The sequence below is a fragment of the Microbacterium altimontanum genome (assembly GCF_058349865.2).
This window is the reverse complement of sequence record NZ_JBYRJB020000002.1, coordinates 1-57,671: the sequence shown is the minus strand read 5'-3', so window position 1 is coordinate 57,671 and position 57,671 is coordinate 1. Positions and strand designations below refer to the sequence as shown.

Here is a 57,671-nt window from a genome sequence, read left to right as displayed (position 1 = left end):
TCCGCAGCTGCCGCTCCCGGCGCCGCGGCGCCTGCTCGTCGCGTACGGTCGGGTGCGGCTCGAGCCGGGGGAGCGGCGCGAGGTGGGGCTGGAGTTCGCTGTCGAGCGGCTGGCGGTGTGGGACGACGCCCTCGTGCTCGATGGTGCGCCCCGCGACTGGCTGCACGAGGGAGCGCTGCGCGTGCAGCCAGGCCGTTACCGTCTCGCCGCCGGGCCGTCGGCCGACGACCTCCCCGTGGAGGCGGACCTGACCGTGCGCTGACGGCGTCGCCGGGCTCAGCGCCCGACGACAGCCAGAACGAGCCCGGTCGGGATGCTGACGGCGAGCACGATCACGAGCACGCGGAAGCCCCAGAGCAGCACCGGATGCGTCGGCGCGCCGCCGCCCGTTGCCGGCACCGTGACGACCAGCGCCGCGACCAGCAGCGCCCCGCCGACGAAGGTCAGAGCGACCAACCCGCTCAGCTGTCCCGCGACCACGCCCACGTTGCCGAGGTTCCACAGGACGAGCACGATCCACGCCGTCCGCGACGAGGCACGTCCGGCCAGCCATCCGAGGGCTGCCCCGAGCCCCGCCTGCGCGACGCCGCCGACGAGCACGATGTACGCCGTGGCCCACGCCGTCTTCTGCGTCGTCACGTACGCGGTGGCAGCGGCAAGCAGTCCGCCGGCGACCACGCAGATGAGTGCCGCCACGAACAACGGGAGCGTCCGGCGCAGTGCGCCGGACGCTCCCGTCGTGGTCATGCTCGTCAGACCAGGATGCGCAGCGGCTCGCTGAGCAGATCCGTGAGGTCGCGCAGGAACGCCGCCCCCGCAGCGCCGTCGAGCACGCGATGGTCGACCGTCAGGGTCAGACGGGTGCGCGGCCGCACCGTCACCTCGCCGTCGACGACGACCGGCTCCTCGACCGTCGACCCGACAGCGAGGATCGCCGCCTCGGGCGGGTTGATCACGGCGGTGAACGAGTCGATGCCGTACATGCCGAGGTTCGAGACCGAGAACGTGCCGCCGGTCATCTCATCGACCTTCAGCCGGCCGGCACGCGCCCGCGAAGCGAGATCCTTGATCTCGGCGCCGATCTCGCCGACCGACTTGCGGTCGGCATCCTTCACGACCGGCACGACGAGGCCGTCCTCGAGAGCCACGGCGACGCCGACGTTCACATGCTTGTGCCGCAGGAGCGCGTCGCCGCCGAACGAGGCGTTCACCTCGGGGTGCGCGCGCAGCGCCACGGCGACGGCGCGCACGATGAGGTCGGTGACGCTCACCTTCACGCCCGACTCGGCGAGCCGCGTGTTGATGTCACGGCGCAGCTCGTTCAGTCGCGACGCGTCGAGCACCGTCGTGAGCTGGAACACCGGCACGAGCGCCGCCTCGGTGAGCCGGCGGGCGGTGACCTTGCGGATCGTCGACATCTCGACCCGCTCGTCGTCCTCGAGCGCCGTCGCGACCGGTGCCGCCGAGCCGGTGCCGGATGCGGCGGCCTGCGGCTTCTGGTCGGCCTGGGGCTGCTGCGCCGCGGGTGCGGGTGCTGTCGCCTTCTCGCCGCCGGAGAGCAGCTGCTCGATGTCGGCGCGGACGATCCGGCCGCCGGGACCGGTGCCGCGCACCGTCGTCAGGTCGATCCCGTGGCTGCGGGCGAGGGAGCGGACGAGTGGCGTGGCCTTGATCTTGGATCCGGAGGATGCCGGAGCCTGCGAATCGTCGGCCGGGGTCTCCGCGACATCCTCACCGGGGGCTGTGCCGTCCTCCGGCGCCGCCTCGTCCTTGACCTCGACGTTCTGAGCCGCCTTGTCGGCGCGCTCCGCCGGCGGCTCCTGGCCGGTGTCGGCCTCGGAGGCGCCCTTGGCGGTGTCGGCCGACTCCTCGGCGGCGGCATCAGCAGACGCATCCGAACCGCCCCCTTCGGAGGAGCCGGAGCCGTCGCCGATCACGGCGATCGCCGCGCCGATGGCGACGTTCTCGCCGGGCTGCACGAGGATCTTCTCGAGCACACCGCCTTCGTAGGCCTCAAGGTCCATCACGGCCTTGTCGGTCTCGATCTCTGCCAGCACGTCGCCTCGGGCGACCTCGTCGCCCTCGGACTTCAGCCACTGGGCGATCGCGCCCTCGGTCATGGTGTCCGACAGGCGCGGCATGAACACTTCAGGCATCGCGTTCCCTCCTAGCGCGCGAACCGCGTCGCATCGAGCTGTTCGTTGATGACCCGGATCAGCGCATCGGCGTCCGGAAGGGCGATCTTCTCCAGCGACTTCGCGTACGGCAGCGGAATCTCCGCCGCCGCCACGCGGCGCACTGGCGCGTCGAGATAGTCGAACGCGCCCTCCTGGATCGTCGCGGCGATCTCGGCGCCGATGCCGTAGGTGAGCCAGTCGTCCTCGAGGACGACGGCCTTGCCGGTCTTCATGACCGAGCGGCACACCGTCTCACGGTCGAGCGGGCGCAGGCTGCACAGGTCCACGACCTCGACGGAGACGCCCTCGGATTCAAGCCGGTGTGCGACATCGTTCGCGATGACCGCGGCGCGCGAGTAGCTCACGACTGTGATGTCGGAGCCGGGGTGCGTGACCTTCGCCTTGCCGAACTCGGCGACCTGCTCCCCTTCGGGCACGGGTCCCTTCGTGTTGTACAGCGAGAGGTTCTCCAGCAGCAGCACCGGGTCGTCGTCGCGGATGGCGGCGGTGAGCATCGCCTTCGCGTCGGCCGGCGTCGAGGGTGCGAGGACCTTCAGGCCCGGCACCGAGGCGTACCACGCTTCGATGTTCTGCGAGTGGGTCGCCGCCAGCTGCTGGCCGCCCCCACCCGGCGTGCGGATCACCATCGGGACGGAGGTCTGTCCGCCGAACATGCCGTAGATCTTCGCCGCGTGGTTGACGATCTGGTCGATCGCGATCAGCGAGAAGTTCAGCGTCATGATCTCGACGACAGGCCGCATGCCGAGCATCGCCGCGCCGATGGCGGCTCCGACGAAGCCCTCTTCGGCGATCGGGGTGTCGCGCACCCGCTCGGGGCCGAACTCCGCGAGCATCCCCGCGGTGATCTTGTACGACCCTTCGAATTTGCCGATCTCCTCGCCCAGCAGGAAGACCTTCTCATCGCGCAGCATTTCCGCGCGCAGCGTGTCGTGCAGTGCCTGACGGTAGGTGATCTCGGCGGCGGATGCCGCCTGCGTGTCTGCGTTCTCGGCCATTGGCGTCACGCCTCCTTTCCTGCGCCGACCGGTGCGCTGTCCCACCCGACCGGCAGCACGGGGTCACCCGGCATGAGCCGCGAGGCGTTGGGGACGTCGGTGGCATACGTGAAGTCGAACAGCGTGGATGCCGCCGGCTCGGGGCTCGCGTCGGCGAAGGCGATCGCGTCGGCCACGGCCTTGGCGGCATCTCCCTCGATCTCGTCGGCGGCCTTCTCATCGAGCTCACCGTCGGCGAGCAACTGTGCGCGATACGGCGGCAGGGGGTCGTGCTCCTTGAGCTCGGCGACCTCTTCCTTCGTGCGGTACCGGGCCGGGTCGACCACGGAGTGGCCGCGCAGCCGATACGACATGACCTCGAGGATGCCCGGCTGCCGGTTCTTGCGCGCGTCGTCGAGCATCTCCTCGGCCGCCTGACGGACGACCTCTGGGTCGGCCCCGTCCACACGGCGTCCCGGGATGCGGTAGGCGCAGCCCCGCTTGTAGAGCTCGGGTTCACCGGACGCGGCCTCAACGGTCGTGGCCATGCCCAGACCGTTGTTGATGATCACGTAGAGAATGGGCAGCTTCCAGATCGCCGCGAGGTTCAGCGCCTCGTGGAAGGCGCCGATGTTCGTCGTCCCGTCGCCCATCTGGCACATGACGGCGTCGGCATCCGGACCGGGCTTCTGCTGGAGTGTGAGCGCGAGGGCAGCCCCCGTCGCGGGCGGGATCTGTCCGCCGACGATGCCATAGCCGCCCAGCATGCGCTTGTCGGCGTCGTACATGTGCATCGAACCGCCGAGGCCCTTCGACACACCGTCCCGGCGTCCGAAGAGCTCAGCCATCACGCGGTCGGCACCCATGCCACGCGCAATCGCGTAGCCGTGGTCACGGTAGTTCGTGAACAGGTAGTCGCCCGGGCGCAGAGCGCGCATGAGGCCGACGACGGTCGGCTCCTCGCCGAGGTTCAGGTGGCAATAGCCGCCGATCTTGGCTCGCTGGTACATCTCCGCCGCGCGCTGCTCGAACTCGCGGATGAGCGACATCTCCCGGTAGTAGTCGACGCGCGTCTCGGGATCGGCCCCGGTGCTCTTCGCACGGCGACGGGATGGGGACGACGAGCGCCCGGAGGCGGTGTCCTTCTTCTCCGCCGAGGCGGCGGCATCCTTCTTGCCCGCGGATGCGGCGTCCTTCTTGGCCGCCTTCCGCGGTGCCGCGGCCGCGTCCTTGGTGGCCGCGCCGGATGCCGCGGTCCTCGAACGTGCGCCCGCGGATCTCGCGGGCGCCTTCTTCGTACGTGTTGTCGTCTTCGCGCCGTCCGCGGGCGCGCCGCCGCCAGAGGCGGCTTCGTCGCGCTGCGGATCCTGCGTTCGTCCGGCCATTGTGAATCCCTCTCACCGAACATCGCGGCTTGTGGCCGCGATCATCATCACGGTCCGGGCGGCTGCTCCTGCAGCGCGAACCGGTCCTCGCTTCCCCCGCATTTCGGGCACACCAGCGGCGGGTGCGCGCCGCGGACGGTTTCGCCGCAGACGCCGCACGCCCATTCCACCATCCGGCCGACGAGGTCGTGCCGGCTGAGGATCCCGACCAGGCGGCCGGAGGACAGGACCGGCACTCGGCGGATCTGCGAATCCACGAGGATCCGCCGCACCTGCTCGATGTCGGTATCGGTCGTGACGCTGATCACGGCCGTGGTCATGACATCCCGCGCGGTCCGTCCGGTGCGCGAGAGAAGATCGAGTTCGCTGACGAGGCCGAGCACCGAGCCCGCCCCGTCGACCACCGGAACCGCGCTGATGCGCGACGACATGAGCGTCTCGGCGATCCGCGCCACGGTGGTCTCGGGCGTGACCGTGACGACGGGTGCTGTCATCACCTGTCCGGCCGTGATACCTGCTGCCGAACCCGAATGCGTCGTCATGCCATCACCCCTGTCCTGTATCGCAGATTATCAGTCGCGGGCCGGCGGTGGGGCGCCGGCCACCGTGACAGACTCTTCCGCGGTCGCCCGCGGATCGCCTTCCGGCATCAGCGCCGTTTCCCTCGTCACGGAGGGAGGAGACGAGACGGAGGGAGGATGATCCGGGCGAAATCGTCCTCCCTCGGTGCCGATTCCTCCCTCCGTGACGAGGGGCGGTGCCACTCCAGAGCGGCCCGTGCACGGTGTGCCGACTACTGTGCGAGGTGCAGGCACTGGGCGACGGCGGTCAGGATCCGCTCGAGCACCGACTCCCATTCGAACAGGATCTGGAAGTAGTCGAAGCGCAGCACCGTGTAGCCGCGCAATGTCAACTCCGCGTCGTGCGCGATGTCACGACGCCGGTCCGCGGCGACGTGGAAGCCGAATCCATCGATCTGGATCACGAGGCGCTCGCCGATGAGGACGTCCACCGGATGACCGAGCAGCCACACCTGCTGGCGCAACGGAAGGGCGTACGGACGCAGGCGGTCGACGACGGCGGTCTCCAGGCCCGAATCGGAGAGGGCGGATGCGGCTTGTGCCAGCTCGCCGGCACGCGTGCTGCGCCACTGCACGCGGCGCAGCGCGGCACGGGACACCTTCTGCTGACGGATCGCAGACTCCCACACCATCAGCGCGTCCCGCCGCGGCAAGCAGCGCGCGAGGTCGAACAGGACGTTGAGGGGCGGGTCCTCCGCGGCAGTAGCGGAGGTCGCCACTGGCCCCTGTGCCCAGTGCAGCCGCACGCCGGCCCCGCCGCTGCGCGAGCGCGACCGCGGCACGGCGATGTGGACGTCGTCGTGGTCGGGCACCCACAGCCCGTGGCGTTGGGCGGCGGTGATGCACGTGACACGCCCGCCGGCGGATGCGGCAGCGAGTTGTGCCGCGTCGCAGCTGGGCGAGACCAGCCACGACCGGCGCACCCGTCGCAGCGCGCCGGACCCGACCGCACCCGCCATTGCGCGTGCGGAGAAGCCCGCTGCCCGGGCGTCGGCACTGTGGACGACACCGCCGCGCCGCGCCACCCATTCCGTCAAGAGCATTCCGGGTGCCATGTGACCAGCATCCGTCCGCCACGACCTCGGTACAGGAGTCCGAAGCGCATCTGTGGAAGGGATGCCGCGCACTGCCCTCTGCGCCGTCCTGGGGAGGAGCGGCTGAGCCTCGCGTCGTCCTCCACGCGCTGGCCTGCCCGAGGGACGGCCGCCGTCGGCCGTTTGTCCGCCATCCAGCGCGCTGCGCATCCGTCACCGAGGGAGGCGATGAGACGGAGGGAGGAGGATCGGCGCCGGATCGTCCTCCCTCCGTGCCGTTTCCGCCCTCCGTCGCGGCGCGAGGGCCGCGACGGGGTCGGCTGCCGCGCGGCGATGTCGCAGCGGCCACGACGCCTCCTCCGTCGCAGCGGCCACGACACCGGTCGGCACCGACCGCCTGTGAGCGAGCGGATCATCCTCGCGATGTACGGGGATGCCATCCGCAGACCGATGTGGGCTGCGGGGCGTGGCTCATACCGTCGAAGGCATGGAGATCACATCGACCGAGATGGGGCTGGCTGCCCGCGTCCACCAGCTCATCAAGACCTATGGCACCGGAGCGAGCGAGGTGCGCGCCCTCGACGGCGTGACCGTCGGCATCCGCCGCGGCGAGTTCACCGCGATCATGGGCCCGTCGGGCTCGGGCAAGTCCACGCTCATGCACATCTTCGCCGGATTGGATGCGCCGACCTCCGGCCGTGCCTGGATCGGCGACACCGAGATCACCGGCCTGTCCGACCTCGAGCTGACGATCCTTCGCCGCCGTCGCGTGGGGTTCGTCTTCCAGGCGTTCAACCTCGTTCCCACCCTCGACGCGATCGGCAACATCCTGCTGCCCTTCGACCTCGACGGACGTCGGCCCACGGCGATGGAGAAGGCGCGTATCGACGGGCTCGTCGAGAGCCTCGGACTCGCCTCCCGCCTGCGCCACCGGCCGCACGAGCTCTCGGGCGGTCAGCAGCAGCGTGTCGCGATCGCGCGGGCCCTCGCCACCGCTCCCGACCTCGTCTTCGCCGACGAGCCGACCGGCAATCTCGACTCGCGGTCGGGCCGGGAGGTGCTCGCCCTGCTGCGCGCCGCGAGCGCGGAGCACGGCCAGTCCATCGCCATGGTGACGCACGATCCGATCGCCGCCTCGCACGCGGACCGCGTGCTGTTCCTCGGCGACGGGCGCATCGTCGCCGACAAGCCGCGCCAGAGCGCCGAGGAGATCTCGGCGTACATGCTCGCCGCTGAGCTCGGCAGTGCGGATGCGGCGGTGACGGCATGAGCGGCCACGAGACCGTGTCGCGCGAAGCCGACAGCCGGCGCAGGACCGCAGCCGAAGGACCGAGCGGGAACGCAGCGGAGAGCTGGAGCGGCCGCCTCGCCTGGCTCCGGGAACGGGGGATGGGGGCCAGTGTGCTCGTCGCGGCGATCTCGACCGCGTTCGGCGTCGTGCTCATCTCCGCGACGGGTTACATCGCTGCGATGCTGCGAGCCGACCCGTACATCGGCGACAGCGGCACGCTCGCGTTCGTGCTCGGCTTCCTGACCTTCGTCCTCGTGGGCGTCGCCGTCTACGTCGCCGCGATCGTGACGGCCAACACGTTCTCCACGGTCGTCGCCGGGCGGACGAGGCAGATCGCGCTGCTGCGCCTGATCGGAGCCTCGGCGCGCTCGCAGCGCGGCGAGGTCGCGCGGCAGGGGCTGCTCGTCGGGCTGCTCGGCGCCGTGATCGGCCTGGTCGCCGGCACGGCGCTGTCGTGGGGCGGCATCGTCATCCTCGGCCGGATCCTCGGCGTCGCGGGCGTCTCCTACTCGGTCGTGCAGCCGATGCTCGCCGCTCCCGCCGCCGTCGTCGCGCTCACCACCTGGGCCGCCGCCTGGACCGGCTCGCGGCGCGTGCTCACCGTCACCCCGCTGCAGGCGCTCGGCTCGTCCGCCGAGGCGAGCCGCGAACAGGTGGTCCGCCGCACCGGGCGCAACGCGACGGCGATCGTCCTGTTCGCCCTGGGCGGCCTCGCGCTCGCCGCCGGCATCGCACTCGGGCTGCTCAGCCCGCTCGGCGTCGTGGTCGCGTTCCTCGGGGGCATCCTGTCCTTCACCGGCATCGTGCTCGGTGCGGCGCTCGTCATGCCGCCCCTCCTGCGGCTGATCGGCCGGCTCTTCGGCCGCTCCGCGGTCGCACGGCTCGCGGCCGAGAACGCGCTGCGGCATCCCGAGCGCTCGAGCCGCATGGCGATCGGCGTCGTGATGGGAGTGACGCTGGTCACCATGTTCGCCGTCGCGATGGAGTCGGCCAAGGCGGTCTTCGCCGTGAACGCGGGCGGCACGCTCCCGCCCGAGATGGCGTCGGTGCTCGACACGTTCGCGGGCATCATGATGGCGATCGTCGCCGTCTCGGCCGTGATCGCGGCGGTCGGCCTCGTCAATCTGCTGACGCTCGGCGTCGTGCAGCGTCGACGGGAGCTCGGCCTGCTGCGGGCCCTCGGTCTCTCCACCGGTCAGGTGCGCCGGGTCGTGCTGCTGGAGGCCGCGCACATCACGATCACCTCGGTCGTCACCGGCGTGGTCCTCGGCATCGCCTACGGATGGGCGGGAGCCCAGTCGCTGCTCGGCCAGGTCGCCACGAAGCTCTCGCCCGAGGCGAGCCCCACGGCCGGCCTCGTGGCGCCCGGGGTGCCGGTGCCCGTCGTGGTGCTGATCGTGGCGGCCACGGCCATCCTGACCCTCGTCGCCGCGGTCGTGCCCACGCGACTCGCGACGCGCGTGACGCCCGTGGTCGCGCTCGCCGCGTAGCGGGATCGAGACCGGATGCCGCGCCCTGGCTTCGGGCGCGGCATCCCCCTTCCCTCGACTCGGCGACGGGTGCACTGTGGAAGACATCGAAGAGGAGGGCGTCATGAACGTCGAGATCATCGAGCACGAACCGCCGTACCGCGTCGGCGTCATCGTCGGGAGTCTTTCGCGTGAGTCGATCAACCGTCGCCTCGCACGCGCGCTGATGCGGCTCGCGCCGCCGGAGTTCGAGATGGAGGAGATCTCGTACGGCGACCTGCCGGTCTACAACCGCGACTTCGACGCGGACTACCCGGCGTCGGCCCGAGAGTTCAAGGCCAGGATCGCCGACGTCGACGCGATCATGTTCGTCACCCCGGAGTACAACCGCTCCATCCCGGGCGCGCTGAAGAACGCGATCGACTGGGGAAGCCGGCCGTGGGGACAGAACGTGTGGGCGCACAAGCCGACGGCGGTCATCGGCGCGTCGATCGGGCAGATCGGCACTGCGGTGGCGCAGCAGAGCCTGCGGGCCACGCTCAGCTTCCTCAACATGCGGCAGATGAGCGCCCCGGAGGCCTACATCCACTTCACCGAAGGACTCGTCGACGAGGACGGGAACGTCACGGTGCCCGGCACCGAGGAGTTCCTGCGCGACTTCGTCGCCCAGTTCCTCGAGTTCACGATGCGCGTGCTCACGGTCGTGCCGCGGGCTTGACCGGATCCCCGGCCTCGGACGCGACGGGGGCAGGATCGTGCGCCCAGGTGGGCGCGAGCGCACGAAGGCGGGCGGCACGCCACTGCCAGGTCGCCCACAGCACCGGCCACAGCGCAGGCGCGGCGGCGCCGCCGATCACGAGCCGGTCGCGCCAGAGCGTGCGGGAGGGATCGCCGGGTGCGGCGCTCACCGCCATCTGGTGATCCCAGACGTCGAGGGCGGCGAGCGGGCCGGAGAGCGGGATGCCCGTGTCGCGGAGGATGCGCACCCGCTGCCCGCGGTGCTCGCGCTCGAGTTCGCTCACATCGATGAGCTGCCGGCCGAGGGGGAGGGCTCCCAGCGACAGCTCGACGATCGCGTCGTCCCCGGGGGTCCACGAGGTCGGGAGGTCTTCGAGGGAATCGAGAGTGACGAACGGCCCGTCGAGCTCGCCGATGGCCCGGGGCGAATGCAGCGCCCGCCATGCCGCGTCGGCGTCGCAGTCGATCACGAGCTTGAGCATGATGCGCATGCTCCAGTGTCGCACCGTAGGATTTGGTGGTGTTCGACCAGTCCTTCTTCCAGGTCCGCCTCGACTGGGGCACCGACGGCCTGGCACGGCTCGCGCCCGCCGACATCGTCGTGGTCGTCGACGTGCTGCGTCTGTCGACGCTCGCCGCCGACGCGGTCGCCCGCGGCGGCTCCCTGGCACTGGAAGGCACCGGCTCGGTCAACGGCGCACCGGTGGCAGCTGCCGCAGCGGCATCGGGAACCCTCGTGCTCGCCGCGGGACTGCGCAACGCCACCGCCGTCGCACGCGAGATCGTGGCCGAACAGCATCGTCGCGGCGGACGCGTCGCGGTGTCGGTCGTGCCGGCGGGGGAGCGGATGCCGGGCTCAGCCGCCGTGCGGTTCGCGATCGAGGATCAGCTCGGCGCCGGCGCCGTGATCGCGGCCCTCGGCGACCGGGGGATCGACCACACCTCGCCCGACGCTGCCGTCGCCGGTGAGGCGTTCCGCGCGCTGCGCGGCGCCGTGCGGCATCTGCTCACCGCCTGCGGATCGGGGCAGGAGCTCGCCGAACGCGGTCTGCGCGACGACGTGCTGCGGGCCGCGGAGATCGACGCCGCCGACGCCGTTCCGGTGCTGCGCGACGGGGTGTTCGTCGCGGCCTGACGCGACGGCCTGACGCGACGGCCTGACGCGGCGGCCGGACGCGGCGGCGGGACCACGGCGCCCGCAGCCGTCACTGCGCGGAGGGCGGACGCATCCGTCTGCGCCCCGCCCGGTCAGCGCGGAGTCATCGCCGCGAGGCGCGCCGCGGGAGCGATCTGCCGATGCGTCCAGACGAACAGGTGGCGCTCGTCGAAGCGCGGTGCGCACTTCACGCACGACGTGGCCCGCGTCGGCCGTCGATGCCGGTACGCCGTGTGACCCGCCGGGCAGACGCCCACCCAGGGCGCCAGCTCGGTCGCCGTCTCACCGTGGTGGGTCGTGCCGCCGACGTAGCCGAGTTCGCGCGCGACGCGCTTCCACGCCGCCCCGTGCCCGGCCGCCGGGCCGGCGAGCGCGTGTGCGACCTCGTGCAGCAGCGTCTGATGGTTGGTGTCGTCGTCGTACCGCGCCGCCAGATACCGCGACACGCTGATGCGCTTGTGCGTGTAGTTGCACAGTCCGGCCCGGCGTTTCGCGTTGTCGAACGCGAACGACCATGACGCGTCGAGATGGCGAGCGATCAGCGCGTCGGCCCAGACGCGCACGCGGTGGAGTTCGGACATGTCGCGACTCTAGAACGGATCTACGACATCGTCGTCAGACGGCGACAGCCGCCTGCGCGCGCCGCCGCTCCGCCGCCTCGATCGACAGGAGCGTCGACTGCAGCTCCGCCTCCGGCGCACCCGCCTCCTGCCGCAGGAACAGGCTGCGCTTGAAGTCCGAGCGCGCGGCGTCGTAGTCGCCGGCGTCATAGTGCGTCTTGCCCCGGTGCTGGTAGGCGAACGCGGCGATGCCGGCCCAGCCCTGCCCCTCGGCCTCTTCCGCGCACGTCGTCATCTCGGCGACCGCCGCCGCGTACGAGCCGCGGAACTGCAGAATCGTCGCATGCAGGATGCGTGCACGCAGCAGATCGCGCCGGGTCCCGGCCATCCGCGCCTGCCGCACCGCGTACTCCGCGACGTCGAGCCCCTCGTCCAGCCTGTCGAGCACCTTCAGCAGCCAGACCCGCTCGAAGAGGGCGGGAAGGCTCCGCTGGCCGGAGATCTCGTCGAGCCGCTCCTCGCACTGCGTGGGGCTCACGATCTCGCGGAGGGTGTCGGGGTCGTACCCCTGGATAGCACTCATCGTCGACTCCCTTCGCGCATGTTCCACCCAGTGTGCCCGACCCGGATGAGAGGCGGCCGATGGCACGCCGCGCCGGACCATCCTGTGCCGCGTGCGCGGCCGGCGGGGCGCCGTCGACCGCGGTGACTAGGCTCGGTGCGTGATCCCCCGCGTACGCGTGCTCGGCCCGGTCGCGGTCGAACTGCCCGTCGAGCAGGACCACTCGGCCGGGCCGGAGTGGCACACGGTCGCTCTCGGTGCGACGGCCCGTGCCCTGCTGGGGGCGCTCGCCCTCGACGCGCCAGGGGTGCGCGGTGTCGAGGCGCTCGCCGACGACCTCTGGGGCGAGGAACAGCCGCAGAATCCGCGGGCGGCGCTGCAGACGGTGGTCTCGCGCCTGCGCGCCGCGACCACCGCCGGCCTCGTGCGCAGTGCGCCCGGCGGCTACGCGCTCGGGGAGTGCCGGGTCGACCTCGTGGAGGCGCGGCGGCTCACGGCGGAGGCAGAGCGTGCCGTGGATCCGCTTCCGCTCCTCGACGAGGCGCGCGCGCTGTGGCGGGGCGAACCGGGCGACGATCTCGCAGGAGCGCCGGTCGGCGGCGAACTCGCCGAGGAGGCGGGAGCCCTCCGCGCGAGGATCGACGCGGCGCGCGCCAGAGCCCTCGCGGCCGCGGGGCGGAACGAGGAGGCGGCGACCGCGCTGCGTGCGCTGGCCGACACGCATCCGTACGACGAATCCGTGCACGCCGAGCTCATGACGGCGCTCGACGCCGCCGGTCGCACGGGCGAGGCGCTCGCCGTGTTCGCCGCCCTTCGCGAGCGGCTCTGCGATGACCTCGGCGCATCGGTCGGTTCCGACGTCGCGGAGCTGAACGCCCGCCTCCTGCGCGACCGGCCCGCCCAGCGGGTGCGCGTCGGGCTGCGCGCCGCCGCCGACGAGCTCATCGGACGCGACGCCGACGTGGCAGCGGTCCGACACGCGCTGCAGAACTCCCGGGTCGTGACGATCCTCGGCCCGGGCGGCCTCGGAAAGACACGGCTCGCTCAGGCCGTCGCCGCGGCATCGGATGCTCCCGCCGTGATCGTCGTGCCGTTGGCCGGCGTGCGCGCCGACGACGACGTGCCGACGGCCGTCGCCGAAGCCCTCGGCATCGCCGAGGCGACGACGGGCACGCGTCTCGCCGATCCCCGCACGCGGCCCGATCTGCGCACGCGGCTCCTGGCCGCGCTCGACGAGCGCACGACGCTTCTCGTGCTCGACAACTGCGAGCAGGTCGTCGACGGCGTCGCCCGCTGGACCGCCGATGCGCTCGGGATGGTGCCTCGGCTGCGCGTGCTCGCGACGAGCCGCACGCCCCTCCTCATCCCCGGTGAGGTGGTGCACCAGCTCGCCGGGCTGCCGACCGAGCGGGCGGCGGATGCGTCGGCCGACGACGTTCCCGACGCCGTGCGGCTGTTCTGCCGGCGCGCGCAGGCGGTGCGGCCCGGCGCGCGCCTCGACCCCGACGTGATCGCATCGCTGTGCACGCACCTGGACGGCCTTCCGCTCGCGATCGAGCTCGCCGCCGCCCGGGTGCGGACGATGACGCCGGAGCAGATCACCGCGCGGCTCGCGGACCGTTTCACGCTGCTCACCACGGCGGATCGGACGGCCCCCGACCGCCACCGGACGCTGGAGGCCGTGATCGGATGGAGCTGGGATCTGCTCGGCGACGACGCCCGGCGGGCGATGGCGGTGCTGAGCGTGCTTCCCGCGGGCTTCTCGGTGGCGACGGCATCCGCCGTGCTTGCCACACCGGCGGACGATGTCGTCGACGCGCTGGTCACGCAGTCGCTCCTGGTCGCATCCGAGCAGTCCCAGACGCACGACGTCCGGTTCCGGATGCTGGAGACGATCCGCGAGTACGGGCTGTCCCGGCTCGCGGCGGGCGAAGCGGGGGGAACGGATGTCGCGTGGCAGAGCGTCGCGCGATGGGTGCGCGGATTCTGCACCGCGCACCTGGGCACGGTGTTCGACCGGGAGGGCCATCTGCGCATCCGTGCCGAGCACGACAACCTCATGGCGATGCTGCGCCGCGCGGTCGAGCGCGACGAGGACGCCGACACGGTGCTCCTGTTCGCGGTGCTGGGGCAGCAGTGGGTCGCGCAGGGCGCCGTCCACGAGCTCATGACGTTCGCGCCCCTCGCCTTCGCCGCCGGCGCCCGGGTGCGCGAGGGCGAGGTCCCCGCCGAGGCGCTCGCCGTCCTGCTCGTGTTCATGTCGCTCCTGATGCAGCGCGAGAACGGCCGCGGCGCCGCCCGGGCGCTCGCCCGGCTCATCGTGCTGCGCCGGCGCCATCCCCACATGGATCCGCTTCCGGCGGCCCTGGCCGATCTCGTCATCGTGGGAATCGCCGACCCGGGGAGGCTGCGCGCGGAATTCGACCGGATGCGCGCGGCCGACGACGTGTCGACCGTGCTCGTCGCCGAGATCATGCTGTCGAACTACCTGGAGAACGAGGGCGCGACGGGCGAGGCGCTCCAGGCCGCGGAGCGCGCCTGGGAACTGGCGCGGCGCACCGGCGCCGAGTGGTTCGAGGCGATGGCGGCGTCGTCGATCGCGCAGCTGACCGGGCAGCTCGGCCGGCTGGAGCAGACGCTCGAGTGGATGGATCGCGCGGTCGCCGGGTACGAGCGGTTCGATGCTGACGAACAGCAGCGCCAGATGCTCTGGCTGCGGGGGATGACGCTCGCCAGTGCAGGCGACCTCGCCGCGGCGCGCACCGTCTTCACACAGCTGCGCGACGGGGCGGGGCCGACGGGCGAGGGACGGGAGTCGGCCGCGATCGCCGCCTACGGGCTCGCTGAGGTGGCGCTCGCGCAGGGCGACCGGGCAGCGGCCGCCGACGGGTTCGATGAGTCGCTGGCTCGGTTCGCGCAGGCCGACCAGCGCTCCAATCCCTGGCACCTCATGGCGACGGCCGGCGCCCTGTCGGCCGCGGTGCTGAACGACATCGGCACAGCCAGCCGGCGCGCCCGCTGGGCGCGGCGGCTGCGCACCCAGGCGCTTGCGATCATCCGCCTCCGGTCCGATTCGGTCGATCGTCCCGTCCTCGGCACGGCGCTCATCGCGTGGTCGGCGTGGACGGTGCACGAAGAGGGGCGCCTGGACGACGGTCTCGCAGCCTTCGCCCTCGCCGAGCGGCTCGGCGCGCGGCAGGACATGCCGAGCCTGCGCCGCTTGGCACACGAGGAGCGGCTGGTCGCCCTGGTCGGACCCGAACGGCTCGCCGCACAGCGGCAGGCGGCATCCGCCCTCACGGCTGCGGAGCTCGTCGCGCGAGCCCGCTGGATCCTGGCGGCGGGAGCGCGGACCACGCCCTCGGAGGCGTGAGTCGCCGAGTCGACGCATCCGCAGTCGAGGGCCCACACCCCGGGGGATGCGGGCCCTGCAGGTGACCTGCTCAGGCCTTGCGCATGTAGGCGCGGACGGTGAGTGGCGCGAACACCGCGACGATGACAGCCGCTCCCAGGAGCGTGATCCACACGTCGCCGGTCACCGCGCCGTTGTTCGCGATCTCGCGCACGGCGGTGACGAGGTGCGAGACCGGGTTGATGTTCACGAACCACTGCAGCCAGCCGGGCATCGTGTCGGGGTCGACGAACGCGTTCGACAGGAACGTGAGCGGGAACAGGATGAGCATCGAGATGCCCTGCACGCTCGATGCGGTGCGGGCGATGACCCCGAAGAATGCGAAGATCCAGCTGATCGCCCACGAGCACGCGATCACGAGGAGAGCGGCCAGGATCACGTCGCCGATGCCGCCGGCCGGCCGGTAGCCCAGCACGAAGCCCATCGCGAACGTCAGCGTCGTGGCGATCGCGTAGCGGACGGTGTCGGCCAGCAGCGCACCCGACAGCGGTGCGATGCGGGCGATGGGAAGGGAGCGGAAGCGGTCGAACACCCCCTTGTCCATGTCCTCCCGCAGCTGCGTGCCGGTGACGACGGACGTCGTGATGACGGTCTGCACGAGGATGCCGGGGATCAGCACCGGCAGGTAGCTCTGCACGTCGCCGGCGATCGCACCGCCGAAGATGTACGCGAACATCAGCGTGAAGATGATCGGCTGCACCGTGACGTCGATGAGCTGCTCCGGTGTGCGCCGGATCTTCACGAGACCGCGATACGCCATCGTGAGGGTGTTCGCGACGCTCTGCGACAGACTCGTGCGGTTGCTGAGACGGCGCTCGGCCGCGGGGACGATGGGGCTTGCGGCGATGACGGTCATGCCGGCACCTCTTCCTTCTGTGCTGCGCCGGCCGAGCCCTGCTCGGCGGCATCGTGTCCGGTGATGGTGAGGAACACCTCGTCGAGCGTGGGCTTCTGCACGCTCATCTCGTCGAGATGGATGCCCGCCTCGCGCAGCGTGATGAGCAGCTCGGCGACGAGATCGGCGTCGGACATCGGCGCCGTGATCCGCGACGCCTCGGGCGACAGGGTGCCGCGTACGCCGAGCACCCGCTCGATCGCGCGCAGGGCGTCATCCGTGTCGGCGGGATCGGCGAGGCGCAGCTGCAGGCTGGTGGTCCCGACCGAGGCCTTCAGCTCGTCGGCGGTGCCCTCGGCCACGACGCGTCCGCGGTCGATCACCGCGATGCGGTCGGCGAGCTGATCGGCCTCGTCGAGGTACTGCGTGGTCAGCAGGACCGTGGAGCCGGTGGCGACGAGCTCGCGGATGGTGTCCCACATCTGCCCGCGGGTGCGGGGATCGAGTCCGGTGGTCGGCTCGTCGAGGAAGATGAGCGGCGGCTGCGCGAGGAGGGATGCGGCGAGGTCGAGACGGCGACGCATCCCGCCGGAGAAGTTCTTCAGCGGGCGCCGCGCGGCATCCGACAGCCCGAAGCGCTCGAGCAGGTCGGTCGACTTCGTGCGGGCGTCGGAGCGGGGGATGCCGAGGAGCCGCGCGAAGATCATGAGGTTCTCGGTGGCTGAGAGCGTCTCGTCGACCGACGCGAACTGGCCGGTCACGCCGATCAGCTGCCGCACGATCTGCGGCGAGTGGGCGACGTCGTGGCCGAAGATGCGCGCGGAACCCGCGTCGGGGCGCAGCAGCGTGGCGAGCATGTTGATGGTGGTCGTTTTGCCGGCGCCGTTGGGGCCGAGCACGCCGTAGACGGTTCCGGTCTTCACGCGCAGGTCGACACCGTCGACGGCGCGGTTGGATCCGAACGTCTTCACGAGCGCATCGGCCTCAACGGCCCATTCGGTGGAAGTTGTCATGCCTCGAGCATCCGCACCTGCGCTGTCACCGCGCTGTCGCGCCGCTGTCGCCCGCTGTCGCGCCGTGTCGTGCCGTGGCCCTCGAGCCGCGACTTGTCCCTCGGTTCGCCGAGTTATCCCTCGGTTCGCCGAGTTGTCCCTCGGTTCGTCGAGTTGTCCCTCGGTTGCCCGAGTTGTCCCCGCGTTGCGCGAGTCGGCCGGCGCCTCAGCGCTCGAAGAGGGACGCCGAGGGCTTCGGCGATGCGGTGGCGTCCGCATCCGTCACCGGGGTGAGCGAGCCGACGAACTCGTCGATCTCGCGGCCCTGTGCGACCTTCGCCGGATGCGGCCCCGCGGCCATGAGCCGCGGCAGCCACTCCACGGGCAGCGGCGACGCCGACGCCGCGATGACCAGGTTCCCGAAGCGCCGGCCCTTGAGCGTCTGCACCTCGGCGAGCACGATCACGTGCTCGAGCACGGCGCGCACCGTCGCGACCTGGCGGCGGGCGAAGGCCAGCCCCGCACCGTCGGCGACGTTCACGAGCAGCACCCCGTCGGGTGCGAGAAGACCGGATGCGGCGGCGTAGAACTCGACCGACGTGAGATGCGCGGGCGTCTGCGCTCCGGCGTAGACGTCGGAGACGAGCAGGTCGACGTTGCCGTGCAGCGCGTCGGGGAGCCGGCGGAGACCCTCGCGGGCGTCGCCGATGCGCATGCGGATCGACGCGCCGCGCGGCAGGGGCAGCGCCGTGCGCACGAGCTCGACCAGCGCCGGCTCCAGCTCGATCACCTGCTGGCGGGATCCGGGACGCGTGTGGGCGATGTAGCGTGGGATCGTGAGGGCACCCGCGCCGAGGTGCACCGCCGTGAGCGGCTGGCCGGCGAGCTTGAGCTCGTCGATCACGGCTGCCATCCGCGCGATGTACTCGAAGTGCAGATGAGCGGGATCGTCGAGGTCCACGTGGGACTGCGGCGTCTCGCCGACCATGAGCTCGTAGCCGCTCGTGTACGGAGACGGCACGATCCGCGCGATCGTGCCGTCCGACAGTCGCGCGTGCGGCTCGTCGCCGCTGCGCTGCCTGTTGCGTCCCACGCCGCAACGGTACCCGTCGGCAGGCGCGGACCTCCCCACTCGGCCCCATCAATTCCTCTGGTCCGTGCGGCTGCAGCGACGACACGCCGCGCCCCGCGCGTTTCGTCGCCGGTCTTGAGGAGTTGGAAACCGGCGCCCTCCCCGCCGCGCGGCTACCGTGGATCCATGGACGCCATCGACCTCAACGCCGACCTCGGCGAGACCGTGGACGGACGGCCCACGGCCGACGACGAGGCCATGTTCGCCGTGATCTCGAGCGCCAGCATCGCCTGCGGCGCTCATGCCGGCGATGCGGCGTCGATGCGCGCCGCCGTGGAGCGCGCCGAACGGACCGGAGTCGCCATCGGCGCACATCCGTCGTACCCCGATCGCCCGAACTTCGGCCGGGTGGAGATGCGGCTCGAGCCCGCACGTCTGCAGTCGGTGATCGCGGATCAGCTCGACGCCCTCGCCGGCGCGGGCGCCGACATCCGCTACGTCAAGCCGCACGGCGCGCTGTACCACGCGGCCGGGAGCGACAGCGCGCAGGCGACCGCTCTCGTGCTCGCGGTGGCCGAGTTCAGCGAGCGGGAGGAACGCGCCGTCCCGATCCTCGCCCAGGGCGATGCGCTCGCCGAGGCCGCCGAGGCCGCCGGGCTGCCGTTCTTCCGCGAGGCGTTCCTCGACCGCGGGTACCGCGCCGATGGTCTGCTCGTGCCGCGCGGCGAGCCGGGCGACCTGCTGCACGACGCCGATGCCGCCGCCGCACGGGCGGTGCGGCTCGCGCGCGACGGAGTGGTGGAGGCGGTGGACGGCACGGTGGTGCCCGTCGAGGCCGCGTCGTTCTGCCTGCACGGCGACACACCGGAGTCGGTCGCGATGGCACGCGCCGTGCGCCTCGCGCTCGCCGAGGCGGGTGTCGCCGTCGCGGCGCCATGGTGAGCCGGGGATGACGTCGTGACGATCCTGCCGTTCGGCGACCGGGGTCTGCTCGTGCAGGTCGACTCGCTCGACGCCGTGCTCGGCCTGCACGCGGGGCTCGACGCATCCCGCCCGGCCGGCGTCGTCGACCTCGTGCCGGGGGCCCGCACGGTGCTCGTGCGCGTGGATCCCACGGTGCTGCCGTTGCCCGCCGCGCGCGCCTGGGTCGCGGCGACGACGCCGGTGACGGATGCGGCGGCCCGGCCCGTGCGCGACGTGGAGCTGCCCATCGTCTACGACGGCCCCGACCTCGCCGAGACCGCGGAGATGCTCGGCGTCGGCGTCGAGGCGCTCGTCCGCCGGCACACCGCGACGGGGTGGACCGTCGCGTTCGCCGGCTTCGCGCCCGGTTTCGGATACCTCGTCGGCGACGACTGGCCGTACGACGTGCCCCGGCTCGCTGCGCCGCGCAGCCGCGTGCCGACCGGCGCCGTCGGGCTCGCCGGGGTCTTCAGCGGTGCGTACCCGCGGGCGACGCCCGGCGGCTGGCGCCTGATCGGCACGACCGACGCCACACTCTTCGATCCGACTGCCGCCGATCCGGCCCTCCTCGTCCCCGGCACCCGGGCGCGATTCGTCTCCGTGCGCTCGACGGCGAGAATGCACCCGACGGGCGAGGATGCGGGTATCAGTCACCGTCTCGCCCGTCAGATGCAGTCTCGCCGAAGGGGAGCGGACGGCGCGCGCCCCGTCACGGGAGCCGGCGACGCCGTGGCGCCGGCTGACGGGGCCGACGCAACCGGGACCGACTCGACCAGCGCCGCGGTCGGAGACGCCGTGGCGACCGGCGCCGCGCTCGGCGACGCCGTGACGCCGGCCGAGGCGGCCATCGAGGTGCTCGACCCGGGACTGCTCGCCACGGTGCAGGATCTCGGGCGGCCCGGCGGCGCGAGCCGCGGCATCGCGACGGCGGGCGCGCTCGACCGGGCGGCGCTGCGGGCGGCCAACCGCCTCGTCGGCAACGACGAGGACGCCGCGGGGATCGAGATCACGATGGGCGGATTCCGCGCCCGCGCCCTGCATGACGTCTGGGTCGCGATCACCGGCGGCGACGGCCCGCTTCGGCTCGGCGGACGGGCCGTCGACGGTCACGAACCGCTCCTCTGGGAAGCCGGCGGCGAACTGCAGGTCGACTGGCTCAGCGCCGGCGCGCGCGCCTATCTCGCCGTGCGCGGCGGCGTCGACGCGCCCGTCGTCGCCGGCTCACGCGCGACCGACACGATGGCCGGGCTCGGACCCGCACCGCTGCGCGCCGGCGACCTGATCGCGACGGCCGATGCGGCATCCGCTCCCGTCCCGCCGGCGGAGCCCGCGATGACCGGGGGACCGCTCGGCGATCTCGAGATCGCCCTCGCGCCGGGGCCGCGAGCCGACTGGTTCGATCCTTCCGCGCGCGCCACGCTGTTCGACGCGGTCTGGACCGTCACCGACCGTGCCGACCGTGTCGGCATCCGGCTCGACGGGCCGGCGCTCGCAAGGGCCGCACGGGGCCCCGTCGATGGCGCCGCGGCCGACGAACTGCCCAGCGAGGGGATGATCCCCGGCGCCGTGCAGGTGCCTCCCGACGGCCGACCGGTGATCCTCATGGCCGACGGCCCGATCACCGGCGGCTACCCGGTGATCGCGGTGGTCACGGATGCCGCGCTCGACCTGCTCGCGCAGGCGCGGCCTGGTTGCCGCATCCGTTTCCGCCACGCCCGCCTCCCCTGACCCGCACGGCCCTCTCCGCCGGGCGCTTCCCGCGAAACAAGGGCATCCCGTCGACAGCGCTCACCGTCCGGGCTACCAGCGGGCCAGCGCGGCGGGCTCGGCGCCGGGCAGCGCCAGCGCGACCGCCTCGGCCAGGGTCAGCTCCTCGCCCCGGCGTTCGGCGTCGGCCAGCTCGCTCGGATGCTCCCGGCGCAGGGCGTCGAGCAGCGCCGGATGCACCGTGAACGCGTCGACGTCGAAGATGCCGATACGGTGCCGGATGGCGGCCGCAGCCGCCGCCAGCAGTCCTGCGCGCTCGACATCGGAGCGCAGGGCCGCCACGCCAGCCAGCCCCTCCAATCCGTACGCGACGCCTTCGTCGAAGTGCAGCCGCACCGAGTCGAGCAGCGTGCCGCGGAAGACCTGCTCGGCGGCATCCGGGTCGCGGCGCAGCAGCAGGAGCCGTCCGGTCTGGTTGCCGGCCACCGACTGCGTGAACAGGTCGCCGCCCTCGCGGGCGAGCGCCATGGCGTGGTCGAAATGCGTCAAGGCATCGTCTAGTGAACCGCGCAGCCAGGTCAAGCGACCCAGCGACACCTCGGTGATCGCCTGCGCCCATCCGTTTCCGAGACCCTGCAGCCGTTCGTAGGCGCTGCGCAGTTCCGCCTCGGCGGTCTCGAGGTCGGGATCGGGTAGCTGCACGCGCGCCGTGGCACGCGCCGCCACCGCCATGGCCGCAGCGTCCTCGTCGCCGCTCTCGGTGAACAGCCGCACGCATTCCGCGAGCCCCGCGACCGCCTCCTGCGACGGGTTCTGCCACATCTGGCCCCAGAGCGCGAAGAACCAGGCGACGGCGCGGGTGTGCGCGGTGACCGACTTCTCCTTGCCGAGCAGCTCCAGCATCCACACGCGTACCTCGGCGAGGAAGCCGACGATCCACCAGTAGATGAGCAGGCTCCACGCGAAGTCGGCGGCATCGTCGAGCCGGTCGGTGAAGACCAGGTGGCGGATGGCGCCGCGCAGGTTCGGCAGCTCGAGCCCGAGCTCCGCGACGGCCTCGGCCTGCGCGCGGCCGCGCAGTCCCGGGGCGAGGCGGTGCACGAGCGCGGTGTAGTGATCGGCGTACGCCATCCGCATCGCATCGATGTCGCCGCGCTCCTTGAGCCGGCCGACGGCGTACTCGCGCACGATCGCGAGCAGCGAATAGACGGAGCGGCCGTCGATGTCGGTCTGTGCGACGAGCGACCCGTCGACGAGCGCGGCGATGCCTTCGAGGGCCCGGCCCTCCCACGGCCGCCCGACACCGAGGGCCTCCACCGCGTCGAGGGTGAAGCGCCGCGCGAACACGCCGAGGGTCTCCAGCAGATCGCGATCGTCAGGGGAGAGCAGGCTCACGCTCCACTCGATCGTCGCGCGCATCGTGCGGTGCCGCTCGGGAAGATCGCGCACGGCGGCCGTCAGCAGGGGAAGGCTCTGGCCCAGCCGCTGCGCGATCCCGTGCGGCGTCAGGATCCGCGCCTTCGCAGCGGCCAGCTCGATCGCGAGCGGAAGGCCCTCGAGCGTGCGGCAGATCTCCACGACGTCGGCGGCGTTCTCGGCGGTGAGGGCGAAGCCGGGGCTCGCCGCCCGAGCACGGTCGACGAACAGCGCGCACGCGGGTGAGCGGCGTGCCCGCTCCAGCGAGCCCGACTCCTCGGGCACCGGCAGTGCGCGCACTTCGTACACCTGCTCGCCGCGGATGCGCAGCACGATCCGGCTGGTGACGAGGAACGTCGCCGTCGGCGCGACGCTGTAGAGCCGCACGAGCAGCGGGGCTGCCTCCACGATCTGCTCGAAGTTGTCCAGGACGACGAGCACGCGGCGGTCGGCGAGCGCGTGTGCGATGCGCTCTTCGAGCGCCGCCTCGCCGTTGTCGCGCACGCCGAGCGCGTACGCGATCGTGGGAAGGAGCAGCTCCGCCTCGAGCACGCCCTCGAGCGGGACGAAGTAGATGCCGTCGGGGAAGAGGTCGTCCGCCGAGCGCGCGACCTCGATCGCGAGGCGGCTCTTCCCGACTCCGCCCGGCCCGATGAGGCTCACCGTGCGGTCGCGCGCGCCCTCGAGCAGCGACCGCACCGCGGCGATGTCGTCCTCCCGCCCGATCGTCGTCGTGTAGGGGACCGGGACGCGCGACAGGAGCGGATTCGCCATCGTCGACTGGCGAGCCTCGACCCGCGTCGACTGCTCGAACCGCTCCGCCAGCAGCGCGGCGAGGTCGGCGGCGATCTGCTCCTCCAGCTGCGTGGCGTCGTCGAACGGCAGATACGCCGCGGTGTCGTCGCGCTGGATCCGTGCGATCAGCTGCGCGAGCCGGTCCTCACGCTGCTCGCTGCGCCGCACATAGATGAGCTTCGGCATCGTCGCCGGCGCCAGGTTGTACTCGTCCTCGAGGCCCGAGACCTCCTCGTCGGGGGCGACCCAGCCGTAGCTGTCGGCGTAGATCCCGACGAAGACGTCGCTCTGGTCGAGGTACGCACGGTACAGCGACCGCGGTGGATGGGGACGGGCCCCGAGCTCGAACATCACCGGTGCCAGACGCATCCGTTCGATCGCGGCGCGCGCGGCGAGCCGTTCGTCGGCGAGCTCTCGCAGGGTCGAGCTGACGAACACGCGGATCCGCTGATCGGGTGTGCGGATCACCGGTGATGCCCCGGTCATGTGCACATTATGGCCCCTGCGCACCGCGCGCCGCCACGGTCATCTGCACTGGCACGGGATGCGTCGTGCGCGGGTTATACCGCAGGATCGAAAACTCGTCAAGAATCCGGCTGGACATGGCGCGTCGTTCGTCGTATAGTTGGTAGTTGCGCTCTGGTTCCCCCTGCCTTCATATGGTGGTCGGCTGTGCCCGTGTGCCCCCGCTGTTCCCGATGGGCCGTCAAGGACCCGATGGGCAGTGACGTGAGGCGCGCGGGGTTCGGGGATGAGAGCACGCCATCCGTCGACAAGGAACCGAAGCCCACCCGGGCTCATGGAGGTTATCCCCTTGGCTGCTGCGCCCAACGCATCCACCACCACCCCCAAGAACGGCCGCGGAGCATCCCGCCTCTCGTTCGCCAAGATCTCCGACACACTGACCGTCCCGGATCTGCTCGCCCTGCAGACCGAGTCGTTCGACTGGCTCATCGGGAACGAGTCCTGGAAGGCCCGCGTCGCCGACGCCAAGGCTGCCGGCCGTTCGGACGTGCCCGAGCGCAGCGGCCTGGAGGAGATCTTCGAGGAGATCTCTCCCATCGAAGACCTCAGCGAGACGATGCAGCTGAGCTTCACGAACCCCTACCTCGAGCCCGAGAAGTACTCGATCGAAGAGTGCAAGGAGCGCGGCAAGACCTACGCCGCCCCGCTGTACGTCGAGGCCGAGTTCATGAACCACCAGACCGGTGAGATCAAGACCCAGACGGTCTTCATGGGCGACTTCCCCCTGCAGACGGACAAGGGCACGTTCATCATCAACGGCACCGAGCGCGTCGTCGTCTCGCAGCTGGTCCGCTCCCCGGGCGTCTACTTCGACAAGACGCCCGACAAGACCAGCGACAAGGACATCGTTTCGGCCCGCGTCATCCCGAGCCGGGGCGCCTGGCTCGAGTTCGAGATCGACAAGCGCGACCAGGTCGGCGTGCGCATCGACCGCAAGCGCAAGCAGTCGGTCACCGTGTTCCTCAAGGCGCTGGGCCTCACCAGCGAGGACATCCTCAACGAGTTCGCCGGCTTCGAGTCGATCGAGGACACGCTCAGCAAGGACACGATCCTCACCAAGGAGGACGCGCTCCGCGACATCTACCGCAAGCTCCGTCCGGGCGAGCAGGTCGCCGCCGAGGCCGCCCGCGCGCTGCTGGACAACTTCTACTTCAACCCGAAGCGCTACGACCTCGCCAAGGTCGGCCGGTTCAAGATCAACCAGAAGCTCGGGCTCGAAGCTCCCCTCACCGACTCGGTGCTGACCGTCGAGGACATCGTCGCGACGATCAAGTACCTCGTCCGCCTGCACCGCGGCGATGTCACGTTCGAGGGCCGCCGCGGCGGCAAGGACGTCGAGATCCGTCTCGACACCGACGACATCGACAACTTCGGCAACCGTCGCATCCGCGCGGTCGGCGAGCTGATCCAGAACCAGGTCCGCACGGGTCTGTCGCGCATGGAGCGCGTGGTGCGCGAGCGCATGACCACGCAGGACATCGAGGCGATCACCCCGCAGACCCTGATCAACGTGCGACCCGTCGTCGCGGCGATCAAGGAGTTCTTCGGCACGTCGCAGCTGTCGCAGTTCATGGACCAGAACAACCCGCTCGCGGGCCTGACCCACAAGCGTCGCCTGTCGGCACTGGGCCCGGGCGGTCTGTCGCGTGAGCGGGCCGGCGTCGAGGTCCGTGACGTGCACCCGTCGCACTACGGCCGCATGTGCCCGATTGAGACGCCGGAAGGCCCGAACATCGGCCTCATCGGCTCGCTCGCGTCGTTCGCGCGCATCAATGCGTTCGGCTTCATCGAGACGCCGTACCGCCGTGTCGTCGACGGCAAGGTCACCGACCACATCGACTACCTCACCGCCAGCGAGGAGAACGACTTCATCGTCGCGCAGGCCGGCGCCGAGCTCGACAAGAACGGCAAGTTCGTCGAGGAGCGCGTGCTGGCACGTCGTGGCCAGGGCGGCGAGGTCGACCTGTTCCACGTCGAGGACATCGGCTACATGGATGTCTCGCCCCGCCAGATGGTGTCGGTGGCGACCTCCCTCATCCCGTTCCTCGAGCACGACGACGCGAACCGCGCGCTCATGGGCGCCAACATGCAGCGTCAGGCTGTGCCGCTGCTGCGCAGCGAGTCGCCCGTGGTCGGCACCGGTATGGAGGGTTACACCGCGATCGACGCCGGTGACGTGATCACCGCGGCCAAGCCCGGCGTGGTCTCCGAGGTCTCGGCCGACAAGGTCACCGTGCAGCTCGACGAGGGCGGCATCCAGGAGTACTACCTGCGCAAGTTCGACCGCTCGAACCAGGGCACGTGCTACAACCAGCGCGTGGTCGTCTCGGCGGGCGAGCGCATCGAGGCCGGCGAGGTCATCGCCGACGGCCCCGCGACCGAGGACGGCGAGCTCGCGCTCGGCAAGAACCTTCTCGTGGCGTTCATGACGTGGGAGGGCTACAACTACGAGGACGCGATCATCCTCAGCCAGAACCTGGTGAAGGACGACACCCTCTCCTCGATCCACATCGAGGAGTACGAGGTCGACGCCCGCGACACGAAGCTCGGCAAGGAGGAGATCACGCGTGACCTCCCCAACGTGAGCCCCGACCTGCTGAAGGACCTCGACGAGCGCGGGATCGTGCGCATCGGCGCCGAGGTGCGCCCCGGCGACATCCTCGTCGGCAAGGTCACGCCGAAGGGCGAGACCGAGCTGTCGGCCGAGGAGCGCCTGCTCCGCGCGATCTTCAACGAGAAGAGCCGCGAGGTCCGCGACACGTCGCTGAAGGTGCCCCACGGTGAAGAGGGCACGATCATCGCGGTCAAGGAGTTCAACGCCGAAGAGGGCGACGACGAGCTCGGCAACGGCGTGAACCGCCGTGTCGTGGTGTACATCGCCCAGAAGCGCAAGATCACCGCGGGCGACAAGCTCGCCGGCCGTCACGGCAACAAGGGCGTCATCAGCCGCATCCTGCCGGTCGAGGACATGCCGTTCCTCGCCGACGGCACGCCGGTCGACGTCATCCTCAACCCCCTCGGCATCCCCGGTCGCATGAACTTCGGCCAGGTTCTCGAGACCCACCTCGGGTGGATCGCGAAGACCGGCTGGAAGGTCGAGGGCGACCCGGAGTGGGCGAAGGGCCTGTCGGACGCCGCCCGCGAGGCGGCTCCCGGCACGAAGGTCGCCACCCCGGTGTTCGACGGCGCGCACGAGGACGAGGTCGCGGGTCTGCTCGACTCGACGCTCCCCACGCGCGACGGCGACCGCCTGATCGACTCCACCGGAAAGACCGTCCTGTACGACGGCCGCTCCGGCGAGCCGTTCCCGGCGCCCATCTCGGTCGGCTACATGTACATCCTGAAGCTGCACCACCTGGTGGACGACAAGATCCACGCACGCTCGACCGGTCCGTACTCGATGATCACCCAGCAGCCGCTCGGTGGTAAGGCGCAGTTCGGCGGCCAGCGCTTCGGCGAGATGGAGGTGTGGGCCCTCGAGGCCTACGGCGCCGCGTACGCGCTGCAGGAGCTGCTGACGGTCAAGTCGGACGACATCCTGGGTCGCGTGAAGGTCTACGAGGCCATCGTCAAGGGTGAGAACATCCCGGAGCCGGGCACGCCCGAGTCGTTCAAGGTGCTCATGAAGGAGATGCAGTCGCTCTGCCTGAACGTCGAGGTGCTCTCGGCCGACGGCACCGCGGTGAACCTCCGTGACACCGACGACGAGGCGTTCCGTGCGGCCGAGGAGCTCGGCATCAACATCTCCAGCCGGTTCGAGTCGTCGTCGATCGACGAGATCTGAACACGGCCAGGCAAACGCAAGATTCCGACACAGGAGAACTAGTGCTCGACGCAACAACTTTCGATGAGCTTCGCATCGGCCTGGCCACTGCCGACGACATCCGTCGTTGGTCCTATGGCGAGGTCAAGAAGCCCGAGACCATCAACTACCGCACGCTCAAGCCCGAGAAGGACGGCCTGTTCGGAGAGCAGATCTTCGGCCCGAGCCGCGACTGGGAGTGCGCCTGCGGCAAGTACAAGCGCGTCCGCTTCAAGGGCATCGTCTGCGAGCGCTGCGGCGTGGAGGTCACCAAGTCCTCCGTCCGTCGCGAGCGGATGGGGCACATCGAGCTGGCGGCCCCGGTCACCCACATCTGGTACTTCAAGGGCGTCCCGTCGCGCCTCGGGTACCTGCTCGACATGGCGCCGAAGGACCTCGAGAAGGTCATCTACTTCGCGGCCTACATGATCATCTCGGTCGACGAGGAGGCACGCCACCGCGACCTCCCGACGCACGAGAACAACCTGCGCCTCGAGATGAAGACGATCGCCGATCGTCGCGACGCTCGGGTGGCCACCCGCATGCAGAAGCTCGAAGAGGACCTCGCGGCCCTCGAGGCGGAAGGTGCCAAGGCCGACCAGAAGAAGAAGACGAAGGATGCCGCCGAGAAGGAGATGGCGTCCATCCGCAAGAACGCGGACGAGCAGATCGCCCGTCTCGAGCGCGTGTGGGAGGACTTCCGCACCCTCGAGGTCGGCGCCCTCAAGCCCGAGGACGACGTCTTCCACGAGCTGCAGGACCGCTTCGGCCAGTACTTCGAGGCCCACATGGGTGCGGAGTCGATCCAGCGTCGTCTGCAGGCGTTCGACCTGGCCGCCGAGGCCGAGAACCTGCACCTGCAGATCGCCGAGGGCAAGGGCCAGCGCAAGATCCGTGCGATCAAGCGCCTGAAGGTGGTCAACTCGTTCCTCGCCACCGGCATGAGCCCGGCCGCGATGGTGCTCGACGTGGTGCCGGTGATCCCGCCGGAGCTGCGCCCGATGGTCCAGCTCGACGGCGGCCGCTTCGCCACCAGTGACCTGAACGACCTGTACCGTCGCGTGATCAACCGCAACAACCGCCTCCGTCGCCTGATCGACCTCGGTGCCCCCGAGATCATCGTCAACAACGAGAAGCGGATGCTGCAGGAGGCCGTCGACGCGCTGTTCGACAACGGTCGCCGCGGCCGCCCGGTCACGGGGACCGGCAACCGTGCGCTGAAGTCGCTGTCCGACATGCTCAAGGGCAAGCAGGGCCGATTCCGTCAGAACCTGCTCGGCAAGCGCGTCGACTACTCGGGCCGTTCGGTCATCATCGTCGGCCCGACGCTGAAGCTGCACCAGTGCGGTCTGCCCAAGCAGATGGCGCTCGAGCTGTTCAAGCCGTTCGTGATCAAGCGCCTCATCGACCTCGGTCACTCGCAGAACATCAAGGCGGCCAAGCGCGCCGTCGAGCGCACCCGGCCCGAGGTGTGGGACGTGCTCGAGGAGATCATCCGCGAGCGCCCCGTGCTGCTGAACCGTGCGCCCACGCTGCACCGCCTGGGCATTCAGGCGTTCGAGCCGCAGCTCGTGGAGGGCAAGGCCATCCAGCTGCACCCGCTCGTGTGCGCGGCGTTCAACGCCGACTTCGACGGTGACCAGATGGCCGTGCACCTGCCGCTGTCGGTCGAGGCGCAGGCCGAGGCCCGCATCCTCATGCTCGCGTCGAACAACATCCTGAAGCCGTCGGACGGCCGCCCGGTGACCCTGCCCTCGCAGGACATGATCATCGGCCTGCACCACCTGACGACGGTCAAGGACGGCGCGAAGGGCGAGGGCCGCGTGTTCGGCTCGGTCGCCGAGGCGATCATGGCGCGCGACGAGGGCACCCTCGACCTGCAGGCGAAGGTGCGCATCCGTCTGCCCGAGGTCACCTTCCTCGAGGGCGAAGCGCCGGAGGGCTACGAGCAGCACCGTCTCGTCGACGCCTCGCTCGGCCAGGTGATCTTCAACGACACGCTGCCCAAGGGCTTCCCGTTCGTGCGGGGTCAGGCCGACAAGGGCAAGCTCAGCCAGATCGTGAACAAGCTGGCCGAGGAGTACCCGAAGGTCACCGTGGCCGCGGCGCTCGACGCCATCAAGGACGCGGGCTTCTACTGGGCGACCCGTTCGGGTGTGACCGTCGCGCTGAGCGACGTCATCACGCCGCCGAGCAAGGGCGAGATCGTCTCGAAGTACGAGAAGCAGGCCGCGAAGGTCCAGGGCCAGTTCGAGAAGGGTCTCACGACCGACGCCGAGCGTCGTCAGGAGCTCATCAAGATCTGGACCGAGGCGACCGACGAGATCCAGAAGGCCATGCGGGACAACTTCCCCGAGGACAACACCATCAACCGGATGGTGTCGTCGGGTGCCCGTGGTAACTGGCTGCAGATCCGCAACATCGCCGGTATGCGCGGCCTCGTGAACAACCCGAAGGGCGAGATCATCCCTCGCCCGATCATCTCCTCGTACCGCGAGGGGCTGAGCGTGGCGGAGTACTTCATCGCCTCGCACGGTGCCCGCAAGGGTCTGGCCGACACCGCTCTGCGCACGGCCGACTCGGGCTACCTCACGCGTCGACTCGTCGACGTCTCGCAGGATGTCATCATCCGCGAGGAGGACTGCGGCACCAGCAAGGGTCTCGAGTTCACGATCGCCGCTCCCGGCGCCGACGGCACGCTCGTGCGTGACGCCAACGTCGAGAACTCGGTGTTCGCCCGCACCCTCGCGACCGACGTCGTCACCGACGCCGGCGAGGTGCTGGCCGAGGCGGGGCAGGATGTCGGCGACGTGCTGATCAACCGGCTCGTCGAGTCGGGCGTCGAGAGCATCAAGGTGCGCTCGGTGCTCACCTGCGACTCGGCCGTCGGCGTCTGCGCGAAGTGCTACGGTCGGTCGCTCGCGACCGGCAAGGTCGTCGACATCGGCGAGGCGGTCGGCATCATCGCCGCCCAGTCGATCGGTGAGCCCGGCACGCAGCTGACGATGCGCACGTTCCACACCGGTGGTTCGGCGTCGGCCGACGACATCACGCAGGGTCTTCCCCGCGTGCAGGAGCTGTTCGAGGCCCGCACCCCGAAGGGCGCGTCGCCGATCGCCGAGGCCGACGGCCGCATCACGATCGACGAGACGGAGAAGACCCGCAAGGTCATCCTGACGCCCGACAACGGCGACGAGCCGCACGTGTACCCGGTGCTCAAGCGCGCGACGCTGCTGGTCGAGGACGGCCAGCGGGTCTCGGTGGGCCAGCCGCTCCAGGTGGGCACGCTGGACCCGAAGGAGATCATGCGCGTGCAGGGCGCCCGCGCCGTGCAGAAGTACCTCGTGGACGGCGTCCAGGGGGTCTACCGCTCGCAGGGTGTGCCGATCCACGACAAGCACATCGAGGTCATCGTGCGCCAGATGCTGCGGAAGGTCACCGTGGTCGACCACGGCGACACGACGCTGCTGCCCGGTGAGCTCGTGGACTCGCGTCGCTTCATCGACATCAACCGCGCGTCGGTCGGCGAGGGCAAGCGCCCCGCGTCGGGTCGCCCGGAGCTGATGGGTATCACCAAGGCGTCGCTTGCGACCGAGTCGTGGCTGTCGGCCGCCTCGTTCCAGGAGACGACCCGCGTGCTGACCCAGGCGGCGATGGAGGGCAAGAGCGACCCGCTCGTGGGCCTGAAGGAGAACGTGATCATCGGAAAGCTGATCCCCGCCGGCACCGGGCTCTCGAAGTACCGGAACGTCGTGGTGGAGGCGACCGAGGAGGCGAAGAGCGAGCGGTACCCCAACCGCATCTTCGCGTCGGACGGCGCGTACAGCGACGCCGACCTGAGCTACGTCGACTTCGACAGCTTCTCGACGGACGACTTCACGCCCGGCCAGTACAACTGACATCCCGACACCCCGAAGGCCCTCGGCCGATCCGCACGGATCGCCCGGGGGCCTTCGGTGTCCCCACCGGCGCTGACGCCGGACTGGCGGGCGTGTGCAACCGGCGCCGGGACGGCGGCGCGATTACGGTGGACGGCGGGGAGGTGCGAGGCATGATCGGGGGCCGCAGTGCGTGGATCGCATGGCCGGTCGGCGTGGGCTGCGCCGCCGTGGTGGCCGGGCTCGCGATCCTGGCCGCTCCCGCCCTGCCGACGGCCGTGGACTTCGTCGGCGGCCTCCTCCGTACGGCCTCGGCCCAGCAGATGACAGCGCCCGCCGCGCCCCGGCCGATCGAGAGCATCGGCACCGCCCTCACCGACGACTGCCGCTCCCTGTACCCCGACGCCCTCTGGGTGCACCTCACCTGGCAGCGCCACGTCATCCTGGATCAGAGTCAGGATGTCCCGGCCACGACCGCGACCGCGGTGCGCGACGCCCTGCACCCCGCGGTGCTCATGACCTGCCACTGGCGCAACGGGACGGGCGGCACGATCAGCACGACGCTGTCGCGGATCGACGGGGCCGACGCGCAGATCGCGCACGCCGGACTGGCGAGCGCCGGGTTCTCGTGCAGCGCGTCGGGCGACGGCATCCGCTGCACGCACAGCGCCGGCGCCGTGACGGAGGAAGAGGTCGTGCGCGACGGGATGTGGCTGTCCACGACCACCACATCCTGGCAGCTCGACGGCTACACCGACGAGCTCGTCGGCCGGCTGTGGCCGTGAGTCAGCCCTTCGCCGCCGGCACCTCCCACGTGTGCACCGGCGCGTTCTCGCGCATCCCCTCCCGATAGAGCCGCAGCATCTGGGCCAGCGCCTGCTCGCGGTCGAGGCCGCGCGACTCGAACGCCCGAACCGTCGCGGTCTGCCACGACGAGCCGTTCACCCGGAGTTTGCACCGCTCCTCGACGATCTTCAGGTACCGGTCGCGCACCGGCGCCGAGACGCCCCAGCGCGACAGCCCCTCGTCGGCGAGCGGCAGCAGACGGCGCAGCAGCAGCTCGTCCCACGGCACCGCGCCCATGCCGGGCCAGTAGAACACCGCGTTCACTCCGCGTCGCGCACCCTCGGTGAAGTTCGACCGGGCCGCGTCGAAGCTCATCTTCGTCCACAGCGGCCGGCCCTCCGCGGCCAGCATCCGCAGCGCCCCGTAATAGAACGCGGCGTTCGCCAGCACGTCGACCACCGTGGGCCCGGCGGGCAGCACCCGGTTCTCCACCCGCAGATGCGGACGGCCGTCGACGACGTCGTACACGGGACGGTTCCAGCGGTACACCGTGCCGTTGTGCAGGCGCAGCTCCTGCAGCTTCGGCGCGCGGCCGGCGCGCAGCTCGGCCTCGGGGTCCTCGTCGGTGGTCTCGGGCAGCAGCGCCGGGAAGTAGCGGACGTTCTCTTCGAACAGGTCGAAGATCGAGGTCACCCACCGCTCCCCGAAGAACACCGGCGGCCGCACCCCCTGGTTGCGCAGCTCCGGGGAGCGGGTGTCGGTGGCCTGCAGGAACAACTCCGTGCGCGTCTCGGCCCAGAGCTGCTTGCCGAACAGATACGGGGAATTCGCGCCGAGGGCGAGCTGCGGGCCGGCGAGGATCTGCGCGGCGTTCCAGTTCGCGGCGAACTCACGCGGCGCCACCTGCACGTGCAGCTGCACCGACGTGCACGCCGACTCGGGCGCGATCGTCGGCCACCGCATCCGCAGCGACTCCACGCCGGAGATGTCCAGTTCGAGATCCTCCCGCCGCGCCGAGAACACCGCGCGGTCGAGGGCGGCATAGCGCGGGTTCGCGCTCATCCAGTCGCCTTCGAGATGCTCGGGCTTCAGGGTGGGAAGGATGCCGATCATCACGATGCTCGCACCCGCGGCGTTGGCACGCTCCTCGGCGTTGTTCATCGACGCGCGCAGCAGACCCTCGAGCTCGAGTGCCGAGGCACCGGGAAGCGGCCGCGGCGGGACGTTGAGCTCGATGTTGTAGCGCCCGAGCTCGGTCTGGAACGCCGGGTCGGCGATCGACTCCAGCACCTGCGCGTTCGCCATGGCCGGCTGCCCCGCATCGTCGACGAGGTTGAGCTCGATCTCGAGCCCGGTGAGCGGCCGGTCGAACTCGAACGCGTGCTCGCGCAGCATCTGCTCGAACACGTCGAGGCAGCGCTGCACCTTGACCCGGTAGCGCTGGCGCTGCTCGCGCGTGAACTCGATGTTCTCGATCTCGTCGCCCATGGTGTCGCGACTCTTCCATGCCGGCCGCGAGCCGTCAACGCCGGGGCACCAGACGGGTTCGCCCTTTAGGGTGGTCGGGAATGCGTATCGCCGAGCGGGGTGAGGATGACGGGAACGGATGGCGCGTCGGAAGCGCGCGACACCGCCGGCGCGCCGACTTCGGCACCGGGCGTGATCGACGCGCCGGCGCCGGCACATGGCGTCGTCGACCCGGGGGCCGGACGAGGTCCGGAATGGCTGGACGCCTTTCTCGCCGCGCGCCTGCCCGATCTCGTGGCGCTGCGGCGACGCATCCATTCGCATCCCGAGCTGTCCCGTCACGAGACCGCGACGACGGCGCTGGTGCAGGATGCGTTGACCGACGCCGGCATCGCGGCGCAGGTGCTCCCCGGGGGGACCGGGCTCGTCGCGGAGATCGCGGGAGAGGGCCCGGGGTCCGACGTCGGACTGCGCGCTGATCTGGACGCGCTGCCGCTCGTCGAGGAGAGCGGCCTGCCGTTCGCCTCCACGGTGCCGGGCGTCTCGCACGCGTGCGGTCACGACATCCACACCACGGTTCTCGTGGGCGCGGCTCTCGCCCTCGCGGAGAACCCGCTTCTGCGCGGTCGCGTGCGACTGCTGTTCCAACCGGCCGAGGAGGTCATGCCGGGCGGGTCGCATCAGCTCGTGGCGGCGGGGGCGATGGCGGGGCTCGACCGGGTGTACGCGCTGCACTGCGAGCCGCGGGTGCCCGTCGGCCAGGTCGGCGTGCGGGTGGGGCCGATCACGTCGGCCTGCGACGTCATCGAGATCGAGGTTCTGGGGCCCGGCGGCCACACCTCCCGTCCACATCTCACGGTCGACGTCGTGGGGGCTCTCGCCGCCGTCGCCGCGCGGCTGCCGATGCTTATCGCCCGCCGCCTCGACCCGCGGGCGGGGGCGCTGCTGGTGTGGGGCGCCGTGGAGGCCGGTGCGGCGGCGAACGTCGTGCCCCGGCGAGGTGTGCTGCGCGGCACGCTGCGCGTGGGCGACCGTGCGGCGTGGGAGAGCGCGGAGCCGCTCGTGACCGAGCTCGTCGGGCAGCTGCTCGCGCCGTCGGGTGCCGAGTACCGGCTGAACTATGTGCGCGGAGTGCCGCCCGTCGTGAACGACGCCGACGCGGTGTCGGTGCTGCGTCAGGGGGTCGAGAACGCGCTGGGGGCGGATGCCGTGGTGCCCGCCGAGCAGTCCGTCGGTGCGGAGGATTTCGCCGTCCTGCTCGACCATGCACCGGGCGCCCTCGCCCGGCTCGGGGTGTGGGACGGCCTCGAGCCGCGCGTCGACCTGCACTCCGTCGCGTTCCGCGCGGACGAGCGCGCGATCCCCGTCGGCGTGCGTACCCTGGTGCACACCGTCCTCGCCGCCTCGCCCCATCCCTGACCCGCCCGTCGCGCGCGAGTTGTCCCTCGGTTGCGCCGAGTTGCCCCTCGGTTGCGCGAGTTGTCCCTCCGTTCCCCCGAGTTGCCCCTCCATTCGCCGAGTTGCCCCTCCGTTCCGCGAGCGTGCCCACCGCTTCGACGTCGCAGAAGCAGGCGGAATCGGGTGCTAACGGCGGTTTGGGTGCAGAACCCCTCGATCTGGCCTGCTTCTGCAACGAGCGAGGAGCGTCGTTCCGGCTCACCCTCCGAGCGTCGGCCGGATTCTCCACCGATGACGACGTGCCAGGAGGCGCCCCGGCGCGGGCCGCCCGACACACGCCGGAATTCCTCGGTCGCGGTCGAGCCCGGCGGTAGCCTCGCAAGGAGGGGACCGTCCCCGTGTGTGAGGAGTCCTGCCATGAGTGATCCCCGGGAGCCCATCGGCGAGCCCGTCGAGGAGCCGACGCCCGTCGCCGACGTGGTGGGCCAGGCGCACGAGGGCCTCGCCGACGCCGAACAGGCCGGACGAGACGCCGTCGACACGGACGATCCGGTGCGCGCCGCGCAGGACCGTGCCGATGCGCGCGCCAACGCCGATGCCGACGCCGACGAGCCGGCCTTCGCCACGCCGGGCCTCAACGAGGCGTACGCCGCCGACCGCGACGCCGAAGCCGAGCCGGCTCCGGAAGCCGCCACCGCATCCGACACCGCCGCATCCGACACCGCCGCAGCCGACCTCGACGAGACCACCCGCGACGAGACCGCCTCCGACACGACCGCGTCCGACGCGCGGCCGGTCATCGTGGCCGACGAGCACACCGACGTCGTCACGACCCGGGAGGACACGCCGGCGGATGCGTCGCCGGGGTCCGACGTCTATGCCGGCGCGGGCGCCGCCGCTGCGGCCGCGCAGCCGCAGCCGATCTTCGTCCAGGCGCCCGAAGAGCCGCGTCCGCGTGGCAACCGCGGCGCCGCCGGTGCGATCGGCCTGCTCGCCGCGATCTCCTTCGCCATCCTGTACCTCGCGGCCGGGCTCGTGATCGGCCTCGTCGACGGCTCGATCTCCGGCGATTCGGTCACGACGTGGCTGTCCCACGAGGTCGTCACGTGGGGTCTGTGGGTTCCCACCGTCGTGTTCTTCCTGGCGTTCTGGCTGCTCGGCGCGATCATCAACCGCGGCCGCTGGGGTGCCTGGGTCATCTTCGGCCTGCTCGTCGGCGTCGCCGCCTATGGCGGCCACATCCTGGGCCAGCTCTTCGAAGCGCCCTTCTGGATGATCACCGCATCCGAGGGAGCGAAGGTCGTCGACGAGCAGCTGTTCGCCCCGCTTGCCATCGCCGCCTTCGTCATCGGCCGCGAGCTCACCATCTGGTTCGGCGCGTGGGTCGCGCGCCGCGGACGCCGGATGACGGAACTCAACGTCGAGGCGCGCCGCGAGTACGAGCGCACCCTCGAGGCGGGGCCCCAGCTGTCCCGCTGACGACATGGCAGACGCACCGGGCGGACCCGGCCGTGGCGCATCGACGCCCGGCCCGGTCCGCCCTGTCGTCGCGCTCGCGTTCGCGACGGTCCTGTGCGCCGCGCTCATGATCGCCGGCCTCGGCGTCACGAGCCTCCTGCTCGGCGAGGATGTGATCGCGACTCCCGGATTCGGCCAGGCGCCGGGCATCATCGCCGTGGCGGCGGCGCTCGTCGCGTTCGCGGTCGTGCTGGGGTCGGCGCTGCGCCGCGCGCATCCGTCCTATCTCACCGCCCTGTGGACAGCCGTGGCCGCCTTCCTCGTCTACCTCGGAGCCGTCTGGATCGTGGGCGCCGTCCAGACCGCCGATCCCGTGCAGTCGGCGGCGGTCGCGGGCAGGCTCGTCACGACGGGGTTCGCGTTCGTCGTGGCCGGTGCCGCCCTCGTCGGCGGATGGACCGGGGTCGCCCTCGTGCGCACGCGCAGCAGCCGGCCGCGATGGCCGTGGGAGGACCGGAACACTCCCTGACCCGCGGATTTCCGCACCTCAAGCGTGCTCTCGCGTTACGGTGGTGTGCGTGGAGCGTTCGCTCGAGACCCAGGTGAGCCAGGCCGTCGACGCATGGCTCGGCTGGCTGCCGCGCTGGGAGCCGGCGACGCATCACGGCCGGGTCGCCGTGTGCCGCCGCTGCCTCGGCTCGCCGGTGCTGTCGGCGGCGGGGCTGGGGGCGGATGTGCCGCACGCCGTCCAGCACGGCCTGTCGACGCGCATCAAGACGATCGTCGATCGCGCCGTCGCCGAGTACACCGCCCGCAACCTGCCGATGCTGCAGGGCGAGCTCGACCAGCAGGCGGCCCGAAACCGCGCACGCAGCTACCGGCCGGGCGAGGGACTGGCGCCGGAGTTCGAGGGCATGCCGCTCGACCCCGACCCGGTGCCGGGCGCGCCGTTCCTGTTCACGATCGCCGGAATGGCCGACGAAGCGGATGCGGCGGTGCCGGCGCTGCCTCCCCTCAGCGACGACGCGAAGGCGGCGCTGCGGCAGGAGGTCGGCCTCGCCGACGAGTACGCGAACATGATCGGCCGCGAGGTGTGCGCCATTCTGCTGAGCCACCGGCTGCGCATCCAGGCTGCGGTGACCGAGTACGTCGAGCCGCAGGTCGCGGCGCTCCTCGAAGAGCTCACCCGGTCACTCGACTCCCCGTTCGACCCCACCGACTGAGCGGCCCGCTGACAGGGATCGCCGCCCCGCGATTTGCTACGATTGCCGGGCCTGACCGCTGTCTGCGCGCACCGCGGGCCGGCGCAGTGACGGCGCGCGCTCAACGGATGGGGGTCCGGATGCCCAAGCGCCTGCCCTCGTCCCCTCCTGTCCTGCCGGGCCTGACGTATGTGCGACCGCTCGGATCCGGCGGCTTCGCCGACGTGTTCCTCTACTCGCAGGACATGCCGCGCCGCCAGGTCGCCGTGAAGGTGCTGCCGGCGGGCGTCGGCGATCCCGACATGCTGCGCATGTTCAACGCCGAGGCCGACGTGCTCGCGCACCTGTCGGCGCATCCGTCGATCGTCACGGTGTACCAGGCCGGCATCTCGGCCGACGGCCGTCCGTACATCGTGATGGAGTACTGCCCCGGGTCGCTCGCGCACCGGTACCGGCAGGAGAAGATGTCGGTCGACGAGTCGCTCACGATCGGCGTGAAGATGGCGAGCGCCCTCGAGTCGGCGCATCGGGCGGGCCTCGTGCACCGCGACGTGAAGCCCAGCAACATCCTGATCACGACGTTCGGCACGCCCGTGCTCGCCGACTTCGGCATCTCGTCGACGCTCGCCCCCCGTGGCACCGGCGACGAGGTGCTCGCGATGAGCGTGCCGTGGAGCGCTCCCGAAGTGATCGGCGAGGAGACCGCCGGCACCGTGGCGAGCGAGGTCTGGGGTCTGGGCGCGACAGTCTACTCCCTGCTGGCCGGGCACAGCCCGTTCGAGCGGCCGGAGCCGGGCAAGAACTCCCGCGACCAGCTGCGCCGACGCATCCTGCGTGCCGCCTTCCCCCGCATGAACCGCGCCGACGTGCCGGCCGGGGTGGAGGACGTCCTCGCCACCGCGATGGCGCGCGACCCGAAGGACCGGTATCCGAGCGCGCTCGCCTTCGCCCAGGCGCTGCGCGACGCGCAGCACGAGATGGGGTTCGCGCCGACCCCGCTCGAGGTCGCCGTCGACGAGTGGGTGCCTGGCGACGCGCAGCCGGTGGACTTCTCCGACTCGACGCCCCGCGGGCCGGTGATCAGCTCGGTGCCGCACGCATCGCGCCGGCGGACGACCGATCCCGCACCGCTCGTGGCCCGAGACGAGGACACCGACATCTCCGGACCCGCGCCGTCGGTGCGGCGGCGGGTGTGGCCGTGGATCGTGGCGGCCGCGGTCGTCGGCGCGGCGGTGGTGCTCGTCGTCTGGGCGCTGATCGCCGGGTCCGGAGCGTGACATGCAGCGCCGCTCCCTGATCGCGACGGTCGTCGCCGGCGCCGCCGTGATCGCCTCGATCGTCACGGTGAGCATCGTCTGGCCGGGCCTCGACGCCCGCTCGACGCCGCCCGAGGATACGGCGGTGTGGGCGCTGCAGACCGGTGAGGGCCGGCGCTACGCCCGCGTCAACACCGCCGTGGGAGAGCTCGACACCGTGCGCAGCGTCGCGAACCCCTCCGCTGTCGCGCAGACCGGCGACGGGGCGTACCTGTTCAGCGAGTCGTACGGCAAGATCACGCGCATCGACGAGGCGCTGCCCGCGGATCTCGATGACGCCACGCTGCGCGAATCTCCGTCGACGCCCGCCGGAACGGTCGACGCCGTCGTGTCGGGCGAGTTCGTCGCGTACCGCACGGATGCCGGCGCCGTGTACGCGGGAAGGCTCGACACCGGGTCGACCGCGCAGGTCGAACCCGACGCGGCGGCGAAGCAGAACACGCCGTTCAGCGCCGACGCCGTGACGGTCGATGACGCCGGCGTCGTCTACGCCTACTCCCACGACACCGCGTCGGTTCTGCGCTACCGCGTCACCGACGGCAAGGTGCTGGGGGAGGATGCCGTGGCTCGGCCGCCGTCGGCCGAGACGCTCGGGCTGACCGCGGCGGGCGGCACGTGGTTCCTCGTCGACGAGGACTCCGGGCAGCTGTGGCGTCGGGGCGCCGCAGCTCCGCGCCGCCTCGATCTCGTCGGCGATGTCGCGTACGGGCAGCCGCGGGCGAGCGGCGACGCCGCATGGATCGCCGACGACACCGGGCTCATCCGCCTGCCGGCCGACGGCAGTGCGCCCGAGCGGGCGTTCGGGGGCACCACGCGGGATCTCGGCACCCCCAGCCGTCCGGTGGTCGACGGCGGCGTGGTCTACGCCGCCTGGCTCGGCACCGACGGCGGCACGATCTGGAGCTCGCGCGAGGGCGAGCGCGCCCTCGGCTACGGCGGCAAGTCGCTCGGTGACGACCGCCGGCCCGTGCTCACGGGAACCGGCGCCGGCCTCATCCTGAACGACACCCGCAGCGGATGGGTGTGGAACGCCCGCACCGCCGCCCTGCTGCCCTCGAGCCAGGACTGGTCGCTCGACGACAAGACCGCGCCCGAGACCGCCAACAGCGACGAGCAGGCGCAGGTCGTGATCGACCCGAAGCCGCCGGTGGCCGAGCCCGACGCCCTCGGCGTGCGCGCGGGCAGCCTCGCGAGCCTCCCCGTGCTGCTGAACGACCACGACCCGAACGAGGATGTGCTGAGCATCGACCCGGCGAGCGTCACGGGCCTCGATCCCGGATTCGGCACGCTCTCCGTCACCGACAACGGGCAGCGCCTCGCCGTGCACGTCGCCGCCGACGCGACCGGCAGCGCGACGTTCCAGTACCGCGTCACCGACGGCACGACCGCCGACGGCCTGTACTCGAAACCCGCCACCGTCACGCTCACGGTGGCCGCGGCATCCGAGAACCACGCACCCAAGTGGTGCGGATCGAGCGGATGCCTCACCCCGTGGCCCTCTCCTCAGGTCGCCCCCGGCGGCACCGTGACGGTCCCCGTGCTCGACGGCTGGGTCGACCCCGACGGCGACCCGCTCATGCTGCTGTCGGCGACCGACGCGAGCGGGCTCGGCGCCGTCGCCGCGACTCCCACCGGCGACGTCGTCTACCAGCACTCCGACGCGTCGGCGCAGGAGGCCCAGATCGCCCAGGTGCAGGTGCGGGTGGGCGACGTGCGCGGAGCGGTGTCGACGCGCACACTGACGGTGCGCATCACGCCGAAGCCGAAGCTGAGCGCCGAGTCGTTCACCGTCGTCGAGGCGCAGGGGAGCGGGCTGACCGTCGACGTCGCCGATCACGTGACGGGCACGCAGGGCCGCCTGTCGCTCTCGTCCGTCCGGGTGCTCGACGACGCCGGTGCCCAGGCCGTCGCCACGTCGGGCGGCACGGCGTTCGACTTCAGCGCCGGCAATCCCGGCGTGTACCGGGTCGCGTACACCGTGACAGACGGCATCAGCGACGCCTCCGCGACCGCGCGCATCACGCTGCTTCCCAAGGACGCCCCGGCGCAGCTGGCCACCGCGCCGGTCGTCGCGTTCGTCCATCCGCAGCAGGACGTGACCCTCGACGTGTTCGCCGCCGTGAGCAACCCCACCCGGCGGGTGCTGCTGCTCAGTGACGTGAATCCCGCGCCGGCGGCCGGGGCCACGATGTCGGTGGATGTCGTCGGACAGAACTATCTGCGCATCTCCGGCAGCACCGCCGACGGGGCGCCCGGCCGGCTCGGCACGGTGCGGTACACCGTCTCCGACGGCACCGACGACGCGGGATCGCGGATCACCGGCGAGGCCACGGTGTATCTCCTGCCGCCGGGCGACGAACTCGCGCCGATCGCCGTCGACGACGCCGTCGTCGTCCGCGCCGGCGCCCAGGTCGACATCCCCGCGCTCGACAACGACGTCGCCTCCGCCGGGGGTACGATCATGCTCGACCCGGCGTCCGTGCGCTCGTCGACCAAGAGCGCCCTCGCGTTCGGATCGGGACGGATGCTGCGCTATCTGGCGCCGCGCACCCCGGGCGACTACCGCGTCGAGTACTCCATCTACACCGCCGGCTCCCGAGCGCTGTCCGACACCGCCGTCGTGCGGGTCAAGGTGATCTCCGACGACGCGAACCGCGCGCCCCGGCCGCGCACGCTCGTCGGCCGCGTGCTCACCGGCCAGTCGACGACGATCCCGTTCCGCTCGTTCGGCGTGGACCCCGACGGCGACGACGTGTCGCTGGCACGCATCCTCACCCAGCCCTCGAGCGGCTCGGCGACGATCGCCCCCGACGGCGAGTCGATCGTCTACACGAGCGTGGCGGGCTTCCACGGGCAGGTGTCGTTCACGTACCGTGTGGCCGACGCATTCGGCCAGACCGGCACCGGCACCGTGCGCGTCGGCGTCCTCGACGAGCAGGCGAACCCGAGCCCGGTGACCTTCACCGACTACGTGCAGCTGCAGGTGGGGGCCGAGAACACCGTGCGGGTCAGCCCGCTCGACAACGACGTCGACCCCACGGGCGGCACTCTGACGCTCAGCGAGGTGCGGCCGGATGCGGTGCAGCAGCTGCTCGACGGCTCGCCGAACCCCGAGTACGAGCGCCTCGCCGCCCTCGTCCAGCGCCGCGACGACGGGCGCGTGCAGATCAGCGCGGGGACCGAACCGGGCACGATGTCGTTCCTGTACGACGTCGTCAGCAGCACCGGCAACACGGGGCGCGGGCTCATCGTCGTTAAGGTCGTGCGCGACGCCGTGCCCGACTACCCGGTCGTGACCGACACGGTGCTCACGGCGAGCACCCGCGAGCAGCTCCCGACGGGCATCGACGTCGTCAGCGGCAAGGTGAGCTGGACCGGGGGAGACCCGGCCGACCTCAAGCTCAGCCTGTGGGGGGCGCCGGCCGGGGTGACGGTGCAGGGCCGCAGCATCGCCGGTGCACTGCCGGAGCATTCCCGCATCATCCCGTTCGCCGTCAGCGGCACGAGCGCCGCGGGCGACCCGGTGACGTCGTACGGCTTCCTGCGCATCCCGGGCGCCGACGACCTGACGCTCGCGCTGAAGCCCGACGTGAAGGCGCAGCACGTGACCGAGGGCGAATCCGTCACGTGGGACATGGCGAAGCTCGTCAGCATCCCGACGGGCGCGACCCTCGAGGTCGGCCGCGAGACGAGCGTCTCCAAGGCGCGCGCGAAGGCGACGTGCTCGCGCGAGTCCGGCACGCGAGTGCGCTACGACGCGGGAGAGGGCGCCCCGTGGGCCGACGCCTGCGTCGTGCCCGTGCGGCTGTCGGGCCAGAGCGAGTGGACGTATCTGTCGGTGCCGATCGCGGTCGCGGCCCTCGCGCCGGTGCCGGTGCTGGAGTCGGCGTCGCTTACGGTGAGCCCGGGCGCCACCGTCGAGTACGACCTGAAGAAGCTGACGACGTGGCAGGGCCGCGACGACTGGGCGCACATCGCGTACAAGACCACGTTCGCGGGGGGCGACTTCACCGTCAGCCAGGACGGCGCGACGCTCACCGTGACGGGCGCGGATGACGCCCGGCCGGGCGCGGAGGAGGTGGCGGTCGTCACCGTGACGAGCCATCCCGGCGTCGCCCCCGCGCGGGTCATCCTGCGGGTCGGCGCCGTGCCGTCGACGCTGCCGCGCGCCGGCACCGTCGCGAAGACGTGCTCCCAGGCCGACGGATCGTCGTGCACTGTGGCGGTGATCGGCGCGTCCGGTGAGGTGAACCCCCTTCCGCGCACGCCGCTCGAGCTCACCGCGGTGCGCGCCGCGGGCTCCTGCGCCGGTGTGACGTTCACCGTGGCGGATGCGTCGCACGTGCGCGCGTCGTGGACGGGCGACACCGCGGGCCAGACGTGCACCGCCTCGTTCTCGGTGCGCGACGCGCAGGGCCGCCAGACGGCATCCGACCGCGACGGTCAGGTGCTCCTCGACCTGCAGGGATATCCCAAGGCGCCGGCTGCGCTCGTCCAGTCGGCATACGCGAGCGGGCAGGTCACGCTGCGGGTGGACGGCGGCCCCGCACGGCTGGCGTATCCGGCGCTGAAGGGGTTCACGGTCCGGTACCAGGGGCAGGTCGTCGCGACGTGCGCGCCCGACGGCACGTGTCCTGTGATCTCGGCGCCGAACGGCGAGCAGCGACGGTACGTCGCGACCGCGGTCAACGGGGTGGGGGAGTCGAAGGGATCGGCTGCCACGACGGCGTGGGCCTACGACGCCCCGCCGACGCCGTCGAAGGTGACCGCACGGCCCATCGTCACGTCGGGCGACGGCGGCATGGTGTCGGTGCGCGTCGAGGGCATCGACGCCTCGCAGACCGCCGGCATCCGGCTCTCCAGCGAATCGGGCGACACCGTCGACATCGACGTCACCTCCGGCAGCAGAACCGTCACAACCGATTATCGGATCAGAACTAATAAGGCTGCACAATTGACCGCAACACCGTACTCGCGCTTCCCGCTTCCCCCAGGCTTCGATGGTTCGACCACTGGACAAGCTGTGTCGACGACGGCAAACGGCATAGGCGCACCGGCGGATGCGAAACTTCGGGTCGTCGACCAACAAGTCAACGATGACGGGACCGCGACGATCAGCCTCGAACTCTCGGCGAGCCGCAACGGTGACGGCTCGGCGGTACGACTGGGAGTTGCGGCGGGTCGACAGACATGTCAAGCCGTCGATGTCGGCGATGATGGAACGGCAGGCACCGTCCGCACCGTCGTCCGGATGACAGCGGATATTGGCGACAACCCGATGTACAGAATGTGTGCGGAGTCCTGGGCAAACGGTGACCGTTTTGGCCGTGTCGAGACCGATCCGCTGATGGTTAAGGTCATGCCGGTCAAGGGTTCGCCGACGCCGACTGGCTACACATTTGTCGTCGACGCGACAGCGGAAATCACCGGGAATCGCGCAGAGTGGATTGTTAAAGACCGGCCTCGAAGCTCCACGGACAGACCGCCGGCATCGGTGACAGACGTCAAGATGAGCGGCTACCCTTCGTCCAGCTTCGATCCGAAGACTGGCCCTGGAATCGAGGTCTGGTACCAGTGGGGCGACTACTCGGGGGAGAAGGTGACGGTGGAACCGGCATCCGGCAGCGCACCGCGGCAGGTATGGGCCAATGTGAAGAGCGTCGGGTGCGTGGCGGGATCCCCGCTGACTATCTCACCGGGTTCGACCGATGGGACCGCCACGATCGTTGAGCAGAGTCTCAGGCGCGTCAAGTTCTTCGATGCCGAGGGCAACGAGATTCCCATGACGGATGACAACGTTCCCGCCGGTGCCACTCGTGTCACCGGTCAGGCGACGCTTCATTGGGGCAAATGGGGGCTCGACGACCAGGCGGTGCCCTTCGACTTCACGACCTGCGACCCCGGCCCAACGCCTACCCCCACCGACCCGCCGGTCGATGGTGGAAACTAGCCCCCCGCACAACAGGAGACACTGAATGACGATCCCCCAGGAACGCGCCACGTGGTTCGCCGACACGTTCCGCACGCTCGCCGACAACGTGGAGCATGCCGTGCTCGGCAAGCGCCACGTGATCGACCTCGTGCTCACGGCGATGCTCAGCGACGGCCACGTGCTGCTGGAGGATGTCCCGGGCACCGGCAAGACGTCGCTCGCCCGCGCGCTCGCGCAGTCCGTGCAGGGGACCAACACCCGCATTCAGTTCACCCCCGACCTGCTGCCGGGCGACATCACCGGCATCACGGTCTACGACCAGAAGACCGGGGCCTTCGAGTTCCACGCCGGTCCGGTGTTCGCCAACATCGTGCTCGCCGACGAGATCAACCGGGCGAGCCCGAAGACGCAGGCCGCGCTGCTCGAGGTGATGGAGGAGGGGAAGGTCACGATCGACGCCGTCACCCGCGCCGTCGGCGTGCCGTTCCTCGTGATCGCGACGCAGAACCCGGTCGAGCAGGCGGGGACGTACCGCCTGCCGGAGGCGCAGCTCGACCGCTTCCTCATGAAGACCTCGCTCGGCTACCCCGACCACGCCGCCACGGTCCGGATCCTCGACGGCGCCGCACGTCCCACCGGCGAGCTGGAGCCCATCGTCACGCCGCAGACCCTCGTGTCGATGGCCGACCTCGCCCGTGAGGTGTACGCGAACGCCCTCGTCCTCGACTACATCGCGCGGCTCGTCGATGCGACCCGGCAGGCGGAACAGGTGCGGCTGGGTGTCAGCATCCGCGGCGCCCTCGCCCTCACCCGCGCGACCCGCACGCGCGCGATCTCGCAGGGACGCACGTACGCCACCCCCGACGACGTCAAGGCGCTCGCGGTGCCGGTGCTCTCGCACCGGCTCATCCTGCACCCCGAGGCCGAGTTCGACGGCGTGACCGCCGAATCCGTGATCGGACAGGTGCTGCTCGACATCGCTCCGCCCAGCCAACGCGAGACCGCATGAGCCGATCGTCCCGCGCACTGACGCGCAGCGTTCGCGACCCGCTGCCGGAGGGAACGTCCACCTCCGGCACGCGCGGCGCGCCCGACGGCTCGACGACCGTGCACACCCGCGTCGCCGAGCACCGTCGCAGCTGGGTCGTCGACGCCGTCGTCTCGACACTCCGCGGGCTGCGGCACGTACGGCGCGCGCTGGGCGTCACCGGGCGCTGGCTGGGGCAGACGGTGAATCCCGCCGGCTGGCTCGTCCTCGCGCTCGGCACTGCCGGTCTCGCGCTGGGATGGACGTTCGGCTGGGTCGAGGCGCTGCTGACGGGCGTCGCCTCGCTCGTGCTGCTCGCGATGAGCGCGCCGTTCCTGTTCGGTGCGCGCGGCTACGACGTGTCGGTGCACCTGCCGCACGAGCGGGTGATCGCGGGCGATCCGCTGCACGGCGAGATCATCGTCCGCAACGTCGGCACCCGGACGGCGCTGCCCGGCCGGCTCGATCTGCCCGTCGGCGACGGTCTGGTCGAGCTGGGCGTGCCGCTCCTGCGTCCCGGGCACGAGGTCGCCCGGCCGATGTCCATCCCCGCGATGCGGCGGGGAGTCATCACCGTCGGCCCGCCCACGGCGGTGCGCACCGACCCCGTCGGCCTGCTGCGGCGCGAGCACGAATGGGACGAGCGGCACGAGATCTACGTCCATCCGCGCACCGCCGCCGTGCCGGCGACGAGCGCCGGCCTCATCCGCGACCTCGAGGGACAGTCGAGCCGTCGACTCGTCGACGCCGACATGTCGTTCCACGCGATCCGCGAGTACGTGCCCGGCGATGCGCGCCGCCAGATCCACTGGAAGTCGACGGCGAAGACCGGCCGGCTCATGGTGCGCCAGTTCGAGGAGACCCGTCGGTCGCGCCTTGCCGTCATCCTCAGCCTCGCGGAGACCGAGTACGCGTCGCCCGACGAGTTCGAACTCGGTGTGAGCGTGGCGGCGTCGCTCGCGGTGCAGGCGGTGCGCGACGGCCGCGACCTCGACGTCGTCACCGGGGCCGAGATCCCGCGTGTCGTGCGGGGACGGATGCGGTCGATCGAGGTGCTGCAGGCCGGCACCCCGCGCGGACTGCTCGACGGCTTCTCCCGCCTGAACGCGCACGAGAGCACGATGCCGCTGCCCGAGGTCTGCCGCCTCGCCGTCGAGGCGTCGGACGTGCTGTCGCTCGCGTTCGTCGTGTGCGGGTCGAACACCACGCCGCAGCGGCTGCGGCAGGCGGCGCTCGCGTTCTCGTCGGGCACCGCCGTGGTCGCCGTCGTGTGCGATGAGAAGGCGTCGCCGCGCACGCGGGCGCTCGGCGAGCTGACCGTGATGACGGTCGGCCTGCTCGGCGATCTGCCGTCGCTGCTGCTGCGCGGCACGCAGTCCCCGCGCCTGGCGGGAGCGTCGGCATGACCCCCCGCGCTGAAAAGCAGACGCCGGATGTCGCGGCCCTGCGCACGATGCACGTCATCACCGGCACGCTCTACGCCCTCGGCATGGCGGCCGTCGCGGGCTGGGCGGCGTGGCCGGTGTACCTCGACGGCCGCTTCATCGTGCTCGCGGCGGTCGCCGCCGTGGCGGCGCTCGCGGTGTCGATGGCGGCGACGCTGTGGCGCTGGCCGGGCTGGCTCACGGGTGTCGTCGCACTCGCCGCGTTCCTCGCGATCGGACTCGCCGTCGCCGTGCCGCCGAACGGGGTGGCGGGGCTTCCCCTCGCACTGCGCGAACTCGCCAGCGGACTCATCACCGGGTGGAAGGACCTCGTCACCGTCGACCTCCCGGTGGGCGCCTACCGCAATCTCCTCGTGCCCGCGCTCGTCGTGTTCCTCGGCGGCACCCTCGCCACCCTGCGGCTCGCCTGGCGCCCCGATCGTGTCGGCAGCCTCGCCGCCCCCGTGGCACTCGGGATGACGTCGTTCGGTCTGCTGTTCGGCCGTACTGCGACGAGCGCCGCGATCACGATCGGACCGCTGACGCTCCCCGCTCCGCGGGAGCTGGCGTGCGGAGCGCTCGCGCTCGTCCTGTCGCTCGCGTGGCTCGCCTGGCGCACGGCCGCCTGGCGCCGGGCCGCGCTGCGGCGTGCCGCCGACACGTCGGGGGTGCGTCTTTCCCGTCGGCGCTCGGGATCCGACGCGCGTCGCGGATTCCTCGCCGCGGGCATGGTCGTGGTGGCGGTCGTCATCGGCGCCGTCGTGGCGCCCGCCGTCGCCGAGGGACGCACGCGCGACGTGCTGCGCAGCGGCACCGGGCCGGCGCAGGCGATCAGCCGCGCCGTCACGCCGCTCACCGGCTACCGCACGAACTTCGCCGACGCAGTCGTGAACCAGCCGCTGTTCACGGTGTCGGCCGTCGCCGGGCGGCTGCCCGACCGCATCCGCCTCGCCACGCTCTCGGCGTACGACGGGGCCGCCTACCGGGTCGCCGACGACCTCGACGGCTCGTTCGTGCGCGTGCCGGCGCGGCGCACCCCCGACACGGGCACCAGCTCGTCGGTGCGCGTGCGCATCGATGCCCTGCGGGGCATCTGGCTGCCCACGTTCGGGTCGCTGAGCCGGCTGCAGTACGCCGGTCGGGACGCGACATCCCGTGCCGACGCGTTCTACTACGATGCGGAGGGCCGCGCCGCCGTGCAGACCGACGGTCTCGCAGCGGGTGAGGAGTACGTCGTCACCGCGACGACCGAGCGGCCCGCCGCGCTCGCGACGCTGAAGGCGCCCGGCGACGATCCTCAGGTGGTCGTTCCCGACAGCGTGAAGAGCTGGATCGAGAAGCAGGATGCCGGCACCGACGGGGCGGCGTTGCAGGTGCTCGTCGAGCGGCTGCGCGAACGCGGCTACCTCAGCCACGCGCTCGAGGTGCCCGACGGCGGCGCGCGCTGGATGAGCGCCCTCGGCGCCGGCTATGTGTTCCAGCCGAGCGCGTCGGGACACTCGCTGGCGCGGATCGACGCGATGTTCCGCCGGCTGCTCGCCCGGGAGGCGAGCGCCGACACGGGATCGCTCGTGGCGGCGGTCGGCGATGACGAGCAGTTCGCCGTCGCCGTCGCCCTCATCGCCCAGGAACTCGGGTTCCCCTCGCGCGTCGTCGTCGGAGCGCGGCTGACGGCGGAGCCCGGCGATGTGCCGGCCTGCGACGGCGGCGTCTGCACCGGGGGCAACATCACCGCGTGGACCGAGGTGCGTTCGGCCGCCGGCACGTGGGTGCCGGTGGACGTGACGCCGCAGCACACGCAGGGTGCCGAGAACACGCTGACCCGTCAGCGCGACCCCGAGAACCCGACCGAGGTGCGGCCCGAGAACGCCGAACAGGTCGATCCGCCCGACCCGACCCGGCAGGAGTCGAACGACAACCCGACCCGGTCGGATGAGAAGGCGGGCCTCGACGGGCTCTTCGCGACCCTGCGGGTGGTGGGGATCGCCGGTCTCGGCGCACTCCTCGTCGCCGGTCCGTTCCTCGTGATCCTCCTCGCCAAGGCCGGCCGCCGCCGGTCGCGCCGCGGCGGGCGGGCTCCGGCGTCGCGGATCGCCGGCGGGTGGGCTCCGGCGTCGCGGATCGCCGGCGGGTGGGACGAGTACGTCGACACCGCGGTCGACCACGGGATGCCGGCGCCCGGCGTGCGGACGCGGTCGGAGCTGGCGAGCGCGTACGCCACACCGCATGGCGCGACCCTCGCCGTCGCAGCGGATCGCGCGGTGTTCTCCGACGAGGCCCTCGGCGACGGCGATGCGGCCGCATTCTGGGCCATCGTCGACGAGGAACGGCGTCGGATGTCGGCATCCCGTCCGCTATGGCGACGGATGCTCGCGGCCGTATCGTTGAAATCGTTCGTGCGAGGATTGGGGCCTCGCACCCCACGGCGCCGACGCCGTGGGGGAGAGCGGACCACGTCGGCGGGCGCCCAGCCCGCGGCACCCGGCGCCCTCGGCGCCCGGGAGAGCACCGAGAGGAGGGGGCGCGCACAGCACGCGTCGCCCGCTGATTCATGAACGACAGCGCCACCGCAGCGATCATCGGTTCCACGATGGTCTCGCTGATCCTCGTCGTCGCCATCTACGTGTGGGTCGCCCTCGCGCTGCAGGCGGTGTTCCGCAAGACCGGCGAAGAGGGCTGGAAGGCGTGGGTGCCGATCCTCAATGGGGTCACGCTGCTGCAGCTCGGGGGATTGAGCGGGTGGTGGATGCTGCTGCTCATCGTGCCGCCGGCCGGCATCGTGGTCTACGTGCTCATGATCATCGCCTGCCACCGGCTGAACGTCGGCTTCGGGTACGGCGCCGGAATGACGGTGCTCGCCGCCCTCCTGTTCCCGGTCTGGGCGAGCGTCGTGGCGTGGTCCAGCAATCGCTGGCTGGGCGCGAGCCCCGCGGCCGCCCACCGCGGACCGGTGCGCAGCGGAATGCCCACGGCGCCCGCTGCGACGGCGGGGACGTCCACGCCGCAGGCTCTCGCGTGGGCGACCGGTCCCGCCGGTCAGCCGAGCGGTGGTCCCGCGGCATACCCCGGTGCACGCCAGGCGTCGGGTGCGGCTGCGGGATTCGCGCCGCCCGCGCCCAGCGGCTACCCGCCCATCCCGCCGATGCCTCCCGCCCCGGCAGCCGCACGACCGGCCGGTGGCCGGGCCGCTCCCGCTTCCGCGCCGGTGAACTCGGTGCCGGGACGGGAACCCGTTCTCATCTCGCCCGAGTCAGACCCCGTCGGCTCCGAACCGCCTCGCCCAGGCTCCGCCCGGTACGAGTTGGATCGCGACGAACCGGACGGTGACGAGGTCGCCGGCGGAGACATCCCGCGCCGCGCGTCCGCCTTCGGGGCGGGCTCCCGCGGTGACGCGGTTCGTGACGAGACGGACGGCATGGGCGAGCTGCGCGCCCGCCACCGTGCGCCGTTCACCGGCACGGTTCCGGTGATCCCCGACTCCGGGGCCGGGGAGCCGGCCGTGCCGGCGACGCGCCGTGCGGCCGGCGCGGCCCGTGCCGCCGACGACGCCATGCCGGCGCCCGTCCAGGCGTCGGCGGCCGCCTCGGCGCCGCAGCCGGCGTCCCCCGCATTCGACGATCCGGACGCGTTCGACGACTCCGGCGTGAGCGCCGTCCCCGGCCCGCCGACGCCGGCGTCGCCGACACCGGCGCCCGCGGTCGACCCGTGGGCGCCGCCGGCCGCCCCGCCGGCATCCCTCCGTTCGCGGGAGCCCTACGGCTTCTCCGACACGTCCGGCGAGGTGTCCGCGGTCGCGGGGGCTCCTTCGCTCGGCGCGCCCATGTCGGCGCGCGCGTCGGTCTCCGCGCTGCGGGGCGAGCCCGAGCTGCCCGACCCCGAGTCGGCGTTCGACGAGACGATCGTCGCGGCTCGCAAGCGCACGACGTGGATGCTCATCCCGCCGCTGGGCGCTCCCATCCCGATCACGCGGGACGTGTTGATCCTCGGCCGCCGGCCGAGCACCGATCCGGCGCATCCTGCCGCGCAGCTCGTGCCCATCGCCGACGAGACGCGCACGATGTCGAAGACGCACGCGCGCCTCGAGCTGCACGACGGCACCTGGGTGATCACCGATCTCGACTCGACCAACGGCGTCGTGCTGATCGACGTCGACGGCAGCGAGATGGAGGTCGCCGCGGGCCGGCCGATGCCGATCGTGGAGCGGTTCCTCCTCGGCGACGCGGAACTGTCGATCGCCCGCGACGGCGTGTGATGGACACACCCGACGAGTCCGCGGACGACGACACGGTGCAGGTTCCGCGCCGGCGCCGCAGCGGGTCGCCCCAAGGGAACGGCACGGACCTCCCCGCCCCGGGCGCCGGGGAGGCCGACGACCTCGACGATCTCGACGATCTCGACAGGACCGTTGTGGCGGCACGCCGGCGTGCCGCGGCGACGCCCGAGCCGCACTCCCGCGAGGAGGACGCGGACGACACCGTGATCGCCCGCCGGAACCGCCGGATCATCCTGCCTGCCGGCGAGGAGGACGATGCGGACGACACCGTCATCGCCGACCGGAACCGGCGCATCATCCTCCCCGGCGCGCCGGAGACCCGGTCACGCACATCCCCCGTCGATGAGCCTGCTGCCGGCGTCGAGGACTCCGACGAGCTGCCGTCGCTCACCGACGAGGAAGCGCGGGGCCTCGGGGTCGCGACCGATGAGACGATCGTCCGCCGTCGCCGCGCCGCCCGACCCGCGGCATCCGTCCCGGCTCGCCCCGCCGTGGCCGATCCGGCACCCGCACCGGGTCGGCGCACCGCGAGCGCCGGCACTCCTGAGCGGGCCATCTACCGCCCGCGCCCGCCCGAGCCCGCCCGGATCGAGCGCGCGCCGGAACCGGTGCGTGCACCGCAGCCGGTTCCGGTTCCCGAGACGCCGGCACGTCCCCGGCGGCGACGCGCGCTGCTGCTGGCAGGAGCGTTGATCGTCGTGGTGGCCGCCCTCGCCGTCGCGCTTGCCCTGCTGCTCGGACTCCCGGCCGCGCCGTGAACCTTCAGTGCCAGAAGCTCCGCCCGACGCGCGCTGCGGTGAGGCCGAGCGCCGTTTGACCGCATCCGACCCCAACGCGTATCATTGATCGGGTGTGCGCTCATGCGCGCCTTGTGCCGTGCCTCCGCGAGGAGGCGCACGAGGATCGTCAAGCCGCACCTCTCAGGGAACGACCCGAGAACGGGTCACCCCCACGGCATATCCACCACACAAACGCACGTCGCGGTCGCGGCGGGCCGGTGGATCCACGTGAGCCCGAGACGATGGACCGCGGTCCGGAAGTCGCGGGGGAGACACGACGCTGTCACCGTGCAGCACAACAGTGAAGGAAGAACGTGCCAACCATTCAGCAGTTGGTTCGCAAGGGGCGCTCGCCGAAGGTCTCCAAGACCAAGGCTCCCGCTCTGAAGGCGAACCCGCAGCAGGCGGGTGTCTGCACCCGCGTGTACACGACCACGCCCAAGAAGCCGAACTCGGCGATGCGCAAGGTCGCCCGTGTCAAGCTCCGCAACGGCACCGAGGTCACCGCGTACATCCCCGGCGAGGGCCACAACCTGCAGGAGCACTCGCTCGTGCTGGTCCGTGGTGGTCGTGTGAAGGACCTCCCCGGTGTGCGCTACAAGATCGTCCGCGGCGCCCTGGACACCCAGGCCGTGAAGAACCGTAAGCAGGCCCGCAGCCGCTACGGCGCGAAGAAGGGTTGAGTTAGATGCCTCGTAAGGGTCCCGCCCCGAAGCGCCCCGTCGTCAACGACCCGGTCTACGGCGCGCCCATCGTGTCGCAGCTGGTCAACAAGATCCTCGTCGACGGCAAGAAGTCGCTCGCCGAGTCGATCGTCTACGGCGCCCTCCAGGGCGTCGAGACCAAGACCGGTCAGGACGCCGTCGCCACGCTCAAGAAGGCGCTCGACAACGTGCGCCCCACGCTCGAGGTCAAGAGCCGCCGCGTCGGCGGTTCGACCTACCAGGTGCCGGTCGAGGTCAAGCCGCACCGCGCCAACACGCTCGCGCTGCGCTGGCTCGTCAGCTACGCCAAGGGCCGTCGTGAGAAGACCATGACCGAGCGCCTCCAGAACGAGATCCTGGATGCCTCGAACGGCCTGGGTGCCGCGGTCAAGCGCCGCGAGGACACCCACAAGATGGCCGAGTCGAACCGCGCGTTCGCTCACTACCGCTGGTAACAGCATCCTCGCCCGCGCTCGCTCAGGGCCCCATCGCAGGTTCCTGAGCGAGCGCAACGAGTCGAAGGGCCGGTCACCGGCCCGACAACTTTCGAAACGTAAGGAAGACATCCCGTGGCACAAGACGTGCTCACCGACCTCAAGAAGGTCCGCAATATCGGCATCATGGCGCACATCGATGCCGGCAAGACGACGACGACCGAGCGCATCCTCTTCTACACGGGCGTCAACCACAAGATCGGCGAGACCCACGACGGTGCGGCCACGACCGACTGGATGGAGCAGGAGCAGGAGCGCGGCATCACCATCACCTCCGCCGCGGTGACCTGCTTCTGGAACGGCACCCAGATCAACATCATCGACACGCCCGGTCACGTCGACTTCACCGTCGAGGTGGAGCGCTCGCTGCGCGTGCTCGACGGCGCCGTCGCGGTGTTCGACGGCAAGGAGGGTGTCGAGCCCCAGTCCGAGACGGTGTGGCGCCAGGCCGACAAGTACGACGTGCCGCGCATCTGCTTCGTCAACAAGATGGACAAGCTCGGTGCCGACTTCTACTTCACTGTCGACACGATCATCAACCGCCTGAAGGCCAAGCCGCTGGTGCTCCAGCTGCCGATCGGCGCCGAGAGCGACTTCGTCGGCGTCGTCGACCTCGTCGAGATGCGCGCGCTGGTCTGGCCCGGCGACGCCAAGGGCGACGTGACGATGGGCGCGAAGTACGAGGTGCAGGAGATCCCCGCCGACCTCGCCGACAAGGCCGCCGAGTACCGCGAGAAGCTGCTCGAGACCGTCGCCGAGTCCGACGAGCACCTGCTGGAGAAGTACTTCGGCGGTGAGGAGCTCACGATCGCCGAGATCAAGGGCGCCATCCGCAAGCTCACCGTCGCCGGCGAGCTCTACCCGGTGCTCTGCGGCTCCGCGTTCAAGAACCGCGGCGTGCAGCCCATGCTCGACGCTGTCGTCGACTACCTCCCCTCGCCCGAGGACGTGCCCGCCATCGAGGCGCACGACCCGAAGGACGAGGAGAAGGTCATCGAGCGTCACCCGAGCCGCGACGAGCCGTTCGCCGCCCTCGCGTTCAAGATCGCCGTGCACCCGTTCTTCGGCCGCCTCACCTACGTGCGCGTCTACTCCGGTCACATCGACTCCGGCGCGCAGGTCGTCAACGCGACCAAGGGCAAGAAGGAGCGCATCGGGAAGATCTTCCAGATGCACGCCAACAAGGAGAACCCGGTCGACGCCGTGACCGCCGGTCACATCTACGCGGTCATCGGCCTGAAGGACACCACCACCGGTGACACCCTGGCCGACCCGAACTCGCCGGTGGTCCTCGAGTCGATGACCTTCCCGGAGCCCGTCATCGAGGTCGCGATCGAGCCGAAGACCAAGGCCGACCAGGAGAAGCTGGGTGTCGCCATCCAGAAGCTCGCCGAGGAGGACCCGACGTTCCGCGTGGAGCAGAACGCCGAGACCGGCCAGACGGTCATCAAGGGGATGGGCGAGCTGCACCTCGACATCCTCGTCGACCGCATGAAGCGCGAGTTCAAGGTCGAGGCCAACGTCGGCAAGCCGCAGGTGGCGTACCGCGAGACGATCCGCAAGACCGTCGAGCGTCACGACTACACGCACAAGAAGCAGACCGGTGGTTCGGGTCAGTTCGCGAAGATCCAGTTCGCGCTCGAGCCGCTCGAGGTCACGGCCGACAAGACGTACGAGTTCGAGAACAAGGTCACCGGTGGCCGCATCCCGCGCGAGTACATCGAGCCGACCAACCAGGGCTTCCAGGACGCGATGCAGGTCGGCGTGCTGGCGGGCTACCCGATGGTCGGTGTCAAGGCGATCCTGAACGACGGTGCGTCGCACGACGTCGACTCGTCCGAGATGGCCTTCAAGATCGCCGGTTCGATGGGCTTCAAGGAGGCCGTCCGCAAGGCGAACCCGGTCATCCTCGAGCCGCTGATGGCGGTCGAGGTGCGTACGCCCGAGGAGTACATGGGCGACGTGATCGGCGACCTGAACAGCCGCCGTGGCCAGATCCAGTCGATGGAGGACGCCGCCGGCGTCAAGGTGGTGCGCGCGCTCGTGCCGCTGTCCGAGATGTTCGGCTACATCGGCGACCTGCGCTCGAAGACCTCGGGCCGCGCCGTGTACTCGATGGAGTTCGACAGCTACGCCGAGGTCCCCAAGGCGGTCGCTGAAGAGATCATCCAGAAGAACAAGGGCGAGTGATCGCCCGGATGCCGGGGCTGCGGTCCCGGCATCCGTTCCGGCTCCTGAGCGAGGCGCGCAGCGCCGAGACGAAGGGCCGACAACTTCACACGAATCAAACAATCGGTCTCTACTACACTGAGAGACATCCCCGTAGCGAACCGGTCGCAATCCAGTGCCCGGTATCCCTACACGACCGTCCTGAGGAGGACCCAGTGGCTAAGGCCAAGTTCGAGCGGACCAAGCCGCACGTGAACATCGGAACGATCGGTCACGTCGACCACGGCAAGACCACGCTGTCGGCCGCGATCTCCAAGGTGCTTGCTGACAAGTACCCGTCGGCGACCAACGTCCAGCGTGACTTCGCGTCGATCGACTCGGCTCCGGAGGAGCGTCAGCGCGGTATCACCATCAACATCTCGCACATCGAGTACGAGACCCCGAAGCGTCACTACGCTCACGTCGACGCTCCGGGCCACGCCGACTACGTGAAGAACATGATCACGGGTGCCGCTCAGATGGACGGCGCGATCCTCGTGGTCGCCGCCACCGACGGTCCGATGGCGCAGACCCGTGAGCACGTGCTGCTCGCCAAGCAGGTCGGCGTGCCGTACCTGCTCGTCGCCCTGAACAAGGCCGACGCCGTCGACGACGAGGAGATCCTGGAGCTCGTCGAGCTCGAGGTCCGTGAGCTCCTCTCGAGCCAGGGCTTCCCCGGCGACGACGCTCCCGTCGTGCGCGTCTCGGCGCTGAAGGCGCTCGAGGGAGACCAGAAGTGGGTTGACTCGATCCTCGAGCTCATGCAGGCCGTCGACGACAGCGTTCCGGACCCGGAGCGGGACCGCGACAAGCCGTTCCTCATGCCGATCGAGGACGTCTTCACGATCACCGGCCGTGGCACGGTCGTGACGGGTCGCGCCGAGCGCGGCACGCTCGCGATCAACTCGGAGGTCGAGATCGTCGGTCTGCGTCCCACGCAGAAGACGACCGTCACCGGTATCGAGATGTTCCACAAGCAGCTCGACGAGGCCTGGGCCGGCGAGAACTGTGGTCTGCTCCTGCGCGGCACCAAGCGTGACGACGTCGAGCGCGGCCAGGTCGTCGTGAAGCCGGGTTCGGTCACGCCGCACACCAACTTCGAGGGCACGGCGTACATCCTGTCCAAGGACGAGGGTGGCCGTCACAACCCCTTCTACACGAACTACCGCCCGCAGTTCTACTTCCGCACCACCGACGTCACCGGCGTCATCTCGCTGCCCGAGGGCACCGAGATGGTCATGCCCGGCGACACCACCGACATGACGGTCGAGCTGATCCAGCCGATCGCCATGGAAGAGGGCCTCGGCTTCGCGATCCGTGAGGGTGGCCGCACCGTCGGCGCCGGCACGGTGACCAAGATCATCAAGTAAGTCGCTGCGACACCTCGAGGGGTCGGATCCGATCGGATCCGGCCCTTTGTCGTCTCCGGTGGACGCTGGTCGGCGTCGACCGCCGTGCTCCGTGGGGTGCCGCGCACTGCCTCACTGACGGCCGATGGAGACGACACGCCCGGGATGCGCGCCCGATTCGTGCGATGCGCCGGATCGGCGTACAGTATTACTTGTTCGCCCCAAAGGGGAGAGCGGAGAGGCCGGAAGGCCCCGCCCCCTCAAGCAGCGGACCATCTCCCACACCGAACATCTCCGGATGTCGACGTGTGTGAGAACTCCGAACCGCCCCGGCGGTCAACGGACCGGAGCTTCGGCTACCGGCTCTTGGTTGACTTGGGCAGCGGCTCGGGTATGATTGTGAAGTTGCCCTGCGATGCTGGCTCCCTTGGTTTGGGGTTGGGTTGTGGGTGCGTCCGATCCTTGAGAACTCAACAGCGTGCACTTGTCAAATGCCAATTAACCTCGTC

General features: G+C 71.1%; 40 protein-coding genes (1 of these 40 running past the window's edge). 26 read left to right on the top strand and 14 right to left on the bottom strand.

All coding sequences use genetic code 11. From position 1 onward, the window contains the following. Positions 1 to 262, top strand: partial view of a glycoside hydrolase family 3 C-terminal domain-containing protein gene (locus tag AC3RX1_RS02525; RefSeq protein WP_491499667.1) — the 3' portion only. 2,243 nt of this gene lie to the left of the window's left edge; only the last 262 of its 2,505 coding nucleotides appear in the window; the start codon falls outside the window, past its left edge; it ends in the stop codon at positions 260 to 262. A gap of 14 nt (positions 263 to 276) precedes the next feature. On the opposite strand, the gene AC3RX1_RS02520 is transcribed toward AC3RX1_RS02525, so the two are convergent. The 6 genes from AC3RX1_RS02520 to AC3RX1_RS02495 all read right to left on the bottom strand — a co-directional run bounded on the left by AC3RX1_RS02520 (position 277) and on the right by AC3RX1_RS02495 (position 6,193). Further along, complete coding sequence (locus AC3RX1_RS02520) at positions 277 to 747, bottom strand: hypothetical protein (protein ID WP_491499666.1); 471 nt, start codon at positions 745 to 747, stop codon at positions 277 to 279. Positions 748 to 752: 5 nt separating this feature from the next. After that, positions 753 to 2,156 (bottom strand): dihydrolipoamide acetyltransferase family protein, encoded by a 1,404-nt coding sequence (locus AC3RX1_RS02515; RefSeq protein ID WP_491499665.1) that lies wholly within the window; start codon positions 2,154 to 2,156, stop codon positions 753 to 755. Between the two features lie 11 nt (positions 2,157 to 2,167). Beyond that, entirely contained in the window at positions 2,168 to 3,193 is a 1,026-nt protein-coding gene (locus AC3RX1_RS02510; protein ID WP_491499664.1) for an alpha-ketoacid dehydrogenase subunit beta, read from the bottom strand. A 5-nt stretch (positions 3,194 to 3,198) separates the two neighbouring features. After that, positions 3,199 to 4,557 carry a thiamine pyrophosphate-dependent enzyme gene (locus AC3RX1_RS02505; protein ID WP_491499663.1) on the bottom strand — a complete coding sequence of 453 codons (1,359 nt, stop codon included), beginning with the start codon at positions 4,555 to 4,557 and terminating at the stop codon, positions 3,199 to 3,201. A 47-nt stretch (positions 4,558 to 4,604) separates the two neighbouring features. Then, positions 4,605 to 5,099 (bottom strand): CBS domain-containing protein, encoded by a 495-nt coding sequence (locus AC3RX1_RS02500; protein ID WP_498239025.1) that lies wholly within the window; start codon positions 5,097 to 5,099, stop codon positions 4,605 to 4,607. A gap of 251 nt (positions 5,100 to 5,350) precedes the next feature. Then, positions 5,351 to 6,193: a DUF559 domain-containing protein gene (locus tag AC3RX1_RS02495; RefSeq protein ID WP_491499661.1), complete on the bottom strand. Its 843-nt coding sequence runs from the start codon at positions 6,191 to 6,193 to the stop codon at positions 5,351 to 5,353. A 466-nt stretch (positions 6,194 to 6,659) separates the two neighbouring features. Between AC3RX1_RS02495 and AC3RX1_RS02490 the strand changes: the two genes are divergently transcribed. The 3 genes from AC3RX1_RS02490 to AC3RX1_RS02480 all read left to right on the top strand — a co-directional run bounded on the left by AC3RX1_RS02490 (position 6,660) and on the right by AC3RX1_RS02480 (position 9,650). Further along, entirely contained in the window at positions 6,660 to 7,442 is a 783-nt protein-coding gene (locus AC3RX1_RS02490) for an ABC transporter ATP-binding protein (protein ID WP_491499660.1), read from the top strand. Between the two features lie 119 nt (positions 7,443 to 7,561). Continuing rightward, positions 7,562 to 8,953: an FtsX-like permease family protein gene (locus AC3RX1_RS02485; RefSeq protein ID WP_491500081.1), complete on the top strand. Its 1,392-nt coding sequence runs from the start codon at positions 7,562 to 7,564 to the stop codon at positions 8,951 to 8,953. Between the two features lie 103 nt (positions 8,954 to 9,056). Beyond that, a complete protein-coding gene (locus tag AC3RX1_RS02480) occupies positions 9,057 to 9,650 on the top strand; it encodes an NADPH-dependent FMN reductase (RefSeq protein WP_491499659.1) in 594 nt (197 codons plus the stop codon). Here AC3RX1_RS02480 and AC3RX1_RS02475 read toward each other — a convergent pair. Beyond that, entirely contained in the window at positions 9,628 to 10,161 is a 534-nt protein-coding gene (locus tag AC3RX1_RS02475; RefSeq protein WP_491499658.1) for a hypothetical protein, read from the bottom strand. The two genes, AC3RX1_RS02480 and AC3RX1_RS02475, sit on opposite strands and share 23 nt — an antisense overlap. A gap of 29 nt (positions 10,162 to 10,190) precedes the next feature. On the opposite strand from AC3RX1_RS02475, the gene AC3RX1_RS02470 reads away from it, so the two are divergent. Beyond that, complete coding sequence (locus AC3RX1_RS02470) at positions 10,191 to 10,805, top strand: 2-phosphosulfolactate phosphatase (RefSeq protein WP_491499657.1); 615 nt, start codon at positions 10,191 to 10,193, stop codon at positions 10,803 to 10,805. 113 nt (positions 10,806 to 10,918) lie between these two features. Here the strand turns inward: AC3RX1_RS02470 and AC3RX1_RS02465 are convergent, their stop codons facing one another. Together AC3RX1_RS02465 and AC3RX1_RS02460 are read right to left on the bottom strand one after the other, a co-directional pair. Then, positions 10,919 to 11,407, bottom strand: a complete 489-nt coding sequence (locus AC3RX1_RS02465; protein WP_491499656.1) for a SprT-like domain-containing protein — start codon at positions 11,405 to 11,407, stop codon at positions 10,919 to 10,921. A 34-nt stretch (positions 11,408 to 11,441) separates the two neighbouring features. Then, on the bottom strand, positions 11,442 to 11,969 hold the full coding sequence (locus AC3RX1_RS02460; RefSeq protein ID WP_491499655.1) for a hypothetical protein: 528 nt from the start codon (positions 11,967 to 11,969) through the stop codon (positions 11,442 to 11,444). 139 nt (positions 11,970 to 12,108) lie between these two features. Here AC3RX1_RS02460 and AC3RX1_RS02455 point away from each other — a divergent pair, with 139 nt between their 5' ends. After that, positions 12,109 to 15,321 carry an ATP-binding protein gene (locus AC3RX1_RS02455; protein WP_491499654.1) on the top strand — a complete coding sequence of 1,071 codons (3,213 nt, stop codon included), beginning with the start codon at positions 12,109 to 12,111 and terminating at the stop codon, positions 15,319 to 15,321. 70 nt (positions 15,322 to 15,391) lie between these two features. Here AC3RX1_RS02455 and AC3RX1_RS02450 read toward each other — a convergent pair whose 3' ends face one another. The 3 genes from AC3RX1_RS02450 to AC3RX1_RS02440 all read right to left on the bottom strand — a co-directional run bounded on the left by AC3RX1_RS02450 (position 15,392) and on the right by AC3RX1_RS02440 (position 18,280). Then, positions 15,392 to 16,216: an ABC transporter permease gene (locus tag AC3RX1_RS02450; protein ID WP_491499653.1), complete on the bottom strand. Its 825-nt coding sequence runs from the start codon at positions 16,214 to 16,216 to the stop codon at positions 15,392 to 15,394. Continuing rightward, positions 16,213 to 17,208, bottom strand: coding sequence for an ATP-binding cassette domain-containing protein (locus tag AC3RX1_RS02445; RefSeq protein WP_491499652.1), 996 nt, complete (start codon positions 17,206 to 17,208; stop codon positions 16,213 to 16,215). Before AC3RX1_RS02445 ends, AC3RX1_RS02450 begins: the two co-directional genes overlap by 4 nt. A 205-nt stretch (positions 17,209 to 17,413) precedes the next feature. After that, positions 17,414 to 18,280 carry a spermidine synthase gene (locus AC3RX1_RS02440; protein ID WP_491499651.1) on the bottom strand — a complete coding sequence of 289 codons (867 nt, stop codon included), beginning with the start codon at positions 18,278 to 18,280 and terminating at the stop codon, positions 17,414 to 17,416. Positions 18,281 to 18,445: 165 nt separating this feature from the next. Here AC3RX1_RS02440 and pxpA point away from each other — a divergent pair, with 165 nt between their 5' ends. Together pxpA and AC3RX1_RS02430 are read left to right on the top strand one after the other, a co-directional pair. Beyond that, the gene (pxpA, locus tag AC3RX1_RS02435; RefSeq protein ID WP_491499650.1) at positions 18,446 to 19,201 is read left to right on the top strand and encodes a 5-oxoprolinase subunit PxpA; all 756 of its coding nucleotides are present in this window, start codon (positions 18,446 to 18,448) and stop codon (positions 19,199 to 19,201) included. A 15-nt stretch (positions 19,202 to 19,216) separates the two neighbouring features. Beyond that, complete coding sequence (locus AC3RX1_RS02430; RefSeq protein ID WP_491499649.1) at positions 19,217 to 20,950, top strand: 5-oxoprolinase subunit B/C family protein; 1,734 nt, start codon at positions 19,217 to 19,219, stop codon at positions 20,948 to 20,950. 72 nt (positions 20,951 to 21,022) lie between these two features. Here the strand turns inward: AC3RX1_RS02430 and AC3RX1_RS02425 are convergent, their stop codons facing one another. Further along, a complete protein-coding gene (locus AC3RX1_RS02425) occupies positions 21,023 to 23,626 on the bottom strand; it encodes a DUF4062 domain-containing protein (RefSeq protein ID WP_491499648.1) in 2,604 nt (867 codons plus the stop codon). A 328-nt stretch (positions 23,627 to 23,954) separates the two neighbouring features. Between AC3RX1_RS02425 and rpoB the strand changes: the two genes are divergently transcribed. From rpoB to AC3RX1_RS02410, 3 genes are all read left to right on the top strand, one after another. Next, positions 23,955 to 27,449 carry a DNA-directed RNA polymerase subunit beta gene (gene rpoB / locus AC3RX1_RS02420; RefSeq protein ID WP_491499647.1) on the top strand — a complete coding sequence of 1,165 codons (3,495 nt, stop codon included), beginning with the start codon at positions 23,955 to 23,957 and terminating at the stop codon, positions 27,447 to 27,449. A gap of 41 nt (positions 27,450 to 27,490) precedes the next feature. Next, positions 27,491 to 31,366, top strand: coding sequence for a DNA-directed RNA polymerase subunit beta' (locus AC3RX1_RS02415; protein WP_491499646.1), 3,876 nt, complete (start codon positions 27,491 to 27,493; stop codon positions 31,364 to 31,366). Between the two features lie 152 nt (positions 31,367 to 31,518). Next, entirely contained in the window at positions 31,519 to 32,130 is a 612-nt protein-coding gene (locus AC3RX1_RS02410) for a hypothetical protein (protein ID WP_491499645.1), read from the top strand. A gap of 1 nt (position 32,131) precedes the next feature. Here the strand turns inward: AC3RX1_RS02410 and AC3RX1_RS02405 are convergent, their stop codons facing one another. Beyond that, positions 32,132 to 33,619, bottom strand: coding sequence for a glutamate-cysteine ligase family protein (locus AC3RX1_RS02405; protein WP_491499644.1), 1,488 nt, complete (start codon positions 33,617 to 33,619; stop codon positions 32,132 to 32,134). A 105-nt stretch (positions 33,620 to 33,724) separates the two neighbouring features. On the opposite strand from AC3RX1_RS02405, the gene AC3RX1_RS02400 reads away from it, so the two are divergent. The 15 genes from AC3RX1_RS02400 to tuf all read left to right on the top strand — a co-directional run bounded on the left by AC3RX1_RS02400 (position 33,725) and on the right by tuf (position 57,183). Next, positions 33,725 to 35,017, top strand: coding sequence for an amidohydrolase (locus tag AC3RX1_RS02400; protein WP_491499643.1), 1,293 nt, complete (start codon positions 33,725 to 33,727; stop codon positions 35,015 to 35,017). A 396-nt stretch (positions 35,018 to 35,413) separates the two neighbouring features. Then, on the top strand, positions 35,414 to 36,475 hold the full coding sequence (locus tag AC3RX1_RS02395) for an ABC transporter (protein ID WP_491499642.1): 1,062 nt from the start codon (positions 35,414 to 35,416) through the stop codon (positions 36,473 to 36,475). Between the two features lie 4 nt (positions 36,476 to 36,479). Beyond that, positions 36,480 to 36,983 (top strand): DUF6121 family protein, encoded by a 504-nt coding sequence (locus AC3RX1_RS02390; protein WP_491499641.1) that lies wholly within the window; start codon positions 36,480 to 36,482, stop codon positions 36,981 to 36,983. A 49-nt stretch (positions 36,984 to 37,032) separates the two neighbouring features. After that, positions 37,033 to 37,677, top strand: a complete 645-nt coding sequence (locus AC3RX1_RS02385) for a spermidine/putrescine ABC transporter substrate-binding protein (RefSeq protein ID WP_491499640.1) — start codon at positions 37,033 to 37,035, stop codon at positions 37,675 to 37,677. Positions 37,678 to 37,796: 119 nt separating this feature from the next. Next, complete coding sequence (locus AC3RX1_RS02380) at positions 37,797 to 38,933, top strand: serine/threonine-protein kinase (protein WP_491499639.1); 1,137 nt, start codon at positions 37,797 to 37,799, stop codon at positions 38,931 to 38,933. A 1-nt stretch (position 38,934) separates the two neighbouring features. Beyond that, entirely contained in the window at positions 38,935 to 44,922 is a 5,988-nt protein-coding gene (locus tag AC3RX1_RS02375) for an Ig-like domain-containing protein (protein WP_491499638.1), read from the top strand. A 25-nt stretch (positions 44,923 to 44,947) separates the two neighbouring features. Continuing rightward, complete coding sequence (locus AC3RX1_RS02370) at positions 44,948 to 45,913, top strand: AAA family ATPase (RefSeq protein ID WP_491499637.1); 966 nt, start codon at positions 44,948 to 44,950, stop codon at positions 45,911 to 45,913. Next, positions 45,910 to 47,337: a DUF58 domain-containing protein gene (locus AC3RX1_RS02365; protein ID WP_491499636.1), complete on the top strand. Its 1,428-nt coding sequence runs from the start codon at positions 45,910 to 45,912 to the stop codon at positions 47,335 to 47,337. The genes AC3RX1_RS02370 and AC3RX1_RS02365 overlap by 4 nt, the downstream gene beginning before the upstream one ends. Further along, the gene (locus AC3RX1_RS02360) at positions 47,334 to 49,910 is read left to right on the top strand and encodes a transglutaminase-like domain-containing protein (protein ID WP_491499635.1); all 2,577 of its coding nucleotides are present in this window, start codon (positions 47,334 to 47,336) and stop codon (positions 49,908 to 49,910) included. Before AC3RX1_RS02365 ends, AC3RX1_RS02360 begins: the two co-directional genes overlap by 4 nt. Beyond that, positions 49,907 to 51,607 carry a DUF5684 domain-containing protein gene (locus AC3RX1_RS02355; protein ID WP_491499634.1) on the top strand — a complete coding sequence of 567 codons (1,701 nt, stop codon included), beginning with the start codon at positions 49,907 to 49,909 and terminating at the stop codon, positions 51,605 to 51,607. Before AC3RX1_RS02360 ends, AC3RX1_RS02355 begins: the two co-directional genes overlap by 4 nt. Beyond that, positions 51,607 to 52,386 carry a hypothetical protein gene (locus AC3RX1_RS02350; protein ID WP_491499633.1) on the top strand — a complete coding sequence of 260 codons (780 nt, stop codon included), beginning with the start codon at positions 51,607 to 51,609 and terminating at the stop codon, positions 52,384 to 52,386. The genes AC3RX1_RS02355 and AC3RX1_RS02350 overlap by 1 nt, the downstream gene beginning before the upstream one ends. Positions 52,387 to 52,721: 335 nt before the next feature. Further along, positions 52,722 to 53,090, top strand: a complete 369-nt coding sequence (rpsL, locus tag AC3RX1_RS02345; RefSeq protein WP_018171438.1) for a 30S ribosomal protein S12 — start codon at positions 52,722 to 52,724, stop codon at positions 53,088 to 53,090. 5 nt (positions 53,091 to 53,095) lie between these two features. After that, the gene (rpsG, locus tag AC3RX1_RS02340; protein ID WP_491499632.1) at positions 53,096 to 53,566 is read left to right on the top strand and encodes a 30S ribosomal protein S7; all 471 of its coding nucleotides are present in this window, start codon (positions 53,096 to 53,098) and stop codon (positions 53,564 to 53,566) included. 114 nt (positions 53,567 to 53,680) lie between these two features. Next, positions 53,681 to 55,795: an elongation factor G gene (gene fusA, locus AC3RX1_RS02335; RefSeq protein ID WP_491499631.1), complete on the top strand. Its 2,115-nt coding sequence runs from the start codon at positions 53,681 to 53,683 to the stop codon at positions 55,793 to 55,795. A 194-nt stretch (positions 55,796 to 55,989) separates the two neighbouring features. Beyond that, the gene (gene tuf, locus AC3RX1_RS02330) at positions 55,990 to 57,183 is read left to right on the top strand and encodes an elongation factor Tu (protein ID WP_491499630.1); all 1,194 of its coding nucleotides are present in this window, start codon (positions 55,990 to 55,992) and stop codon (positions 57,181 to 57,183) included. Positions 57,184 to 57,671: the final 488 nt, after the last annotated feature.

What these genes read in the sequence shown, in the direction of transcription:
- AC3RX1_RS02355 (WP_491499634.1), top strand. Translation starts at nt 49,907, where the DNA reads ATGAACGACAGCGCCACCGCAGCGATCATCGGTTCCACGATGGTCTCG.
- AC3RX1_RS02395 (WP_491499642.1), top strand. Translation starts at nt 35,414, where the DNA reads ATGAGTGATCCCCGGGAGCCCATCGGCGAGCCCGTCGAGGAGCCGACG.
- AC3RX1_RS02495 (WP_491499661.1), bottom strand. Translation starts at nt 6,193, where the DNA reads ATGGCACCCGGAATGCTCTTGACGGAATGGGTGGCGCGGCGCGGCGGT.
- AC3RX1_RS02390 (WP_491499641.1), top strand. Translation starts at nt 36,480, where the DNA reads ATGGCAGACGCACCGGGCGGACCCGGCCGTGGCGCATCGACGCCCGGC.
- AC3RX1_RS02360 (WP_491499635.1), top strand. Translation starts at nt 47,334, where the DNA reads ATGACCCCCCGCGCTGAAAAGCAGACGCCGGATGTCGCGGCCCTGCGC.
- AC3RX1_RS02375 (WP_491499638.1), top strand. Translation starts at nt 38,935, where the DNA reads ATGCAGCGCCGCTCCCTGATCGCGACGGTCGTCGCCGGCGCCGCCGTG.
- AC3RX1_RS02480 (WP_491499659.1), top strand. Translation starts at nt 9,057, where the DNA reads ATGAACGTCGAGATCATCGAGCACGAACCGCCGTACCGCGTCGGCGTC.
- AC3RX1_RS02380 (WP_491499639.1), top strand. Translation starts at nt 37,797, where the DNA reads ATGCCCAAGCGCCTGCCCTCGTCCCCTCCTGTCCTGCCGGGCCTGACG.
- AC3RX1_RS02460 (WP_491499655.1), bottom strand. Translation starts at nt 11,969, where the DNA reads ATGAGTGCTATCCAGGGGTACGACCCCGACACCCTCCGCGAGATCGTG.
- AC3RX1_RS02405 (WP_491499644.1), bottom strand. Translation starts at nt 33,619, where the DNA reads ATGGGCGACGAGATCGAGAACATCGAGTTCACGCGCGAGCAGCGCCAG.
- AC3RX1_RS02520 (WP_491499666.1), bottom strand. Translation starts at nt 747, where the DNA reads ATGACCACGACGGGAGCGTCCGGCGCACTGCGCCGGACGCTCCCGTTG.
- AC3RX1_RS02365 (WP_491499636.1), top strand. Translation starts at nt 45,910, where the DNA reads ATGAGCCGATCGTCCCGCGCACTGACGCGCAGCGTTCGCGACCCGCTG.
- AC3RX1_RS02515 (WP_491499665.1), bottom strand. Translation starts at nt 2,156, where the DNA reads ATGCCTGAAGTGTTCATGCCGCGCCTGTCGGACACCATGACCGAGGGC.
- AC3RX1_RS02510 (WP_491499664.1), bottom strand. Translation starts at nt 3,193, where the DNA reads ATGGCCGAGAACGCAGACACGCAGGCGGCATCCGCCGCCGAGATCACC.
- AC3RX1_RS02485 (WP_491500081.1), top strand. Translation starts at nt 7,562, where the DNA reads ATGGGGGCCAGTGTGCTCGTCGCGGCGATCTCGACCGCGTTCGGCGTC.
- AC3RX1_RS02425 (WP_491499648.1), bottom strand. Translation starts at nt 23,626, where the DNA reads ATGACCGGGGCATCACCGGTGATCCGCACACCCGATCAGCGGATCCGC.
- AC3RX1_RS02465 (WP_491499656.1), bottom strand. Translation starts at nt 11,407, where the DNA reads ATGTCCGAACTCCACCGCGTGCGCGTCTGGGCCGACGCGCTGATCGCT.
- AC3RX1_RS02500 (WP_498239025.1), bottom strand. Translation starts at nt 5,099, where the DNA reads ATGACGACGCATTCGGGTTCGGCAGCAGGTATCACGGCCGGACAGGTG.
- AC3RX1_RS02450 (WP_491499653.1), bottom strand. Translation starts at nt 16,216, where the DNA reads ATGACCGTCATCGCCGCAAGCCCCATCGTCCCCGCGGCCGAGCGCCGT.
- AC3RX1_RS02505 (WP_491499663.1), bottom strand. Translation starts at nt 4,557, where the DNA reads ATGGCCGGACGAACGCAGGATCCGCAGCGCGACGAAGCCGCCTCTGGC.
- AC3RX1_RS02490 (WP_491499660.1), top strand. Translation starts at nt 6,660, where the DNA reads ATGGAGATCACATCGACCGAGATGGGGCTGGCTGCCCGCGTCCACCAG.
- AC3RX1_RS02350 (WP_491499633.1), top strand. Translation starts at nt 51,607, where the DNA reads ATGGACACACCCGACGAGTCCGCGGACGACGACACGGTGCAGGTTCCG.
- pxpA (WP_491499650.1), top strand. Translation starts at nt 18,446, where the DNA reads ATGGACGCCATCGACCTCAACGCCGACCTCGGCGAGACCGTGGACGGA.
- AC3RX1_RS02410 (WP_491499645.1), top strand. Translation starts at nt 31,519, where the DNA reads ATGATCGGGGGCCGCAGTGCGTGGATCGCATGGCCGGTCGGCGTGGGC.
- rpsG (WP_491499632.1), top strand. Translation starts at nt 53,096, where the DNA reads ATGCCTCGTAAGGGTCCCGCCCCGAAGCGCCCCGTCGTCAACGACCCG.
- AC3RX1_RS02400 (WP_491499643.1), top strand. Translation starts at nt 33,725, where the DNA reads ATGACGGGAACGGATGGCGCGTCGGAAGCGCGCGACACCGCCGGCGCG.
- AC3RX1_RS02475 (WP_491499658.1), bottom strand. Translation starts at nt 10,161, where the DNA reads ATGCGCATCATGCTCAAGCTCGTGATCGACTGCGACGCCGACGCGGCA.
- AC3RX1_RS02445 (WP_491499652.1), bottom strand. Translation starts at nt 17,208, where the DNA reads ATGACAACTTCCACCGAATGGGCCGTTGAGGCCGATGCGCTCGTGAAG.
- AC3RX1_RS02370 (WP_491499637.1), top strand. Translation starts at nt 44,948, where the DNA reads ATGACGATCCCCCAGGAACGCGCCACGTGGTTCGCCGACACGTTCCGC.